At 42.6% G+C, this 57,398-nt stretch carries 62 protein-coding genes, 1 tRNA gene and 1 pseudogene (1 of these 64 running past the window's edge); 54 read left to right on the forward strand and 10 right to left on the reverse strand.

What is annotated here, in order from left to right:
• Positions 1-388, reverse strand: partial view of a helix-turn-helix domain-containing protein gene (locus KP625_RS13165; RefSeq protein WP_238298357.1) — the beginning only. The gene continues 812 nt to the left of window position 1, outside the view; the window shows 388 of its 1,200 coding nt (coding positions 1-388); it begins with the start codon at positions 386-388; the stop codon falls past the left edge of the window.
• A gap of 124 nt (positions 389-512) precedes the next feature.
• On the opposite strand from KP625_RS13165, the gene KP625_RS13170 reads away from it, so the two are divergent.
• The 16 genes and pseudogenes from KP625_RS13170 to KP625_RS13245 all read left to right on the forward strand — a co-directional run bounded on the left by KP625_RS13170 (position 513) and on the right by KP625_RS13245 (position 14,040).
• A complete protein-coding gene (locus tag KP625_RS13170) occupies positions 513-2,219 on the forward strand; it encodes a methyl-accepting chemotaxis protein (RefSeq protein ID WP_118670510.1) in 1,707 nt (568 codons plus the stop codon).
• A 172-nt stretch (positions 2,220-2,391) separates the two neighbouring features.
• Positions 2,392-2,817, forward strand: a complete 426-nt coding sequence (locus KP625_RS13175) for an FKBP-type peptidyl-prolyl cis-trans isomerase (RefSeq protein WP_238298359.1) — start codon at positions 2,392-2,394, stop codon at positions 2,815-2,817.
• 237 nt (positions 2,818-3,054) lie between these two features.
• On the forward strand, positions 3,055-4,431 hold the full coding sequence (locus tag KP625_RS13180) for a sodium-dependent transporter (RefSeq protein WP_238298361.1): 1,377 nt from the start codon (positions 3,055-3,057) through the stop codon (positions 4,429-4,431).
• A 102-nt stretch (positions 4,432-4,533) separates the two neighbouring features.
• Complete coding sequence (locus KP625_RS13185; RefSeq protein ID WP_238298363.1) at positions 4,534-5,364, forward strand: substrate-binding periplasmic protein; 831 nt, start codon at positions 4,534-4,536, stop codon at positions 5,362-5,364.
• 26 nt (positions 5,365-5,390) lie between these two features.
• On the forward strand, positions 5,391-5,747 hold the full coding sequence (locus KP625_RS13190) for a NusG domain II-containing protein (RefSeq protein WP_238298364.1): 357 nt from the start codon (positions 5,391-5,393) through the stop codon (positions 5,745-5,747).
• Between the two features lie 6 nt (positions 5,748-5,753).
• Positions 5,754-6,305: a Gx transporter family protein gene (locus KP625_RS13195; RefSeq protein ID WP_238298366.1), complete on the forward strand. Its 552-nt coding sequence runs from the start codon at positions 5,754-5,756 to the stop codon at positions 6,303-6,305.
• Positions 6,306-6,400: 95 nt separating this feature from the next.
• Positions 6,401-7,717: an electron transport complex subunit RsxC gene (gene rsxC, locus KP625_RS13200; protein ID WP_238298368.1), complete on the forward strand. Its 1,317-nt coding sequence runs from the start codon at positions 6,401-6,403 to the stop codon at positions 7,715-7,717.
• Positions 7,718-7,805: 88 nt separating this feature from the next.
• Positions 7,806-8,669 (forward strand): annotated as a pseudogene (locus tag KP625_RS13205) (RnfABCDGE type electron transport complex subunit D); the annotation flags it as partial.
• Between the two features lie 177 nt (positions 8,670-8,846).
• Complete coding sequence (locus KP625_RS13210; RefSeq protein WP_238299949.1) at positions 8,847-9,416, forward strand: FMN-binding protein; 570 nt, start codon at positions 8,847-8,849, stop codon at positions 9,414-9,416.
• A gap of 1 nt (position 9,417) precedes the next feature.
• Positions 9,418-10,167, forward strand: coding sequence for an electron transport complex subunit RsxE (gene rsxE / locus KP625_RS13215; RefSeq protein ID WP_177969573.1), 750 nt, complete (start codon positions 9,418-9,420; stop codon positions 10,165-10,167).
• Positions 10,168-10,170: 3 nt separating this feature from the next.
• On the forward strand, positions 10,171-10,743 hold the full coding sequence (locus KP625_RS13220) for an electron transport complex protein RnfA (RefSeq protein WP_177969572.1): 573 nt from the start codon (positions 10,171-10,173) through the stop codon (positions 10,741-10,743).
• 13 nt (positions 10,744-10,756) lie between these two features.
• Positions 10,757-11,542, forward strand: coding sequence for an RnfABCDGE type electron transport complex subunit B (locus KP625_RS13225; protein ID WP_238298370.1), 786 nt, complete (start codon positions 10,757-10,759; stop codon positions 11,540-11,542).
• A 221-nt stretch (positions 11,543-11,763) separates the two neighbouring features.
• A complete protein-coding gene (locus KP625_RS13230; protein WP_238298372.1) occupies positions 11,764-12,639 on the forward strand; it encodes a DegV family protein in 876 nt (291 codons plus the stop codon).
• A 39-nt stretch (positions 12,640-12,678) separates the two neighbouring features.
• Positions 12,679-12,945 (forward strand): YlmC/YmxH family sporulation protein, encoded by a 267-nt coding sequence (locus tag KP625_RS13235; protein WP_021986307.1) that lies wholly within the window; start codon positions 12,679-12,681, stop codon positions 12,943-12,945.
• Positions 12,946-12,949: 4 nt separating this feature from the next.
• Positions 12,950-13,405, forward strand: a complete 456-nt coding sequence (gene nrdR / locus KP625_RS13240; RefSeq protein WP_177969569.1) for a transcriptional regulator NrdR — start codon at positions 12,950-12,952, stop codon at positions 13,403-13,405.
• Between the two features lie 20 nt (positions 13,406-13,425).
• Positions 13,426-14,040 (forward strand): YigZ family protein, encoded by a 615-nt coding sequence (locus tag KP625_RS13245; RefSeq protein ID WP_177969568.1) that lies wholly within the window; start codon positions 13,426-13,428, stop codon positions 14,038-14,040.
• A 24-nt stretch (positions 14,041-14,064) separates the two neighbouring features.
• Here KP625_RS13245 and KP625_RS13250 read toward each other — a convergent pair whose 3' ends face one another.
• Genes KP625_RS13250 through KP625_RS13260 form a run of 3 tightly spaced genes read right to left on the reverse strand, consistent with a single transcriptional unit; the run spans position 14,065 to position 16,766 of the window.
• A complete protein-coding gene (locus tag KP625_RS13250) occupies positions 14,065-14,997 on the reverse strand; it encodes an ABC transporter permease (protein WP_238298374.1) in 933 nt (310 codons plus the stop codon).
• A gap of 14 nt (positions 14,998-15,011) precedes the next feature.
• A complete protein-coding gene (locus KP625_RS13255) occupies positions 15,012-16,127 on the reverse strand; it encodes an ABC transporter permease (RefSeq protein ID WP_238298376.1) in 1,116 nt (371 codons plus the stop codon).
• 12 nt (positions 16,128-16,139) lie between these two features.
• The gene (locus KP625_RS13260; protein WP_238298378.1) at positions 16,140-16,766 is read right to left on the reverse strand and encodes an ATP-binding cassette domain-containing protein; all 627 of its coding nucleotides are present in this window, start codon (positions 16,764-16,766) and stop codon (positions 16,140-16,142) included.
• Between the two features lie 224 nt (positions 16,767-16,990).
• On the opposite strand from KP625_RS13260, the gene KP625_RS13265 reads away from it, so the two are divergent.
• Positions 16,991-18,859, forward strand: coding sequence for a methyl-accepting chemotaxis protein (locus KP625_RS13265; protein ID WP_238298380.1), 1,869 nt, complete (start codon positions 16,991-16,993; stop codon positions 18,857-18,859).
• On the opposite strand, the gene KP625_RS13270 is transcribed toward KP625_RS13265, so the two are convergent.
• Positions 18,860-19,132: a hypothetical protein gene (locus KP625_RS13270; protein WP_238298382.1), complete on the reverse strand. Its 273-nt coding sequence runs from the start codon at positions 19,130-19,132 to the stop codon at positions 18,860-18,862. It abuts the gene before it with no gap.
• Between the two features lie 161 nt (positions 19,133-19,293).
• On the opposite strand from KP625_RS13270, the gene tgt reads away from it, so the two are divergent.
• From tgt to KP625_RS13300, 6 genes are all read left to right on the forward strand, one after another.
• Positions 19,294-20,427, forward strand: coding sequence for a tRNA guanosine(34) transglycosylase Tgt (gene tgt, locus KP625_RS13275; RefSeq protein ID WP_177969654.1), 1,134 nt, complete (start codon positions 19,294-19,296; stop codon positions 20,425-20,427).
• Positions 20,428-20,446: 19 nt separating this feature from the next.
• Positions 20,447-20,860, forward strand: a complete 414-nt coding sequence (gene yajC, locus KP625_RS13725) for a preprotein translocase subunit YajC (protein WP_441316601.1) — start codon at positions 20,447-20,449, stop codon at positions 20,858-20,860.
• Positions 20,861-21,028: 168 nt separating this feature from the next.
• Positions 21,029-21,721, forward strand: coding sequence for an iron-sulfur cluster assembly scaffold protein (locus KP625_RS13285; RefSeq protein WP_118374127.1), 693 nt, complete (start codon positions 21,029-21,031; stop codon positions 21,719-21,721).
• A gap of 19 nt (positions 21,722-21,740) precedes the next feature.
• Positions 21,741-22,751: a GGGtGRT protein gene (locus KP625_RS13290; protein WP_118374126.1), complete on the forward strand. Its 1,011-nt coding sequence runs from the start codon at positions 21,741-21,743 to the stop codon at positions 22,749-22,751.
• Positions 22,752-23,337: 586 nt separating this feature from the next.
• Positions 23,338-23,742 carry a DUF3592 domain-containing protein gene (locus KP625_RS13295; protein ID WP_238298384.1) on the forward strand — a complete coding sequence of 135 codons (405 nt, stop codon included), beginning with the start codon at positions 23,338-23,340 and terminating at the stop codon, positions 23,740-23,742.
• A gap of 348 nt (positions 23,743-24,090) precedes the next feature.
• On the forward strand, positions 24,091-24,795 hold the full coding sequence (locus tag KP625_RS13300) for a DUF3592 domain-containing protein (RefSeq protein ID WP_238298387.1): 705 nt from the start codon (positions 24,091-24,093) through the stop codon (positions 24,793-24,795).
• 94 nt (positions 24,796-24,889) lie between these two features.
• On the opposite strand, the gene KP625_RS13305 is transcribed toward KP625_RS13300, so the two are convergent.
• Positions 24,890-24,960, reverse strand: a tRNA-Gly gene (locus KP625_RS13305).
• 178 nt (positions 24,961-25,138) lie between these two features.
• On the opposite strand from KP625_RS13305, the gene KP625_RS13310 reads away from it, so the two are divergent.
• From KP625_RS13310 to atpC, 14 genes are all read left to right on the forward strand, one after another.
• Positions 25,139-26,629: a GGDEF domain-containing protein gene (locus tag KP625_RS13310; RefSeq protein ID WP_238298389.1), complete on the forward strand. Its 1,491-nt coding sequence runs from the start codon at positions 25,139-25,141 to the stop codon at positions 26,627-26,629.
• Between the two features lie 18 nt (positions 26,630-26,647).
• Positions 26,648-27,910: an ABC transporter substrate-binding protein gene (locus KP625_RS13315; RefSeq protein WP_238298391.1), complete on the forward strand. Its 1,263-nt coding sequence runs from the start codon at positions 26,648-26,650 to the stop codon at positions 27,908-27,910.
• A gap of 72 nt (positions 27,911-27,982) precedes the next feature.
• A complete protein-coding gene (locus KP625_RS13320; RefSeq protein ID WP_238298393.1) occupies positions 27,983-28,459 on the forward strand; it encodes a hypothetical protein in 477 nt (158 codons plus the stop codon).
• 212 nt (positions 28,460-28,671) lie between these two features.
• Positions 28,672-29,049 (forward strand): CidA/LrgA family protein, encoded by a 378-nt coding sequence (locus KP625_RS13325; RefSeq protein ID WP_021986289.1) that lies wholly within the window; start codon positions 28,672-28,674, stop codon positions 29,047-29,049.
• On the forward strand, positions 29,046-29,738 hold the full coding sequence (locus KP625_RS13330) for an LrgB family protein (protein WP_238298394.1): 693 nt from the start codon (positions 29,046-29,048) through the stop codon (positions 29,736-29,738). Before KP625_RS13325 ends, KP625_RS13330 begins: the two co-directional genes overlap by 4 nt.
• A 328-nt stretch (positions 29,739-30,066) precedes the next feature.
• Positions 30,067-30,639: an AAA family ATPase gene (locus KP625_RS13335; RefSeq protein WP_177969223.1), complete on the forward strand. Its 573-nt coding sequence runs from the start codon at positions 30,067-30,069 to the stop codon at positions 30,637-30,639.
• An 11-nt stretch (positions 30,640-30,650) separates the two neighbouring features.
• The gene (locus KP625_RS13340; protein ID WP_177969222.1) at positions 30,651-31,325 is read left to right on the forward strand and encodes a FadR/GntR family transcriptional regulator; all 675 of its coding nucleotides are present in this window, start codon (positions 30,651-30,653) and stop codon (positions 31,323-31,325) included.
• 158 nt (positions 31,326-31,483) lie between these two features.
• On the forward strand, positions 31,484-32,149 hold the full coding sequence (locus KP625_RS13345) for a F0F1 ATP synthase subunit A (RefSeq protein ID WP_441316605.1): 666 nt from the start codon (positions 31,484-31,486) through the stop codon (positions 32,147-32,149).
• 20 nt (positions 32,150-32,169) lie between these two features.
• Entirely contained in the window at positions 32,170-32,394 is a 225-nt protein-coding gene (atpE, locus tag KP625_RS13350; protein WP_021986284.1) for an ATP synthase F0 subunit C, read from the forward strand.
• Positions 32,395-32,418: 24 nt separating this feature from the next.
• Complete coding sequence (locus KP625_RS13355) at positions 32,419-32,904, forward strand: ATP synthase F0 subunit B (RefSeq protein WP_177969221.1); 486 nt, start codon at positions 32,419-32,421, stop codon at positions 32,902-32,904.
• On the forward strand, positions 32,901-34,949 hold the full coding sequence (gene atpA / locus KP625_RS13360; protein ID WP_238298397.1) for a F0F1 ATP synthase subunit alpha: 2,049 nt from the start codon (positions 32,901-32,903) through the stop codon (positions 34,947-34,949). Before KP625_RS13355 ends, atpA begins: the two co-directional genes overlap by 4 nt.
• Positions 34,950-35,900 carry an ATP synthase F1 subunit gamma gene (gene atpG / locus KP625_RS13365; protein WP_238298398.1) on the forward strand — a complete coding sequence of 317 codons (951 nt, stop codon included), beginning with the start codon at positions 34,950-34,952 and terminating at the stop codon, positions 35,898-35,900.
• An 8-nt stretch (positions 35,901-35,908) separates the two neighbouring features.
• Complete coding sequence (gene atpD / locus KP625_RS13370) at positions 35,909-37,300, forward strand: F0F1 ATP synthase subunit beta (protein WP_021986280.1); 1,392 nt, start codon at positions 35,909-35,911, stop codon at positions 37,298-37,300.
• A 21-nt stretch (positions 37,301-37,321) separates the two neighbouring features.
• Positions 37,322-37,735 carry an ATP synthase F1 subunit epsilon gene (gene atpC, locus KP625_RS13375; RefSeq protein ID WP_021986279.1) on the forward strand — a complete coding sequence of 138 codons (414 nt, stop codon included), beginning with the start codon at positions 37,322-37,324 and terminating at the stop codon, positions 37,733-37,735.
• Positions 37,736-38,118: 383 nt separating this feature from the next.
• Here atpC and KP625_RS13380 read toward each other — a convergent pair whose 3' ends face one another.
• Together KP625_RS13380 and KP625_RS13385 are read right to left on the reverse strand one after the other, a co-directional pair.
• Positions 38,119-40,509: an FtsX-like permease family protein gene (locus KP625_RS13380; RefSeq protein WP_238298401.1), complete on the reverse strand. Its 2,391-nt coding sequence runs from the start codon at positions 40,507-40,509 to the stop codon at positions 38,119-38,121.
• A gap of 10 nt (positions 40,510-40,519) precedes the next feature.
• The gene (locus tag KP625_RS13385; RefSeq protein ID WP_238298403.1) at positions 40,520-41,218 is read right to left on the reverse strand and encodes an ABC transporter ATP-binding protein; all 699 of its coding nucleotides are present in this window, start codon (positions 41,216-41,218) and stop codon (positions 40,520-40,522) included.
• Positions 41,219-42,064: 846 nt separating this feature from the next.
• Between KP625_RS13385 and KP625_RS13390 the strand changes: the two genes are divergently transcribed.
• From KP625_RS13390 to KP625_RS13415, 7 genes are all read left to right on the forward strand, one after another.
• Complete coding sequence (locus tag KP625_RS13390; protein ID WP_238298405.1) at positions 42,065-43,306, forward strand: class I SAM-dependent rRNA methyltransferase; 1,242 nt, start codon at positions 42,065-42,067, stop codon at positions 43,304-43,306.
• A 333-nt stretch (positions 43,307-43,639) separates the two neighbouring features.
• Positions 43,640-44,122: a hypothetical protein gene (locus KP625_RS13395; RefSeq protein ID WP_238298406.1), complete on the forward strand. Its 483-nt coding sequence runs from the start codon at positions 43,640-43,642 to the stop codon at positions 44,120-44,122.
• 3 nt (positions 44,123-44,125) lie between these two features.
• Positions 44,126-45,733 (forward strand): type IV secretory system conjugative DNA transfer family protein, encoded by a 1,608-nt coding sequence (locus KP625_RS13400; protein ID WP_238298408.1) that lies wholly within the window; start codon positions 44,126-44,128, stop codon positions 45,731-45,733.
• 3 nt (positions 45,734-45,736) lie between these two features.
• Complete coding sequence (locus tag KP625_RS13405; protein ID WP_238298410.1) at positions 45,737-46,660, forward strand: DUF5688 family protein; 924 nt, start codon at positions 45,737-45,739, stop codon at positions 46,658-46,660.
• Positions 46,661-46,672: 12 nt separating this feature from the next.
• Positions 46,673-46,801 carry a hypothetical protein gene (locus KP625_RS13600; protein ID WP_255731606.1) on the forward strand — a complete coding sequence of 43 codons (129 nt, stop codon included), beginning with the start codon at positions 46,673-46,675 and terminating at the stop codon, positions 46,799-46,801.
• Complete coding sequence (locus KP625_RS13410) at positions 46,794-47,018, forward strand: DUF3847 domain-containing protein (RefSeq protein ID WP_238298412.1); 225 nt, start codon at positions 46,794-46,796, stop codon at positions 47,016-47,018. The genes KP625_RS13600 and KP625_RS13410 overlap by 8 nt, the downstream gene beginning before the upstream one ends.
• 317 nt (positions 47,019-47,335) lie before the next feature.
• Positions 47,336-49,009, forward strand: a complete 1,674-nt coding sequence (locus KP625_RS13415) for an RNA-binding domain-containing protein (protein ID WP_238298414.1) — start codon at positions 47,336-47,338, stop codon at positions 49,007-49,009.
• A 167-nt stretch (positions 49,010-49,176) separates the two neighbouring features.
• Here the strand turns inward: KP625_RS13415 and KP625_RS13420 are convergent, their stop codons facing one another.
• On the reverse strand, positions 49,177-49,407 hold the full coding sequence (locus KP625_RS13420; protein WP_238298416.1) for a helix-turn-helix domain-containing protein: 231 nt from the start codon (positions 49,405-49,407) through the stop codon (positions 49,177-49,179).
• A 126-nt stretch (positions 49,408-49,533) separates the two neighbouring features.
• The gene (locus tag KP625_RS13425; RefSeq protein WP_238298417.1) at positions 49,534-49,746 is read right to left on the reverse strand and encodes a helix-turn-helix domain-containing protein; all 213 of its coding nucleotides are present in this window, start codon (positions 49,744-49,746) and stop codon (positions 49,534-49,536) included.
• Between the two features lie 204 nt (positions 49,747-49,950).
• On the opposite strand from KP625_RS13425, the gene KP625_RS13430 reads away from it, so the two are divergent.
• The 10 genes from KP625_RS13430 to KP625_RS13475 all read left to right on the forward strand — a co-directional run bounded on the left by KP625_RS13430 (position 49,951) and on the right by KP625_RS13475 (position 57,314).
• Positions 49,951-50,136 (forward strand): hypothetical protein, encoded by a 186-nt coding sequence (locus KP625_RS13430; protein WP_238298419.1) that lies wholly within the window; start codon positions 49,951-49,953, stop codon positions 50,134-50,136.
• A gap of 185 nt (positions 50,137-50,321) precedes the next feature.
• Positions 50,322-50,639: a helix-turn-helix domain-containing protein gene (locus KP625_RS13435; RefSeq protein WP_238298420.1), complete on the forward strand. Its 318-nt coding sequence runs from the start codon at positions 50,322-50,324 to the stop codon at positions 50,637-50,639.
• Positions 50,639-52,228, forward strand: a complete 1,590-nt coding sequence (gene mobQ / locus KP625_RS13440) for a MobQ family relaxase (RefSeq protein WP_238298423.1) — start codon at positions 50,639-50,641, stop codon at positions 52,226-52,228. Before KP625_RS13435 ends, mobQ begins: the two co-directional genes overlap by 1 nt.
• A gap of 389 nt (positions 52,229-52,617) precedes the next feature.
• A complete protein-coding gene (locus KP625_RS13445; protein ID WP_238298425.1) occupies positions 52,618-53,265 on the forward strand; it encodes an AAA family ATPase in 648 nt (215 codons plus the stop codon).
• Between the two features lie 12 nt (positions 53,266-53,277).
• Positions 53,278-53,856 carry a DUF669 domain-containing protein gene (locus tag KP625_RS13450; RefSeq protein ID WP_238298427.1) on the forward strand — a complete coding sequence of 193 codons (579 nt, stop codon included), beginning with the start codon at positions 53,278-53,280 and terminating at the stop codon, positions 53,854-53,856.
• A complete protein-coding gene (locus tag KP625_RS13455) occupies positions 53,856-54,392 on the forward strand; it encodes an ERCC4 domain-containing protein (protein WP_238298429.1) in 537 nt (178 codons plus the stop codon). The genes KP625_RS13450 and KP625_RS13455 overlap by 1 nt, the downstream gene beginning before the upstream one ends.
• 8 nt (positions 54,393-54,400) lie before the next feature.
• Positions 54,401-54,856 (forward strand): hypothetical protein, encoded by a 456-nt coding sequence (locus KP625_RS13460; protein WP_238298430.1) that lies wholly within the window; start codon positions 54,401-54,403, stop codon positions 54,854-54,856.
• 15 nt (positions 54,857-54,871) lie between these two features.
• The gene (locus KP625_RS13465) at positions 54,872-56,662 is read left to right on the forward strand and encodes an ATPase domain-containing protein (protein ID WP_238298432.1); all 1,791 of its coding nucleotides are present in this window, start codon (positions 54,872-54,874) and stop codon (positions 56,660-56,662) included.
• Positions 56,663-56,944 carry a hypothetical protein gene (locus KP625_RS13470; RefSeq protein ID WP_238298434.1) on the forward strand — a complete coding sequence of 94 codons (282 nt, stop codon included), beginning with the start codon at positions 56,663-56,665 and terminating at the stop codon, positions 56,942-56,944.
• A complete protein-coding gene (locus KP625_RS13475) occupies positions 56,895-57,314 on the forward strand; it encodes a hypothetical protein (RefSeq protein WP_238298436.1) in 420 nt (139 codons plus the stop codon). Before KP625_RS13470 ends, KP625_RS13475 begins: the two co-directional genes overlap by 50 nt.
• The last annotated feature ends 84 nt before the right edge of the window (positions 57,315-57,398 follow it).

Below are 57,398 nucleotides of genomic sequence, written 5' to 3' on the forward strand. Positions count from 1 at the left end.
ACAGAATCTGCATAACACTTTCTAATGGTATATGGGTGATATCCTGCATGGCGATTATAAAATCATCGGTATCGTCTCCCGGTATGTCTAATTGCATGGCAAGATCCCGTAGTGTTGGCGCGGAGTTGGGAACCTGGCTTGCCGGTCCGATTACAATTTTATAATCATCGGAATTAACAATGCCATAGTAACAAAAATGTGCAGTCATAAAATAACTGATCCGGTCAGTGATTTTTAAAATGTCCGCCTGGTAGATGGACACAGGATCCTTAATTAAATTGACCGTGGAGTAATAAAAAATAAGTGTATTGTTTTTATAAATACGTGTCGGAATCCCGAACACACTGCCGATTATAGTACCAATATAATTGTAATCAATGGATTGCATAGCGGGTTCCTCCTCATGAATATGACACAATTATACTATTGTGAACACATATATGCAAGAAATACGAAAAAAATAGTGCTAAAATCCCGAAGGATAAAAAATATAAGAAAGGAACCTATGAATTATGTACACAAAAAATACAAAAAAGAAAATTGAAAACATGCCATTACAGGAACGAATAGCCTATGGCTACAAAAAAGTAATTATGCTGATGCTTATTTCAGGGCTGCTTTCCATAATAGCGATAGGCGTATTGCTTGCCGGCCTTTTGAATTATGTGCAGAAAATCAATGCTTCAGACATAGCAGTGAAAATGTGCAGAGTGAATGTAAATGCTGCTGCAAGAAATATAAGGGAAATGGCATTGGATGACGATGAAGCTTCTTATGATGACTATGAAAAGACAATAACAAAGCTGCTTGCAGATGTTGATGCCCAGCTAAAAATAATAAAAGAAACCGGGGTTGTCTCAGAAGAAAATTATACAGAATATGCTACAGCATTATCGGATTGGGAAGACATAAGCACATCCATTATAGAGGAAATACGACAGGGACAAAACCAAAAAGGCGTAGAGGATATCCTTACCCAATGTACACCTGCGCTGAACAAATTAGTAGATATTGCTTTGAAATTAGATGATATTACAGACATAGCCAGTGATAAGGCAGTCAGAAATACCGTATTATGTGCTATTTTCGGTGTTGCTTTTATTATATTCTTTATAAGTCTGGCGTGGATAAATTCAAGAAAAACCAGCAAAAAAGTACTTTCGAGCATTTTGGAGCCATTGCATGCCATCGAAGATGTTGCAAAGGAGCTGACAGAAGGAAACTTACACAGCATGTTGGAGTATCGTTCGGAAGATGAAATCGGACGATTGGCACATAGCATGCGTAAATCTATCCGGATCCTGGGCTCTTATGTAGATGATATAGACCGCGCAATGAAGCTGTTTTCAGAGGGGAATTTTGATGTGCAGCCGAATGTGGAGTGGAAGGGAGATTTTGTTGGAATCCTGAATTCCTTTATGGCATTTGAAGAAAGTATGGCGGCTATGGTAAAGGGAATACAGACGGTTTCGGATCAAGTGTCCGGTGGTGCAGAACAGGTGTCATCCGGGGCAACTGAGCTGGCAGATGGAGCAACGAACCAGGCAGCAGCGGTAGAGGAACTGACGGCAACGGTAGAGAATGTTTCGGAACAGGTTCAACAAAACTCACAGGCTGCAAGTAAGATAAGTACAAAGGTAGTGGCACTTGGAGACGATATTTTGGAAAACAATGCCAAGATGCGTGAGATGGTAAAGTCTATGCTTGAAATTAAAGACGCATCCATACAGATAGAAAAAATTATTGAAACCATCAATGATATTGCATCACAGACAAATCTTCTTGCATTAAATGCGTCTATTGAGGCAGCGAGAGCCGGAGAAGCGGGGAAAGGATTTGCGGTTGTTGCCAATCAGGTAAACCAGCTTGCAGATCAGAGTGCACAGGCAGTAAAGGAATCGGCTGCTTTGATCAAAACATCCGTGAATGCGGTTGGAAAAGGGGTTTCATTTGCCGAGGAGACTGCACAGCAGTTGGAGATAATTGCACAAAACTCTAAGATTATTACCGGAGAGGTATCCGATATTGCGGATACACTTGCAAACCAGACAGTTGAAATACAGCAGATCAATGAAGGAATAGAGCAGATCAATGATGTTGTACAGAGTAATTCTGCAACGTCGGAAGAGTGCGCTGCGGCGAGCATGGAGATGAACGACGAAGCAGATCATTTACGGAATATGATACAGGAAATCAAAGTGGCTGAATTTAATAAATAGGCAGAAGCATGAGTAATATTATATTTAAAGGATAGTTATGCTATGGAAGAATATAAAGATGGAATGCTTTCAAAAGTTGATTTTAATAATATAATAGAAATAATCGAAGCATCTAGCCATTCCTTTTGTTTCGTGATAGAATAAGACATTCAATGAAATCGGAGGAATAGATATGAGTAACGAAAGCAAGCGCTGTAAGGTGCACTATACAGGAACATTCAATGATGGAACAAAGTTTGATTCATCTTATGATCGTGGTGAGCCACTCGAGTTTGTATGCGGTGCAGGCATGATGATCAAAGGATTCGATGAAGCAGTGAAGAATATGAATATCGGAGAGATTGTCGATATTCATCTGATGCCGGAAGAAGCTTACGGTATGCCGGATCCGGCAAATATCATCACGGTTGCATTTGAAGATATGCCGGGGTCTGAGAATTTGGAAATCGGGAATCAGGTTTATCTGACAACTCCATACGGACAGCAGTTCCCGGTGAAGGTTGTGGATAAAGACAAGGAGACCATCACCTTTGATGCCAACCATGAGATGGCAGGTAAGGAACTGAATTTCAAGATTGAGCTGCTTTCTGCAGAATAAAGATCATAAAAAGCGTGGACACGAAATGTATCCACGCTTTTTTAATGAAATAACGGGAAAGGTGACGCAAAACGATTGAAAAAGGACGGAAAATATGTTACTGTCATTTCGTTCGTTTTTGCGTTTACTGTGTGGCCTGTCTCTATGGCAGCGTGATATTTACGATGCCGCCATGTATATTTGCAAAAAGGAAAACGACTATCGAAACAAATATGGAAAGGATAGAGGGTAGGTTACATGAATAGAAAACATCCAGAGAAGCGGGGGGCTTTTTCCGGCAAGCTTGGCTATGTGTTATCGGCGGCGGGCGCGTCAGTCGGTCTTGGAAATATATGGAGATTTCCGTATCTGGCTGCAAAATATGGCGGAGGTATCTTCCTGCTTGTCTATATTGTGCTGGCACTGACGTTTGGATATACAATGATCGTTGCGGAGTCTGCGCTCGGACGCATGACACAGAAAAGTCCGGTTGGGGCGTTTCGGTTCTTTGGTAAGAAGAAATGGATATCTTTCGGCGGCTGGATCAATGCGATTATCCCGATTCTGATCGTGCCATATTATTCGGTCATTGGCGGCTGGGTAATCAAATACTTAGCAGAGTATATCCGTGGAAATGGGGCAAAGCTTGCGGAGGATGGTTATTTTGGATCATTTATATCAAATGGTGTTTCAACGGAGCTTTGTTTTGCCATCTTCTGCCTTGTGACACTTGCAATTATCTATGCCGGTGTACAAAACGGAATTGAACGTGTATCGAAGCTGATGATGCCGGTTCTCGTATTACTTTCCGTGGTGATTGCTATTTATTCTGTGACAAGACCGGGAGCCATTGCGGGTGTGAAATATTTCCTGGTTCCGAATGTAAAGAATTTTTCGTGGATGACAGTCGTAGCTGCAATGGGGCAGATGTTTTATTCGCTGTCGATTGCGATGGGTATTCTGATTACGTTTGGCTCTTATATGAAGAAGGATACATCCATCGAGGGTGCAACCAGAAATGTAGAAGTGTTTGATACGGCGATTGCAATCATGGCAGGACTTATGATTATTCCGGCGGTGTTTGCATTTTCCGGCGGAGATCCAGATACGCTGCAGGCAGGCCCTTCACTCATGTTTATCACGATTCCGAAGGTGTTTGCGAATATGGGACTTGGAACAGGCGTCGGGATTTTGTTTTTCCTGCTTGTGTTATTTGCCGCACTTACAAGTTCAATTGCCCTCACGGAAAGTGCTGTTGCGACATTTGAGGACGAGCTTGGCTGGGGACGGAGGAAGTCAACGGTTGTGATTGGGCTGATCATGCTTGCACTCGGAACATTATCGAGTCTTGGCTATGGACCTCTTGGGTTTGTGAAGATCATCGGAATGCAATTTTTAGATCTGTTTGATTTCCTGACGAATTCCGTGATGATGCCGATTGCAGCATTTGTGACAAGCCTGCTTGTATCGCGCGTTGTCGGAATTGATAAGATTGAAGAGGAAATCTGTCACGGAGAAAGTAAGTTCCGGAGGAAGAAGATATTTGTTGTGATGATAAAATATCTGTGCCCAATCTTCGCGCTGATTATTCTGCTTAGTTCCGTTGCGAATGCGTTTGGCTGGATATCAATGTGATAATTTCGGGATATGTGATAAGACGAAGTTACAGCAGATTTTGGTAAATATACTTATGGAGAATCAGAGGGGAGCGGTAATAAGATGATGGGGAGAAGTCTTGTGAAAAGAAAAGGTACAAAGAAAATTGCGTTGTTTGTAGGATTGGTGCTGGCATTCGTATGCTGTGGCTGCGAATCTGCCGGGAAAACAGAGGAAGCAGTTTCCGAGAATTTACCGAAGATCATAGTGGGAAGTGATAATTACCCACCGTATAATTATGAGAACTCGAACGGGGAACCGACAGGGATTGATGTTGAACTTGCGAAGGAGGCATTTCACCGTATGGGGTACGAAGCCGTGTTCGAGTATATTAACTGGGAAGAAAAAAAGGAACTTCTTGAGAATGGGGAGATTGACTGTATCTGGGGAAGCTTTTCCATTGATGGAAGAGAAGATGTGTATCGCTGGACGGATCCGTACATGACCAGTCGCCAAGTGGTTGCTGTGAAAGAGGATAGTGATATTTATACATTTGCAGATCTTGCCGGAAAGAAAATTGCGGTGCAGTCAACTACAAAGCCGGAGGAGATATTTGCAAGTCATGCGGATCCGCGGATTCCGGAGTTGGGAGCGGTGTTTGCTTTGCAGAACCGAGAACTGATATATCCATTTTTAAGCAAAGGTTATGTGGATGCGATTGCAGCACATGAAACTGCCATTTTGCAGAATATAAAGAACTATGGCATGGAATACCGTATTTTGGATGAACCCCTTCTTACGGTTGGCTTAGGTGTTGCATTTTCTTTGCAGGATGATCGTGGACTGGAGATGGAGTTATCAAAGGCATTTGCCGAGATGCGAAGGGATGGTACTATGGAGGAAATCATAGGTAGATATCTGGAACATCCGGAGTCATATTTGTGGGAGGGCACATCCGTTACACTCAAATAGGAATAATGGATAATGCGTGATTGATTATGGAATCGAAACAGGAACGGAAATTGATATCCCATGCAGATATCCTGCTGATCGTCGGAATTCTGATTCTGGCGATGGCGGGATTTTTTGCGTGGAAAAAGCTGCAGAAACCGGGTGCATATGTGGATATTATGGTTGATGGAAATTCAGTTAAAACTATGCAGCTCAATCAGGATGCATGCTATGAGGTAAAACAGAAGGCGGGAGTTAATACGGTTGTTGTGCAGGACGGCAGCGTGACTGTGCAAAATGCAGACTGCCCGGATAAGATATGTGAGAAACACCAAGCAATCAACCGGACCGGAGAGACGATTATCTGTCTGCCGCATAAGCTGGTTGTGGAAATAAAAGAGTAATGGTCGTTGAAGAATGAACGTGTCAAACAACGTGGGGAGAAACTGTATATGCAGGAAAAACAGCCACAATTAAATAATAATCACAAAATCGCACTTTGCGGTGTGCTGATTGCGCTCGCCATGATTCTATCGTATCTGGAAAGCCTTGTGCCAATCCATATGGCGGTACCCGGGGTGAAGCTTGGTCTTGCCAATCTGGTTACGATCATCGCACTGCAGAGACTGGATTTGAAGTCGACGATTGTAATCTCAGTTGGTCGTATCATCCTGTCAAACGTTTTGTTCGGAAATATGGCGGTGTTATTGTATAGTCTGGCAGGTGCGGCTTGCAGCATATTGATTATGACACTGTTTAAGAAATGCCGTGTGTTCGGACTGGTTGGAATCAGTGTTGCGGGTGCAGTATTTCATAATCTGGGACAGATTCTGGTGGCAGTCTGTGTCATGGAAAATATACGAATTTTATATTATATGTTTGTGCTTTTGGTTACAGGAACAGTTGCAGGTGTGGCAATCGGGCTGCTTGCATCATTTCTGCTCAAAAATATAAGATTTTAGACATAAAAGTTGTGAAATTAAGAACACATTTGTTGATAAAAATCCCTACTTGTATTAAAATATTTATAAATATTTTTTTGAGTGGGGTCGATACGATGAAACTAACTTTTAAAGGAGGCATCCATCCATACGAAGGGAAAGAACTTACGATGGATAAGGATGTAATTGAATATGTCCCAAAGGGAGATATGGTATATCCACTGAGTCAGCATATCGGCGCACCTGCAAAAGCGGTTGTCAAAAAAGGTGACCGTGTTTTGGTGGGGCAACTGATTGCAGAAGCCGGTGGATTTGTTTCTGCAAACATTCATTCTTCTGTATCCGGAACAGTCAAGGCTGTGGAACCAAGACTGACCGCTTCCGGTTCTAAGGTCAATTCGATTGTGATCGAAAATGACAATCAGTTTGAAGAAATTGAATATGTGAAAAATGACAAGCCGCTTGCGGAGCTTACCAAAGAAGAAATTCTCGAAGCAATTAAGAATGCAGGCGTTGTCGGCATGGGTGGCGCCGGATTTCCAACGAATGTCAAGCTCTCTCCGAAGAATGCGGATGAGATTGATTATATTATCGTGAATGCATCTGAGTGTGAGCCATACCTGACATCGGATTACCGCCGTCTGCTCGATGAGACGGATAAGGTGATTGAAGGACTTCGGATTGCCCTTGCAATCTTCCCGGGGGCAAAGGGAATCATTGCAGTGGAGGACAATAAGCCAAAGGCAATCAAGAAGTTAAAAGAAGTGCTTGGAGATGATCCGGATATCAAGGTTCATTCCATGAAGACGAAGTATCCGGAAGGTGCAGAGCGTCAGCTCATCTATGCGAATACCGGACGGTATATCAACTCGAAGATGCTTCCGGCAGATGCAGGATGTATCGTACATAATGTAGATACTGTTTACTCTATCTGTGAAGCTGTTCGACAGGGAAAACCGTTGATTCAGAGACTGGTGACTGTAACGGGTGATGCAATCACAGATCCGTGTAACTATCTTGTGCGGACAGGTACAAGCTTTGCGGAGCTGATCGAGGCTGCCGGTGGTTTCTTACAGGATCCGGAGAAAATAATTGCCGGTGGCCCGATGATGGGAAAAGCCATCTATGATCTGAATATTCCGGTTACGAAATCTTCGTCCGCGATTCTCTGCATGACAAAGGATGAGGTTTCTGAATATGAGCCAAGCAACTGTATCCGCTGTGGCAGATGTGTGGAGGTTTGTCCGGGAAGAGTGATGCCGAACAAGCTTGCGACTCTGGCAAGTCAGGGAGATCTCGAAGAGTTTCAGAAGTTAAATGGTATGGAATGTTGTGAGTGTGGCTGTTGTTCGTATGTATGCCCGGCGAAGCGGCATCTGACGCAGACAATCGCTGGTACAAGAAAAGCCATTTTGGCAAGTCGTAAGAAATAGGAGGTGCGAGAAAGTGGAACAGGAAAATTTGAAATTGAAGGTCTCTGCTTCCCCGCATGTGAGAAGCAAGGCGACAACATCGGACATTATGTTTGATGTTGTGATCGCATTAGTTCCGGCAACCGCATTTGGTCTGTACATTTTCGGCTGGTATGCAGCGTTACTGGTAGCGGTTTGTATCGGAAGCTGTGTTGGATTTGAGGCATTGTATCAGAAATGCATGGGCAAGAAGGTAACAGTTGGAGATTTCTCAGCGGTTGTAACAGGATTGTTGCTTGCATTGAATCTTCCGCCAAATCTTCCAATCTGGATGGCGATTGCCGGTTCGGCATTTGCAATCATCATTGTAAAGCAGCTTTTTGGCGGACTTGGACAGAACTTTATGAACCCGGCACTAGGAGCAAGATGCTTCCTGCTGCTGTCGTTCTCCCGTTATATGACGAACTTTATCTACGATGGTGTGGCAACGGCAACTCCGCTTGCAACTCTGAAGCTTACCGGTATGGTGAACTTAAGAAGTATGTTTTTAGGATATACAGCAGGAACAATCGGAGAGACATCTGCAGTTGCACTTTTGATCGGAGCGGTATATCTGCTTATCAAGCGTGTTATCAGTCCGAAGATTCCTCTTATCTATATAGGAACATTTGCGGCAGCAATCGCGATTTATGCTGCAGCTAAGGGATATAATGTTCCGGTGTTCACCGCGGCACATCTGTGCGGTGGTGGTCTGATGCTTGGAGCATGGTTCATGGCAACCGATTATGTGACAAGTCCGATTACATCTGTAGGCAAAGTAATATACGCAATTGGTCTCGGACTTCTGACATTTGTTCTTCGTATCTTTGGAAGCAGTGCAGAGGGTGTTTCATATTCTATTATCATTATGAACCTGTTAGTACCATTGATTGAGCGAGTAACGGTTCCGAAGGCATTTGGTGAAGGTGCGGAAGTGAAGGATAAGAAGCAGGCAAAGCTTGAAGCAAAGACGGAAAAGAAAGAAGCAAAGGCGGCCGCTAAGGCAGAGGAAACTTCTGCGGGTGATGAGAAAGAGCCAAAGAAGAAAGACAAGATGGATGTCAAGGGCATCGTGGCTGCGATTGTTGCAATCTGTGTGATTACAGTTATAATGGGTGCTGCATTAGGTGGTGTATACAGTGTGACAAAAGACCCAATCGAGAAGGCACAGGAACAGGCAAAGAACGATGCATATGCAGCGGTTCTTCCACAGGCAACCCGTGTGATGAGCGTGGAGGAAGATGGCAGTGTGATTAAGAAGATTAATCCGCTTCTTTCATCTCTTGGATTTGAGAATGTGACGATTGATGATATATGTGTTGGCGGAGATGACGCGAACAACACGCTGGTTGGATATGTTGTACTCGTAACAAGCTCAGAAGGATATGGTGGAGATATTCAGATTGCAGTAGGTATGGATACCGATTATAAGATTACCGGGCTTTCATTCCTGACATTAAATGAAACAGCAGGACTTGGTATGGAGGCCGATACCGATGCATTCAAGCAGCAGTTTATCGGTAAATCCGTTGATCAGTTTACATATACAAAGACCGGATCTACACAGGATAGTGAGATTGATGCGCTGTCAGGTGCAACAATCACAACTTCTGCAGTTACAAATGCCGTGAATGCGGCACTTCGTACAATCCAGTATTTGACGGCAGGAGGTGCACAGTAACATGGGAAAGATAACAGAGCGATTAAAAAATGGTATTATTACCGAGAATCCTACATTTGTGCAGATGCTTGGTATGTGTCCGACACTTGCGGTTACGTCATCTGCAATCAACGGACTTGGCATGGGACTTACGACCATGGTTATCCTGACAATGAGTAACTTTATGATTTCCCTGCTTCGGAAGCTGATTCCGGACAAGGTGCGTATTCCGGCATATATTGTTATTATTGCTTCGTTTGTAACGATTGTACAGTTTTTATTGCAGGCATTTATTCCAAGCCTGAACGACAGTCTGGGAATCTTCATTCCACTGATCGTTGTAAACTGTATTATTTTGGGAAGAGCAGAGAGCTATGCTTCAAAGAATCCTGTGATTCCATCAATTTTTGATGGTATCGGTATGGGACTTGGATTTACAGTCGGACTTACCACAATCGGTATCATTCGCGAGATCCTTGGCTCCGGCAGCATCTTCGGATTTAGTTTTGTAAAAGCTGTTGAGAATTTTGCTGAGAGTCATGCAAGTGAGAAGGTTTTCCAAATCTTGTCCGATCAGGGATTGTTCCAGCCGGCAAGTATTTTTGTATCGGCACCGGGCGCATTCCTTGTACTGGCATTTATCATTGCGTTTATCAACCGTCGCCATATCAAGAAGGCAAAGAAGACGGGCGAAAAGGCAGAGACATGCAGACTGGCGGATTGCGCAAGCTGTGCAAATGCCATGTGTGCAGGCAAGGGAAAGGAGGAGTAGGATATGAATATTATTTTGTTAGCGATATCCGCCGCTCTTGTGAACAATGTAATCCTGAGCCAGTTTATGGGTATCTGTCCGTTTTTGGGAGTATCAAAGAAGGTAAGTACCGCAGCCGGTATGGGCGGTGCGGTTATCTTCGTTATGACGATTGCTTCGGCGGTGACGAGCGTGATCTATCATTTTGTGCTTGTACCACTCAAGCTTTCCTATCTGAACACGATTGTATTTATCTTAGTCATTGCAGCACTGGTACAGTTTGTGGAGATGTTCTTGAAGAAGACAATTCCATCGTTGTATGAAGCATTGGGCGTGTACCTGCCATTGATTACAACGAACTGTGCGGTTCTCGGTATCGCATTAAAGAATGTACAGGATGAATTAAACATCGGAGAATCTATCATCAACGGTATGTTCTCCGCAGTCGGATTTGCGATTGCGATTATAGTAATGGCAGGTATCCGGGAGAAGATTGACAAAAACGATATACCGGAAAGCTTCAAAGGAGCGCCGATCGTGCTGATTACAGCCGGTCTTATGGCAATCGCTTTCCTTGGATTGAACGGATTGATTTAGAGGAGGCGGGAAAATGGGAGCATCGATTTTGTATGCGGCTGCAGTCATTGGAATTGTCGGAATTTTAGCCGGAATCCTCCTGGGTGTAGCGAGCGAGAAGTTCAAAGTAAAAGTAGATGAAAAAGAAATCAAAGTACGTGAGGCATTGCCGGGAAACAACTGTGGAGGTTGTGGGTATCCGGGCTGTGATGGCCTTGCGGCAGCAATCGCAAAAGGCGAAGCAAAGCCGGACGCCTGTCCGGTCGGTGGCGAAGCCGTAGCGAAGAAAATCGTGGAGATTGTCGGAGGAGAAATCGACAGTGTCAGATATGTCGCGCATGTAAAATGTGCAGGAACCTGCGAGAAGGCAAAGGATGTTTATGACTATGTTGGACCTGAGGATTGCCAGATTGCAGCCAATGCACCGGGCGGCGGACCAAAGGGCTGCAGTTTCGGATGTCTTGGTTATGGTTCTTGTAAGCGTGCCTGCCAGTTTGATGCGATTTCCATCGTAGATGGTGTGGCAGTTATTGATAAAGACAAATGTAAATCCTGCGGACAATGTGTACTTGCCTGTCCAAGACACATTATCGAGATGGTGCCGGAAGATGCCGGTGCAATTGTTGAATGTAATTCAAAAGAATTTGGTAAAGACGTAAAGGCGGTCTGCAGTGCAGGCTGTATCGGTTGTGGTCTGTGCCAGAGAAATTGTCCACAGGGTGCGATTACAGTGAAGGATCATCTGGCTGTTGTTGATTACGAGAAATGTACCGGATGTGGCACATGTAAGGAAAAGTGCCCAGTAAAGATTATACGATAGAACATATGGTATTAATATATTAAAGCGATAGAGTGTATCAAGTTGTACATAATTACAATTCTAACACAGACCGTTGAAGCACGCTGGTACTTAATGAATGGCAAACTTGTTTGCCGTGAATTTAGTACCACTGCGTGATGAACCGAGCGGGAGCGCGTCTGTGCGGAATTCGTAATTATGTACTACTTGTATACCACAGCGTGAATACAATGGGAGAGAATATGGAAAGAGATTACGTTATTATTACAGATTCATCGAATGATCTGCCTGTCGGTTATGCCGAGGAACAGGGTGTCGTGATTATTCCAATCAGTTTTGAGATTGGTGATGAAGTATTCGATGGAAGAGAGAAAACTTTGACAAAGAAAGAGTTTTATGACCGTATGCGTGCGGGACAGGGAACGAAGACAGCGGCACCGAATATCAACGATATCGAAGAGGAGTTTGAGAAGGCACTGTCCGCAGGAAAAGACGTATTATTCACCTGTCTTTCTTCAGGTATCAGCAGCACGATCAACAACGCGTTTGTATGTCGGGAAGAAATGCAGGAGAAGTATCCGGATGCGGAGATTTGTGTGTTTGATTCCATCTGTGCGAGTGGTGGACATGGGCTGTTGATTTACCATGCAATTGAGAACAAGAAAAAGGGTATGTCAGCCAAAGAGAATATGCAGGCACTCGAAGAATTAAAGCATCATATTGTACACAAATTCACGGTGGATGATCTTACATATTTGCAGAGAGGTGGACGTATCTCTAAAACAGCAGCTGTTATCGGCGGTATGATTCAGTTGAAACCGGTTCTGCATGTAGATACGGAAGGCCGGCTTGCTGCAGAGAGTAAGGTGCGCGGTCGAAAGAAAGCATTAAATCAGCTGCTTGCAGAGATGGATATCTGTACAGGAAGCTATGCGGATAAGCAGGATGTGGTACTGATTTGTCATGCGGATTGTCCGGAGGATGCAGAGTATGTCCGTGCAAAGGTGGAAGAGAAGTATCATCCGAATAAAATCATCATGAGTGAGGTCGGGCCAATCATCGGAGCGCATGTCGGGCCGGGAACGATGGTACTTATTTTTGAAGGTGACAAGCGATAAGCTTGTGCATATACTAACTATAAAAAGCGAAGGTATGAGATGCGCTTTTTAGAGTTAAAAGAAAAAGAAGTTATTAATTGCAAGGATTGCAGGCGGCTCGGCTATGTTGCCGATGTCGAATTTGACTGCGAGACAGGGAAGATTCTCGCAATCATCGTTCCGGGACCGGGCAAATTATTTTCCTGCTTTGGTTCGGGAACGGAATATTACATCCGATATTGCAATATCGTTCGCATTGGACCGGACATTGTTCTGGTCGACATCGATGCCTGCGATATACGGAAAATTCAGGGAGGAAAGGAATAAACATATGAAGTGCCCATTTTGCGGAGATGATAATACGCGTGTGATTGACTCAAGACCAGCAGATGACAACGAGGCAATCCGTAGAAGACGACAGTGTGATGAATGTGGGAAGCGTTTTACCACCTATGAGAAGGTTGAGACGATTCCTTTGATCGTAATTAAGCGTGACAAGAATCGCGAGACATATGACCGTTCCAAAATCGAGTCCGGTGTTGTACGATCCTGTCACAAACGCCCGGTATCCGTGGATCAGATTGAGGCATGCGTGGATGAAATCGAAAACAAGATTTTCAATCTTGGTGTGCGTGAGATTGAGAGTGAGAAGATTGGTGAGATCGTGATGGATCAGATTCGTGACCTGGATCAGGTCGCTTATGTACGTTTTGCCTCTGTGTATCGTCAGTTTAAAGATGCGGATACCTTTATGAGTGAGCTGAAAAAACTACTGGATACAAAGTAAGCGTAACGGAAAGGGATGCTATGAACTATATCAAATTGATCGAGGGCGCAGAAGGTGAGATCATCGAGAAAAAATCTCGTTTTATTGCGCAGATTGCCCCGGTCGAAACGGAAGAAGAAGCGTATGCATTTATTGAGAAGGTCAAGAAGAAGCATTATGATGCAAGACATAACTGCTTTGCGTTTTCTATAGGTGCGGAAATGCCGTTCCTTCGGTTTTCGGATGATGGCGAACCTCAGGGAACTGCCGGAAAACCGATGCTGGAGTTGATTCAGAATTCCGGAATCCATGACATCTGTGTGGTTGTAACACGGTATTTCGGAGGCACATTACTTGGCACGGGTGGACTTGTCCGGGCGTATACGCAGGCAACGAAGGAAGCCTTAGAAGCATGTACGACGAAACTGATGCAGCAATTACTCCCAGTTCTGATTCGGACGAATTATACGGATATGGGGAAGATACAGTATATTTTGAATACGAGACAGGTTGCAATCATCAATACGGAGTTCGCAGAGGATGTGATATTTACTGTACATATTCCGGTTGATGATGCAAAGGCGGTTTTAAAAGAAATTACAGATGCAACGAATGCGAGAGCGCAGATCGAAGAACAGGACGAGATTTTTGGATGATCTCGTCCGTTTTTGTGTTTCGTATTAAAAAATGTACAGAATGAAGAAATACAGAATTGAAAAAAGTAATAAGATCGGAAGTATCTTAGCAAGTGTCTGGCTTTTCTTTATAAACAAAGACAGAAAGATTGAAAATACAAAAGCACCGATGCTGATCAGGCTGACAAAAGGCAAGGTTGTTGTTCCATAAGCAATGAGATTACAGATGATGCCGATTATATATACCGGAAGTATAGCGGCTAAAAGAGTGGTATACTGGATGCCGCGAATCCGGTTGGCGGATAATGCAATGTAGATGCCGCGTTCTCTGTCCTGCAAGAACATCATAAGACCGAACAGACACGAAAATATTGCAAGCAGACAGGTAAATTCCTGTATTGGAAGCATCATTCGATACGTGTTTTCTTTGTAGTCATAAGCACCATTTGTGGTTGAGGACATGCGGAAAATCGTTTCACTGTTCATATATTCCTGCATCTTCTGCTGCAATTTTTCGTCAAGTGCAGAATCATTGATTGTGTCTACAAGGATTTGCGGGGATGCCGTTTTGAATATATAGTGGAAAAATGTTTCACTGATTGCCGCAGATAAAGTTCCGGCCGGTGTTTCATACAAGGCGATTTTTACAATACCGGAGCCGTTAATGTAAGCAGCAAAGAAATTGTCCGGTACAACAAAACCGCATTCTGCTTTCCCTGCCTGAACATCGTTGATCAGTTCAGATGGACTATCCGTGTAGTAAAAATGGTATAGAGAAGAGGATTGATCCAATTCATTCCGGAGAGCGGTGGTATAGGAATCCTGTTCTTCCATATATACAGCAACCAGAATCTCAGTGGACTGGCTTTTAGCAGGAAGCAGTTGATAGACAATCGTCATTATAATAAGTGCCGTCAGCATTCCGATATATAATTTTCGTTTTAGTATCCGCTTAAAAGCGACGATCATTCGATTCATAATATACTCCATAGTTAAAATAGTGCACGACCTAAAAACTGCATTGCATAATGTCCGGGAAGATATGGACTGATAGTCTGGATTACTTTTGGAAGCAGGGCATCAGGCAAAAGTCCACCACCGCAATAAGCCAGCATTAACACAATGAATAATACGCACATATTTGCTGAAAATGTACTTCTTGAAAAAGTTGCAATGCCGGAAATAAGAAAAGCAATTGCAAAAATCACAGGAAACACAAGCAATAGTCCCATCGGGTTTATTTGTTTCGACCAGATGCTGACACTGATATAACATGGCAGGAAGGCAATATACAGTGCAAGCAGTGTGCTGATAATATTCGCAATCCATATATGTGTTGTATTCATTCGGAAGAGCTGCATATATTCTTTGATTCCTCTGCCGGTACCTTGCAGATAGGGGATTAGAATAAATGCAGTGAAGCATAAACTCAGAAGAACAGCAAAAACGACATAATGCTCGGGCAGCGACAGACCACCGGCATTTTCGGCATGAATTGTTTCTATATAATTGCCTTTATTTAATACACGGTCAAGCAGAACAAGATTGACCCGGTTGTTGATCTGGCGAACCTGATCGCTGTCGTAATTGTGGGCACGCATAGTGTCAAGCCCACTGTAGATGCCTGCCTGTGCGGTTCCGAGCAGCCCTGCATAGGACATGAAAAGCTCATTTATCACATAAGAGGAAAAAGATGAGTTATCGTAGACAACAATGTCAAGCGGAAGGTTCGTGCTGTCCATGATTCCGGAGAAGAAGTTCTCGGGAACGATGATTAGGAAGAGAATTTCCCTTTGTTCCAGCAACCGGTATCCTTCATCAACACTTGTCACCTGCCGTAGTTGTACGGTTTCCTGCATACCTTCGAGATCTTCGAGCATGCCGAGACCGAGCGACGTCCAATCCGCATTGCCTTCTTCCGGCAGATAATAACCGATGGAAACGGCAGAGAACAGATTCTCTTTGTACAGATGCCCGGATATATAAAATCCGGCTGCCCCGGTTACAAGCAACAGCAATAAAACAGACACAAGCAAGTGTGGTAGATAGTGCGTCAGTCGTTTTATGTTTGCACGGATGTAATTAACAGAGATTGTAAATCGAGACATAATTTCCCTTCGTTATCTTCGTAATAAATCAATATAGCTGGTTCCCTCCGGCAGCGCAGATGCGTTTGTAAGCGTTCCGTTTTGAAGTAGATAAACATGGCTGCAAAACTGGAACACAGCTTCTTCATGTGAAGCAATCAGAATCGAATTGCCGAGGCCGAGATAGTATTGCATAAACTGCAATGCATCCTGTTTGGCAGGAAGATCAAGTGCTGCAAATGGCTCATCCATCAAAAGAATTTGTGGATGTTCCAAAAGTGCACAGGCAAGACTTAGACGCTTTTTCATGCCGCCGGACATATTTTTCACAGGGGTATCAAGAAAATTCTGAATCCCAAGCTTGCATAATGGCGGGGTGGTTAATAAACTTAAAATCTCAGGCTTCTTTTTGTTTGTCCACATGCGGAGATTGTCAATTGGCTTTAATTCGTCAAAAAGCGGATTTTCCTGCGGGACATAGCCAAAACGGACTTTGGAACCGGCAGAATATTTTTTTGCGATACAGGAAAGCAGCGTGGATTTTCCGGAACCGTTAGCACCAAGAATCCCAATAGCACTTCCGTCTGGAACAACAAAGGAAATGTCGTTTAGTACCTGCTTTTTTCCGTAAGATTTTGATATATGTTCGATTTGAAACATAAGTGCTCCTTTATATATGCGTAACTGATACTATAAAAATAAGATAGCATTTTTATAGTAGTTATACAAGTAAAAAGCAAGGATATGTAGATTTTCTCTATAGACTTTAGAATGTAAATTTGTTATAATTTCAATAAATATGAGTATATATGTCGATCCGGGATGAGAGACAGAATATAGATATGACAGTGTAGAAAATACGATTGATACGAGGTGATAGATTCATGAATGGAACCAGATTAGCAAAAAAGAACGATTTAGCGGTGAAAGTGATGGCAGCATTTGCGATTGCCAAGATTATTGTACTAATCATTAATCATAAAACACAAAAAGGGTTTGTACCACTGCTGGTATTATTTGCTTTGTTTGCAGTTGGAAATGTTGTATTCCAGATAATCAATGACCGAAGCGAATTGACGAAGTTTACATCTATTACTGTATTTGCAGTGCTGGTAATTATTTCAGCGTTTGTATCCGGTTCTGTGATGGACGCACTTCCGGTTTTTATAGCAATCGGCATGTGTATTATTTATATGGATACATTACATATCCGAATCACCTGTGGAATCTCAACACTTGGTATTTTGATTCAGACGATTATTCAAATCGCAAATCATGGATTGGCATCATCCGTGACATGGGTAGAAATCCTGCTTTTGACGATTATCTTTACGATCGGTATTTTGATGGCATGTAACATTACTTTGCGGGAGCAGGAAACGGATCGTCAGGAAATCGAATATCATGTTGCTTATCAGGAAGAAATCACAGAGAACATGGTAAAGGTTGTGGATAATGGAAATGCACATATCGAACAGCTTCAGTCAAAGCTCGATAATTTTCAGGCTGCGACAGCAGAGGTTACGAAGTCTGTAGATGCGATTTCCACAGGCGTTACAGACACGGCAGAGAATATGGAAGTGTCAACAACGATGACACAGCAGATTCAGGATATTATTGATAACCTGATTGATGTCAAGGATAACACGGTACAGTCAACACAGAGAGCAATCGAATCCGTAAAGTCCGGTTTAGATATTATTGAAAGCTTGAAAGACAAATCCGATGATATCAATGTAGCGAATGAAGATGTGACCCGCGTATCCGAAGAACTCTGTGAGAAAATTCAGTCCGCAGAGGAAATCACACAGATTATCTATCAGATTTCAAGTCAGACAAACCTGCTTGCATTGAATGCAAGTATTGAGGCCGCACGTGCAGGTGAGCAAGGCCGTGGATTTGCTGTTGTTGCAGATGAGATTCGGAAGTTAGCGGATGATACAAGAAGTTCGATTGACAGTATCACACAGCTTCTGAAGGGCGTGACAGATCTTGCTAACCATACATCCGATCTGGTACGCCGGAGCGTAGCAGCGGTATCGGAGCAGGCAAAATATATCGAAGCGGCAGATGGAAGTTTTCAGACGATTGCAGGTGTAGTAGAAGAATTGTCCGGCGATATGAAGCAGCTTGATAAGATTTCCGGCAATCTGGATGCTTCCAATAATTCGATTATTGATGGTCTTGCCAATCAGCAGGCAGCAAGTGAGGAGATTGCAGCAAATGCACAGTCTTCGGCAGATCTTTGTGAGACAAACTTAAATGAGTTAAATGGCGTTATTGCCGAATTAAACGAGATTGCCAAGATTATCGGAAGTCTGCGGGCAGCAGATCTTGATGAGATCAACAAGATCCTGGAAGAGACAACGGTTCAGACTGATGAAAGCGGAGACCGGACGGATTATTCTGATTATTTTTCAGAGAATAATGGACAGGCGGCAGAGATTCCGACAATTGTATCTGCAGAAGAGACAGAATCAGAGGAAGCAAGTCAGACAGAAGCGGAAGAGAACGAATCAGAGGAAGCGGGTCAGACAGAGGCGGATGCGGTTGAAGAAACTCACGAAGATTCTGAGCCGGAAGAAGTTGAAATGAATGAAACATTTGAATCTTTGGAAGGTGCAGAAGATATTGGAATCGAAGAACATCAGGATGAAGAATCTGAAGATGAAGAAATAAGCGAGGATTCCGAACCGGAAGATGATATGGCATATGATGCGGATACAGACGAAGAAGACCCTGATATGGAGTAATCAGTAGTCTTCTTCGATGACCTGAAAGTCAAGATAATCAAAGTCGATGGATTCGATGAAATTATCCTGTGTGAATCGGGTTCTTGCATGACGGATAAAATCCTGCTGGTTGGATTTTAACCAGATAGGCTTCGCTAGATCAAAGGTGTAGCATAGCTCGTCAAGGGCGGCGTACACCTTTTTTGTACGCGTCATGGTATAGTCTTCAATACAAACGGTATGGTCTTTGATGAGACGGTTATCTTTCATTATTTTTCCCCAGATACGAAACATAGTATCACCTGCCTTGTTAGGATATAAGATAGAAGATATCTTATTGTATGTTGTATGTCACGGAGAATGAAAAGTTCATCTGTGTGACAGAATTATTATATCGGGCATAAGACAAAAAAACAAGCTAAGATAGCAAGCAATTTAAATAAAGGAGTAGCAGTATGAGTTACAAATTGATTACAAAAGACGGAAGTGCGAAGCGCGGAGCATTTACGACTCCCCACGGTGTGATCCAGACACCTGTCTTTATGAATGTTGGTACAGCCGCTGCGATTAAGGGTGCTGTATCGACAGAAGATCTGCAGACGATCGGTACACAGGTTGAGCTATCCAATACTTATCATCTGCATGTCAGACCAGGCGATGAAGTTGTGAAGAAGCTTGGTGGTCTGCACAAGTTTATGGTGTGGGACAAGCCAATTCTGACAGATTCCGGCGGATTTCAGGTGTTTTCCCTTGCAGGACTTCGTAAGATTAAGGAAGAAGGTGTCACTTTCCATTCCCATGTTGATGGACGTCTTATATTTATGGGACCGGAGGAGAGTATGCAGATTCAATCGAATCTTGCATCTACAATTGCAATGGCATTCGATGAGTGTGCACCGGCAAAGGCAGATCGTTCCTATATTCAACCATCGGTGGATCGTACAACACGCTGGTTGGAGCGATGCAAGCGTGAGATGCAGAGGCTGAACGGTCTGGAAGACACGATCAACAAACAACAGATGTTATTTGGCATTAATCAGGGAGGTATCATTGATGATATCCGTATTGAACATGCGAAGCGGATTACAGATATGGATCTGGACGGTTATGCGATTGGCGGTCTGGCAGTCGGTGAGACACATGCAGAGATGTATCGCATTATCGAGTCAGTTATGCCATATCTGCCGGAGAATAAGCCGACTTACCTGATGGGTGTCGGTACACCTGCGAATATATTAGAGGCGGTGGACCGGGGCGTTGATTTCTTTGATTGCGTATATCCGTCCCGTAACGGCAGACACGGACATGTCTATACGAATCATGGTAAGCTGAATCTGTTCAATGCAAAATATGAGTTGGATGAACGTCCGATTGAGGAAGGCTGTGGATGCCCGGCATGTAAGAAGTATTCAAGAGCCTATATCCGGCATCTGCTCAAAGCAAAGGAAATGCTTGGAATGAGATTTTGCGTCTTGCATAATTTATATTTTTATAATAATATGATGAAGGAGATTCGGGAGGCAATCGAGGAACATCGTTATAGTGAATATAAACGACAGAAATTGGAAGGCTTTCAAAATCAAGAATAAATAAAAGGAGTTTTAAGACATGTTATTAACATTACTGGAATCAACAGCAACAACAGCAAAGCAACCGGGTGGATTGTTCTGGGTTATCTACATTGTAATCTTAGTGGGATTCATGTGGTTGCTGATTATCCGTCCGCAGAAGAAGCAGAAGAAACAGATGGAAGATCTGCACAAGGCAATGGAACCGGGTGACAACATTATGACAACTGGTGGATTCTATGGCACAATCCTTGATATCGTAGATGATACAACGGTTATCGTAGAGTTTGGTAACAACAAGAATTGCCGTATTCCAATGCATAAGAATGCAATTGCAGAGATCGAAAAAGCCGGTTCTGCAGTCGTAAAGGACGAGGAAGAGGATACACCTGTAAAGGACGAGAAAAAAGAAGACAAAAAAGCAGATAAGAAGCTTGGAAAGACAAAGGAATAATACAGGTTTGTCATGAGAAATGCAGATACCAGCCATGTTTGCATATTCTTCAAAAAATGACAAAAAGGTGTAGACGAAATTATGACTTTGTGAGAAAATGTAGTTGATGGTGTTTCGTATGAAAGAAACATCTCTCTATAAAATTTTAAAATTGAAAGGAGTTCCACAATGATTTACACGAAGGAAGTTGAAAACATGTGCCCAGTAGCCAAGGGTGCAAAGCATGAGCCAGCTCCTATTCCTGAAGAAGGAAAGTGGGTACACTCAAAGAAGATTGAAGATATCTCTGGTTTTACACACGGTGTTGGCTGGTGCGCACCACAGCAGGGTGCTTGTAAACTTTCACTGAACGTTAAAGATGGCGTAATTGAAGAGGCTTTGGTTGAGACAATCGGTTGTTCCGGTATGACACATTCTGCAGCTATGGCAGCAGAGGTTCTGCAGGGTAAGACAATCCTTGAGGCTCTGAACACAGACCTTGTTTGTGATGCTATCAATACAGCTATGAGAGAGCTGTTCCTTCAGATTGTTTATGGTCGTACACAGAGTGCTTTCTCTGATGACGGTCTTGCAGTTGGAGCAGGTCTTGAGGATCTTGGTAAGGGCCTTCGTTCTCAGGTTGGTACAATGTACGCAACGAAGGAGAAGGGTGTTCGTTACCTTGAGATGGCTGAGGGCTATGTAACAGGTATCGCACTTGATGCAGATAACGAAGTAATCGGATACCAGTTCGTTTCTCTTGGAAAGATGACAGACTTCATTAAGAAGGGTGATGATCCTAACACAGCATGGGAGAAGGCAAAGGGTCAGTATGGCCGTGTTGCTGATGCAGTGAAGATTATCGATCCTAGACAGGAATAAGAGGAAAGGAGAAACGACAATGGCTTTATTTGAATCATATGAAAGAAGAATTGACCAGATTAACGCTGTATTGAACAGCTATGGTATCAGCTCTATCGAAGAAGCTGAGAAGATTACAAAGGACGCTGGACTTGATGTTTACGATCAGGTTAAGAAGATTCAGCCAATTTGTTTTGAGAATGCTTGCTGGGCTTACACAGTTGGTGCAGCAATCGCAATTAAGAAGGGTTGCAGAAGAGCAGCAGATGCTGCAGCAGCAATCGGTGAAGGACTTCAGTCTTTCTGTATCCCAGGTTCCGTTGCTGATCACCGTAAGGTAGGTCTTGGACATGGTAACCTTGGTAAGATGCTCCTTGAGGAAGAGACAGAGTGTTTCTGTTTCCTTGCAGGACATGAGTCATTCGCAGCTGCTGAGGGTGCAATCGGTATTGCAGAGAAGGCTAACAAGGTACGTCAGAAGCCACTTCGTGTTATCTTGAATGGTCTTGGTAAGGATGCAGCTCAGATTATCTCACGTATCAACGGATTTACATTTGTTGAGACAAAGTACGATTATAAGGCAGCTAAGCTGAACGTAGTATATGAGAAGCCATACTCAACAGGTCTTCGTGCAACTGTTAAGTGTTACGGTGCTGATGATGTTCAGGAAGGTGTTGCTATCATGCATCATGAGAACGTTGGTGTATCTATCACAGGTAACTCAACAAACCCAACACGTTTCCAGCATCCGGTAGCAGGTACATACAAGAAGGAATGTATCGAGCAGGGTAAGAAGTACTTCTCCGTAGCATCCGGTGGTGGTACAGGTCGTACACTTCACCCAGATAACATGGCAGCAGGTCCTGCTTCTTATGGTATGACAGATACTATGGGACGTATGCACAGTGATGCACAGTTCGCAGGTTCTTCATCTGTACCGGCTCACGTAGAGATGATGGGTCTGATCGGTATGGGTAACAACCCTATGGTTGGTGCTACTGTTGCAGTTGCAGTTTCCGTTGAGGAAGCAGCAAAGGCTGGTAAGTTCTAAATAAAAGGCTTAAAAGCTAGACTTTTCGGGCTATTCAGACTAGGTAATTCGGTCTGGATAGCCCTATTTTTGTGTCCGTAAGACACACACAAGTCGCACATAAGACACACACAACAAGTCGTACAAGTCACAAAGCCTGTAGACGGTGTAAGTTAGGGTGGTAGATGGTGAGTAATTAGATGATTGACTGATATTTATAAAGAAGGTCGTTATAATTGCAATGGACAGTGGGACTACATTATGGGCATATTCGTATGATGAAGGTTTTTAATATCTTGCATATGAAGAATTTTTATCGTTGTAAATAATATTTCAGCTATTTTTTCAATACATATTTCTCTTTTGTGAGTTGCATAAATGCGGTATAATAATACCATTATAAAGTATGTTAATAGTATGCTACATATTATTCCAATTAAATATTGAATACATTGGAAATATCAGATATGTGTCACAAAGCAGAAGAACCTATTTATATCACAAAAGCATGGCATTTAAATTAAGAATTGCAGAACATGCCAAGGAACTGCTGGATATCTTGGTTTATTATTTAAAATTAACAATTTATTGAAAGGATAAAAGTGTTATGGATAAAACTTTAATGATAATATCAGCATTTTTAGGATTATTTTTAATTTTATTTTTTATAATAATGAGATTTTCAAAATCAAAATGCAGTAAGAAAATAGAAGCAACGTACTTGAAATATAACAGTTATACAAGTAATGGCGGACGTGGATGGGTAACCAATTATGCCCCTGTCTTTAGATATAATTATAATGGAGAAGAGTATACTAATCAATCACTCCAATTATTATCTAAAAACAAGATACAAGAATTTATATCTGGAAATAGTTATACTATAATTATAAATGAAAAAAAGCCTAGTAGGTTTATCTTATATAAGAAGATAGAATTTACTGAAATATTGATATTATTAATGGGAATATTTTTCCTTTTAGTCGTTGTATTAAGTATAATGATTAAATAAAGAAGCAGAAAATAAGCTTAGTTGATAATCTAAAAGGAGATATTAGGGGGGTAACATATGATTTGTAAATATTGTAATGCATAAATTGATAACAATGAAAGGATTTGCCCTAACTGTGGTAAATTATTGCAGAATGTAGAGATTCATACCTTGCCAAGAAAGGGTATCGAGAGGCAGTTGTGCCACAGATGAACTATATTATTATTTTTGATGTGAGAGAAGATGTTGTAAATGTAGTTGGTATTTTCCATCAGTTAGAGAATTATCAAAATAAATTGTAATATTTTAATATGAACGAAAGCATTTAATCCCAAATTTATTGTGTATTTTGAGAAGGGGGAGAAAAAGATGTCATTAAAGCTAAAAGATGCAGATCCGGTACAGCGTATGAAAGATATGCAGGAAGAATTAAAAGATCCTTCACTGGGGGAGTTCAGTGATTTGGAGCAGGATCCATATGTAATTGAAACAACAAGGATAACTCCGATTGAGAAGCTTGTATATCAACCGGATGGAAAACTTACATCTTCATCGGATGGAAATCCATATATTATGACAGAGGAACAACAAGCACAGCTTTTCGGAGAAAATGCCGGTGACAAAGAGATTAGAAAAAAATTTGTCCGTAAAGAAGTGATGAGTGTTATGATTTTCGGATTGATTTTGCTATTCTTTGGGCTTGGAATGTCTGTGCATAATAAACTTTTTCTTAGAAAAGCAGATACGGTTCAAGGGGAGATAACTCGTATTTACCACCATAGATCAACAAACAAGGTGTATGTATCTTACGAAGTGAATGGGAAGTCTTATACCGGATTGTATCATGATGATAATGTTGGTGAGATAGAGGGACAAAAAGTAACGGTATACTATGATCCGGAAAACCCGAAGAAAATCGCAGATGGAAGAATCATTTCAAAGTATTGTGTGTTTTTTGTCGGTGTAGGCGCAGCTATGTTCCTGATTGGAGGCTATCTCGTATTCTGGATGAATCAGAATCCGGATAAGGGGATGGAAAAATATGATAGGTTATTTCAGAATAGAGGAGAATAAGCAAAATTATAAGAAGAGGCACCTTAACCGGTGCCTCTTCTTATATAATACAACAAATTAATTTCAAAATGGTAGTATCTAAATAAAAACTAAAAGCAGGTAACGGGAATCGAACCCGCCTATCCAGCTTGGGAAGCTGGTGTTCTACCAATGAACTATACCTGCAATAAAGTAAATATAGTACAGACAGGCACGAAAGTCAAGCACCGGATTGCTTAGGAGAATGTCTGATTGTAGCGGATTTTCAAGGAAATGCAACAAAAAGGGTTATTGTAAATCGCGGATTCCTATATTATAATATTCCATTATGCTGAAATCAGATCTGGAAGGAGTAAGTTAGGAAATGTCTTTTAACAATAATACAAAGACAGATATTCAGATAAGAAGATTCACATTTCGGATTGTCATTGTGTTTTTGCTTGCCATAACAGCTGCAACAGGAACTATCACTTTGATCCTGACAAGAAAATCCTCCCGGGAAATGAAATCAAAGGTTGTAAAACTGATACAGGCAAACACCCAATTGCAGATATCAAATCTCAATCAGTATCTGGGAAGAATCGAAGATACCGCAGCATTGCTGTTCTCGGACGATGTCTATTGTGAGTATGATGCAACGAAAGAGGGGCAGGATGCATTCGAGAAGATACAGCAGGAAACAGCGATTGAAAAACGTTTGCAGGATATTAATATTCTTCAGAACTTCTCTGATTTTGGAATTGTTTACGCAGATGATTCATCGCTTGGTGCAATATCAAATACGACGCTTGGACTGTTCCCGGATGGTGGACTTTATGCGTATCTGGAAGGGCATATTACAGACGAGAGAAAAGAGTCCGGCTGGTTTTTCGATTATGAGCGTTGTTATGACCGGCTGTATTACGTAAAAAAGTTGAATGAGCATGCAATCATTGTGGCAGCATTTTATAGCTGGGAACTGAGCCAGTCTTTTACAGATATGGAGGATGTGCCGGGGATGCAGAGCTATCTTGTGGATTCGGCGCATTCGATCGTCTATGCTGAATCAGGAGAGATACTTGGACGGAATGCTGAAGATGTCTGGAACGATCTGCCGGATGGATATAGCAATTACTGGATTATAGACGACAAAGAAGTTGTAGTAGTTGGAACCTGCAGGAACGACTGGCAGGTAATATGTGTGGCTCCGGAGAACGTGTTATTTGCAGAACAGGTCAGAATCAACCAGTTTGCCATAATTGTATATATTATTATGCTTGTGGTTGCCGTGTCAGCGGCAGGAATCCTGTATTCACAGGTGGCAGTAAAGGATGGCGTGCTTTCGCAGATCAGGCAGAAAGCAGATTACGATCAGCTGACAAATGTGTTGAACAAGCAATCATTCCGTGATCTGATAGATACAAAGCTTGGACATGCAGGGGAAGGAACCAAGCATATCTGCATGATGCTGGATATGGATAATTTTAAGATGGTAAATGATACATATGGGCATCAGGAAGGGGATAAATTTCTTAAGAAATCCGTAGCAATCTTCCGGGAAACTCTTGGAACACAGGCAATTATCGGACGTATGGGCGGAGATGAGTTTGCGGTGTATATTCCGTATGAACATGAGGAGGAGACCGTTATACGGGAGGAGGTTGCCCGGAGGCTGGATGCACTTTTGGCTGCATTTCATAAGCAGTTTGATACACAATATGAATCGTGTAAAGTCTCACTTTCAGCAGGAATCTGTCTGATAATTGCGGGAGATGGAATGAAACCTGGATTCGAGGGAGCTTATCAGATGGCGGATCGTGCGCTATACGTATCAAAAGAAAACGGAAAACATCAGTACAATTGGTATGAGGATTAATTGGCAGACATGAGGTACATGGGAAAAATGAAAAATAAATATCGTGGGATCGGCATCTGTCTTGTTTTATGTATGATTTTCTTATCCGGTTGTTCCGGAAAAAGTAAACCGGTAGTCTACGAATCTACAACGGAGATTACCTACTCCTGGTGGGGAAATGATGACCGGCATCAGTACACACTACAGGCGTTGGATATATTTACAGAGCAAAACCAGGGACAGATAGAGGTACAGGCAAAATACGGAAGCTGGGGAGGATACGAGAACAAAATGCATATTTATATGCGCTCCCACAATGCACCGGATGTGATGCAGATTAATTATGCGTGGCTGTCGGAATATGTAGATGAAGAAAATGGCTTTTATAACTTGTATGATCTGAAAGACATCATTCACCTGGAGAATTACACTCCGGAGGAGCTTGCTTATGGGGAAGTGGACGGAAAACTGTATGCTGTTCCGATTTCATTTAACACACCAATGTTTTATTTTAATAAGACGCTTTACACATCGTATGGACTAGAAATCCCGAAGACGTGGGATGACCTTTTTGCAGCGGCTAAGGTTATGAGCCGGGATGGAATCTATCCACTGGGAACGACAAAAAAACAACTCTTTCTGATGCTGGTCGCATATCTTGAACAGATAACGGGAAGGGAGTCCGTGAAAGCAGATGGGTCATTGCAGCTGACGAAAGAGGATATTGCATTTATGCTTGATTTCTACAAGCGTCTGATTGATGAAGATGTGTTGATGCCAATTGACTCCTTTAATCGAAATGCATTTTCAACAGGAAAGGCAGCGGGAACGCTTGCGTGGATCAGTGATGCAGCAAATTATTGTACACCATTGGAAGAGAACGGTGCGGAGGTTATTGTAGGCGATTATCTGCAGGATGCGGATGCGAAGAAATTCGGATGGTGTGTAAAACCGGCTACGATGTATGCTATCAGCTCAACAACGGAGTATCCGGAGGAAGCGGCAAAGCTTCTGGAGTTTCTGCTTAATAGCAGGGATATGGCACAGTTGCAGGGAACCGAAAAAGGTATTCCAATCAGTGACGCGGCAAAGACAGCACTGCAGGAAACACAAAAGCTCAGCGGTTATGAGAAACAGGCAGATGACATGCGTGAAAATTACGCAGACCGGCTGGAGATATTGCAGCCGGTATTGGAGAATGAAAGTGTCTATGATGGATTTAAGGTCAATTCGGACTATTATATCTATGATAAGCTTTCTGAAGATGAAGTAGTAGAAAAAATATATGAGGCGGTTTACTGATATCATGGAAATCAATATAGAGTGATTTCATGGATTGTTACAGAAGAATACAGAGAAGGAAGGATGAACAAAGTGGCATATAAAAGCGTAGATGAGTTAGAACATTTCCGATTTGACGATTGTCAGATCGACACATTTACAGTGACAGAAAACGGTGTGGAGCTTATGGTGGAAGCACTGATTGTAAAGGCGGATAACAGCCAGAATACAAATTATACCGAGAGTTATGCAGGCACGACGAAGATTCGTATCTCAGATGGAAAGCTGATCCGGTGTGTGCGTGATGGCTACAAGTATTATGATGCAAATGATGTGCTGCAGTCGGAGGTTCCTGACTACGAGCTTTCCGTGGTGGAGACAGCAGAATTTCCAAAGAGTTGCGCGGGGGCATATCTCTTTGAGATGAAGCAGGATGTGGATGGATACGTGCTTGGAATCGAATTTGTGGATCCGGAAGATCAGACTGTCGGTAATTCTTATCAGGTTTATGTGACAGGCACGCAGGTTGCGGTGCTGTGGGAACAATATATGAACCGGGTGCAGTCATAATGCAGACGGAAATACCGGTGAGATGATTATTCCCAATAAAGATACTGTGCAGGTAAGTCGTTTCAAGTATTGAAAATGTAGAAAATTTTGCTTTTATTTTAGAAAAGATGTAGCAAAATTCATAATTGACAATTAAAAAAGTATAAGTATAATATTGGTAGTACCAAAGTGGTGCTACCAATTTGCTTTTTATAGGAGTTAAGAGAATCATTATGAAATACTTACGACAGTTTTTGCTAATCTTGTTTATCTCCTTTTTAGGAGAGTTGTTAAAATACTTCCTGCCATTGCCGATTCCGGCGAGCATCTACGGCATGGTGATTTTATTTATCGGATTGCTCAGTGGGATCATTAAGCTGGATGCGGTAAAGGATGTCGGGAAATTCCTGATCGAGATCATGCCGGTCATGTTTATACCGGCAGGGGTTGGTCTGATGGCATCATGGGGGACATTGAAACCGGTGTTAGTACCGGTCAGTGTGATCACGGTTGTAGCACTCGTTGCGGTTATGGGTGCAACCGGACGTGTATCCCAATGTGTGATCAAGAAATCCAAAGCAAAAGAAAAGGCAAAGGAGCAGGAGATATGAAAGAGTTATTCCAGACGTCCATGTTCGCAGGCGTGACACTCAGTCTGCTTGCATATCTGGCAGGTTTATTATTAAAGAAAAAGTTTAAGCTTGGAATCTTCAATCCATTGCTTATCTCGATAATCCTTACGATCATCGTGCTTGTATGTGCGCATATTGATTATGACACGTACAACAAGGGTGCCGTGTATTTAAGCTGGTTTCTGACACCGGCTACGGTCTGCCTGGCAATTCCGCTGTATGAGCAGTGGCAGTTACTAAAGCGGAATGTCAAAGCCGTGATGCTTGGAATCACGGCAGGCGTACTTACGAGTCTGACGACGGTATTTGTACTGTCGAAGCTCATGGGACTTACCCATCAGGAATATGTCACGATGCTTCCGAAGTCCATTACGACAGCCATCGGTATGGGAGTATCGGAAGAACTTGGCGGTTATGTGACGATTACGGTTGCGGTTATCGTTGTAACAGGTGTGATTGGCAACATCCTAGGCGAGTTCATATGTAAGCTCTTCCGTATTACGGAACCAATCTCCAAGGGACTTGCACTTGGGTCTTCATCCCATGCAATCGGTACAGCCAAGGCAATCGAGATGGGTGAAGTGGAAGGTGCGATGAGCAGTCTGGCAATCGCCGTCACCGGAATCCTGACCGTTGTACTCGCATCTGTCTACGCGAATTTCATGTAAGGAAGGCAAAAGGATATAATTGATAATTACACGTCAAGGATTATGAATGTGAAATGCATATATTTTAATATTAATTCGTGAAATATGCATATGTTTGAAACTTAGAAGTTCTTAGTGTTCTGTGAGTTATTCAGCAATGTTTGAACACGATGTTCAAACAAGCCGCCACTGAGCCATGGATGGCGAATTGGCGGTGGTTGCGTGAGAAAATGATGTGTATATCAGAACAGTTAGAACTTCTTAGTTTCAATACATCGCATATGAAATGAAATAATATTAAAATATATGTATCACAACATATGCAATTAGGAATTAGGAGGTGTTCGTTATGATTATTACGATAGGTAGAAAATGTGGCTGCTGCGGCGACGAGATCGGTCATGCGTTGGAACAGATCTATCATATTCCATTTTATGATCGGTCGGTCATCTCAGAGCTTGCAAAAGGGTATGGAATGTATGACCGGTATCCGGATTTCTATGGGGAAACCCCGATGGATACACTGATGTACACGATATCCCAGACAGAGAGCGAAAGTGTGTTTTATGAGACACCGAAGAAAGCATTGACCGGAATCCTGGAGGGAAAAAACTGTATTATTTTAGGTCGATGTGGTGATTATGTATTTAAGGACCGGAAGGATAAGCTTGCAATCTTCCTGACCGGGGATGATGCGATGCGGATCGAGTCGATCGCGAAGAAGCATGGAATCCCGGAGCGCCAGGCGAAGAAGCTTGTACAGACAACCGATGAACGCCGGGCGGCATACCACAAATATTATACCGGGGAGACATGGGGCATGGCAGAAAACTATGACCTGTGCCTGAATGTCTCGAAGCTTGGTACGGCAGGTACGATCGCAATGATTGAGCAATATATCAGACAGACTGGGTTAGAGTAGGTGATGAGAAAATGGAGAAACAGACAACACAGGAATATGAAAAAGCAATCGCCTATATCATAGACCGGATCAAGGAAGGTTCCCTGCAGCTAGGCAGCAAGCTTCCGCCGGAACGAAGGATTGCCGAGGAGCTTGGCATCGGCAGAAATTCCATCCGGGAAGCAATCAGTATCCTGCATGGCATGGGACTGATCGAACGGGTACAGGGTTCTGGCAATTATGTGTCAAAGCATGTGGGCGAGTCTATCCGCCAGTCGCTTACGGTGATGCTGGCACTCGGAACGATTACGAAAGAGGAAATATTTGAATTCCGGCGGGTGATGGAGAAGGCAGTCTGCTCGAATCTGATTGTGAAAGGACTATCCTATGAATATGCGTCAATCTTAGAGACAAAACTGGAAGAGATGAAATTGTTCGATGGCAAAGATCTGACCGATGTGGACAAGGAGTTTCATGACACCCTGATTCACGCAACAGGAAATCACCTGTGGGCAGTTTTGATGGAGGCGGTGACCGATGCATACCGGGATTGGATCAACTATGTAATCGAGCTTGCTGATGAACCGGTGCGGGCGAAACTACTGCAATGCCATGAAGACATTTACCAAAATCTCGTACAGAAAAATGAGCCTGCTATGCTTTTGGCAATTGACAGGCATTATGATTTGATAGAACAGATGGTTTAATTATGTTAAAAATGCTAAAATAACAATCTGTTTGGGTTGTTTTTTTATAGAAAAATACGTTTTACTTTCGACAAAAAAAGGTATACACTTTTCCTTGGGTAGAAAGGATAAAACGAGAAAAGGAGATGGTTTTTTTGGAAGATCTTGCAAAAGACCTGATGGAAGAACTGAACTGTGAGACCGTCTTTACGATTCCAATCTTCGGTGGTATCGACGTATCGGAATCTGTGGTCGTAACATGGATTATCATGGCAGTGCTAGTTCTTGTGGCAATCATCCTGACAAGAAACATGAAGATTGATCACATCAGCAAACGTCAGGCAATCGCAGAGACGATTGTTACAAAGCTGACCGGTATGGTGGAGGATATGATCGGACCGGAAGGAAAAGCATATGTCCCATATCTGACAACCGTATTGCTGTATATCGGTGTATCAAACATTATTGGGTTGTTTGGATTCAAGTCCCCAACGAAAGATTTAAATGTCACGATCGCACTTGCGGTTATGAGCATCGTCTTAGTTGAGGCGGCAGGTATTTACCATCTGGGTGTGAAGAAGTGGCTGCATAAGTTCGTAGAACCGATTGCAATCGTTACTCCGATCAATATTTTAGAGGTATTTACACGTCCATTGTCACTGTGCATGCGACTTTTTGGTAACGTGCTTGGTGCATTTGTAATTATGGAACTGATCAAGATGGTTGTTCCGGTTGTTCTGCCGGCAGTCTTTTCTTTGTATTTTGATCTGTTTGATGGATTGTTGCAGGCATATGTATTTGTATTTTTGACATCACTGTATATCAGTGAAGAGATTGAACAATAAACGAAAAGGAGATAATTAGTATGGGTACAATAATCGCAATTGGTGCAGGTATTGCAGTTTTAGGAGCGCTTGGCGCAGGTATTGGTATCGGTATTGCAACCGGTAAGGCAGCAGAGGCAATCGCAAGACAGCCGGAGGCAGAAGGTAAGATCAACAAGACATTGATTCTTGGTTGTGCACTTGCAGAGGCAACCGCTATTTACGGTTTCGTTATCGCACTTATGATCATAGTAATGTTGAAGTAATCACAGGAAAGGCAGGGTGGTAACATGCTCCGAGTAGATTGGAATTTATTACTTACCATAATCAATCTGCTGCTTTTGTTCGTGTTGATGCGGATTTTCCTGTTTAAGCCGGTACAGAAGATTATTGCTGCGCGTCAGGCGGAAGCGGACAGACAGTTCAAGGAAGCGGACGAGAGCAAGCAGGCGGCAGAGGAAGCAAGAAAGCAGTATGAGGCGAGTCTTGCAAATGCGGAGGAAGCCAAGAAGCAGGTGCTTCAGGAGGCAAGACAGACCGCAGATGCAGAATATAAGCGGATTGTATCAGATGCTGAAAAGACCGCAAAGCAGGTAAAGGAAGATGCAATCACAGATGCAGAGAACCAGAAGGCACAGATACTTAAAAAAGCAGAAAAAGATATTGCCGATATGGTTGTCGATGCAACGGTCAAGATTGTTGGAGAGAAAAAAGGTGCAGACGTGGATAACGCGCTGTACGACAAATTTTTAGATAAAGCAGGTGATGAAACGTGATTCGAGCAGCGAAGGACTATGCAGCGGATTTGAAGCTCGTTGAAAACGCGAAGTCAAATCTGCAGAGCGTAAAGGATATTTTAGAAGCAGTTCCACAGATCGGTGTGGAGTTTGAAGATCCAACCGTGTCGTTAGAGAAGAAGCATCTGGTGATTGACCGGGTATTCCCGAAGGAGATCCGGAACTTCTTAAAAGTGTTGTGTGACAATGGCGACTTCGGATTGTTAGATGAGATCGAGCAGGCATACATGGAGCTGACGAAGACACCGGAGAAGGTGGAAGCGCAGGCAGAGCTTACGTATGTGACACCGCCGACATCAGAGCAGATGGAACGGATTCGTTTGTTTCTTGCAAAGGAATGTAACAATCCGGACATCAAGATCGTTGGTAAGGAAGATGCATCCATCAAGAGTGGATTCATCATCCGTGTTGGAAACAAAGAGTACGACTGGAGCGAGCAGGGACGTATCGACCAGCTGCAGAAGCATATCAACCAGTCACTTTCCGGCAAGAAGCTTGCAACGGTCAGCGAGGAGAGCATCATTTCTATCCTGCGTGCCGATATCGCAGATTTCGAGCTGGCGGCAAAGGATAAGGAAATCGGTGTTGTAAACTGGGTTGGTGATGGTATCGCGAATGTCGATGGTATCGACCATGCATTTTATGGTGAGATCGTTCTCTTTGACTGTGGAGTCAAAGGCATGGTACAGGACGTAAGACGGGATGAAATCGGTGTTATCCTGTTTGGTCGTGATACGGAGATTAAGGAAGGCAGCCGTGTCGTTCGTACCGGTAAGATGGCTGGTATCCCGGTTGGAGATGCATTTCTTGGAAGAATCGTAGATGCACTTGGTGCTCCGATTGACGGACAGGGTGACATCGCACAGGATGGTTACCGCCCAATCGAGAACCCTGCACCAAGTATTGTAGACCGTAAATCCGTATCGGTTCCTATGGAGACCGGTATTCTGTCAATTGATTCGATGTTCCCGATCGGTCGTGGACAACGTGAGTTGATCATCGGTGACAGACAGACAGGTAAGACTTCAATCGCGATGGATACGATCTTAAACCAGAAGGGTAAGGATGTTGTCTGTGTCTATGTCGCAATCGGACAGAAGGCATCGACAATTGCGAAGTTAGTGAATACATTGAAGAAAAATGATGCGCTGGATTATACAATCGTTGTTGCAGCAACGGCATCCGATCCGGCACCGTTGCAGTATATCGCACCATATGCAGGTACAGCACTTGCAGAGTATTTTATGTATCAGGGCAAGGATGTTCTGATCGTCTATGATGATCTGTCCAAGCATGCGGTTGCCTACCGTGCAATCTCACTTTTGCTGGAGCGTTCACCGGGACGTGAGGCATATCCGGGTGATGTATTCTATCTGCACTCAAGATTGCTGGAGCGTTCTTCCCGTGTGACAGCCGAGGCTGGCGGCGGAAGTATTACCGCACTTCCAATCATTGAGACACAGGCAGGCGATGTGTCTGCATACATCCCGACAAATGTTATTTCTATCACAGATGGACAGATTTATCTGGAAAGCGAGTTGTTCTTTGCAGGTCAGCGCCCGGCCGTCAATGTCGGACTTTCCGTATCCCGTGTCGGTGGTGCGGCGCAGACAAAGGCGATGAAGAAAGCAGCCGGAAGTATCCGTATCGATCTGGCACAGTATCGTGAGATGGAAGTGTTCACACAGTTTTCTTCCGATCTGGACGAGAACACGAAGAAACAGCTGGCACATGGACGTGCACTGATGGAGCTTTTGAAGCAGCCACTTGGCCGTCCGTTTACGATGGCAGAGCAGGTTATCACATTGGTTGCTGCCAATGCACATGTATTCAGTGATCTTCCGGTTGAGAAGATTAAGGCATTCCGTCTTGGACTGCTGGATGATTTTGCAAAGAATCATGCAGATATTATCGGTCGTCTGGATTCTTCGAAGGATCTGGCAGACGATGTGAAGGATGCAATTATACAGGCAGCAAATGAATATAAGCAGAGGAGTCTGGAAGACGAAAACGGAGGGAATTAAATGGCGAATGCAAGAGAAATTTCCACACGTATCAAAAGTATCCAGGACACGATGAAGATCACGAAGGCAATGTATATGATGTCTTCCATGAAGCTTCGGAAAGCAAGACAGAAGCTGGAGAGTACAGAACCTTACTTCTATGGATTGCAGGAGCAGATTGCAGATATTCTGTTACATTTCCCGGACATGCAGCATCTGTTTTTTGATAACCGTGGCAAGGATCTGCAGGAGACAACCAAGCGACGGGCGTTTATCGTCATAACAGGCGACAAAGGCATGGCAGGTGCATACAACCACAATGTGTTAAAAGAGGCACAGAAGATGGTCGATGAGGCGGATTCCTACCGCTTGTTTGTAGTCGGTGAGCTGGGACGGCATTTCTTCTCTTCACAGGGATATACGCTCGAAGAGGGATTCTGCTATTCGGCGAACAACCCTTCTATCCATCGTGCACGTATGATTACAGAGCGCATCGTGGAGTTATATAAAGCGGAAGAATTTGACGAGGTATATGTTGTCTATACGAAGATGGTAAACAGCATGAAGGAAGAGGTTGAAGTGCAGGAGATCCTGCCACTCAAGACGCATGAGTTTATCAAGAAGGAATTGCTCGAAGATTCCCAGAAGGGATTAGGAAACAGTGACCGTGAGGCCGCGGAGCAATCCGATGACTGGTTTTTGATTTATCCATCTCCGAAGAAGGTTTTGGAGAAATTGGTGTATAACTATGTAACAGGTTTTATGTATGGTGTTCTTGTTGAGGGCTCGGCAAGTGAGGAAAATGCCAGAATGATGGCGATGCAGGCGGCAACGGACAATGCACAGGCAATGCTGCATGAACTTTCAATCGAGTTTAACCGTGTGCGCCAGGCAGCAATCACACAGGAAATCACCGAGGTGATCGGTGGAGCCAAGGCACTCAAGAAGAAAAAGAAGAAACAAGCGAGGTGAACGATCGCATGATGGAAAATAAAGGTAAGATCGTACAGGTATCCGGACCGGTTGTCGATGTCGAGTTTGCAGACGGTAACCTTCCACGGATTAAGGATGCCCTGTATGTGATGAACAATGGAAAGAAATGCGTCATGGAAGTATCCCAGCATATCGGTGACAATGTTGTACGCTGTATTATGCTTGCTGCGAGCGAAGGCTTGTGCAGAGATATGGAAGTGACAGCAACCGGATCCGGTATTCAGGTTCCGGTCGGAGAGCAGACATTGGGACGACTGTTCAATGTACTTGGTGAGACATTGGATGGAAAGGAAAGTCTGGAGAATGGCGAGCACTGGTGTATCCACCGTGAGCCGCCAACATTCGAAGACCAGAGCCCGGTTGTTGAGATGCTGGAAACCGGTATCAAGGTTATTGATCTGCTTGCCCCATATGCAAAAGGTGGTAAGATCGGTCTGTTCGGTGGTGCCGGTGTTGGTAAGACCGTCCTGATTCAGGAGCTGATTCACAATATCGCAACGGAGAGTGGTGGTTATTCCATCTTCACCGGAGTTGGAGAGCGTTCCCGTGAAGGTAACGACCTGTGGAATGAGATGAAGGAATCAGGTGTTCTTGATAAGACAGCGCTGGTATTTGGGCAGATGAATGAGTCACCGGGTGCCCGTATGCGTGTGGCAGAGACAGGACTTACGATGGCGGAATATTTCCGTGATGTAAAGAAGCAGGATGTGTTGTTATTTATTGATAACATCTTCCGTTTTGTACAGGCAGGTTCTGAGGTGTCCGCATTGCTTGGACGTATGCCTTCTGCCGTTGGATACCAGCCAACTCTGGCAAATGATCTGGGTGAACTGCAGGAGCGTATCGCTTCCACAAAGGATGGTTCTGTAACATCGGTACAGGCAGTATACGTACCAGCCGATGACCTGACAGACCCGGCACCTGCTACAACATTCTCTCACTTGGATGCAACGACTGTATTGTCACGTAAGATCGTGGAGCAGGGTATCTATCCGGCTGTTGATCCATTGGAATCAACCTCCCGTATTCTGGAGGCAGATGTCGTTGGAGAAGAACATTACCGTGTCGCACGTGAGGTGCAGGAGACTTTACAGAAGTATAAGGAACTGCAGGATATCATAGCAATTCTTGGTATGGAGGAGCTTTCCGATGAGGATAAGCAGACTGTCTACCGTGCAAGAAAGGTACAGCGTTTCCTGTCACAGCCATTCCATGTAGCTGAGAACTTTACGAACGTCAAAGGTGTATTTGTACCGGTCAAGGAGACAATCCGTGGCTTCAAGGCAATCTTAGATGGTGAGATGGATGCGTATCCGGAGGCAGCCTTCTTCAATGTCGGTACGATTGAGGATGTAAAGAAGAAAGCAGAAACCCTGTAAAGGATAGAAAGGGGACGGCATATGAATACATTTTCACTCAAAATCATAGCCTGTGACCGGGTGTTTTATGATGGACCATGTGAGATATTGAAATTCCCCGGCTATGATGGACAGATGGCAATTCTGGCACATCACGAGAAGATGACGACGAATATTGAAGTCGGTGAGCTGCATTTTCGAACACCGGATGGAGAAGAACATGTGGCAATCTGTTCCGACGGACTTCTGAAGGTAAAGAATAACGAGGTTGTCGTACTTGTCTATTCGGCAGAAAAACCGGAGGAAATCGACGAGTTCCGTGCACAGGCTGCGAAGGAACGTGCCATCGAGCAGATGCAGCAGAAGCAGAGCATCATGGAGTATCATGTATCCCGTGCTTCGCTTGCGAGAGCAATGGCGAGACTGCAGGGACACGACCGGTATGAAGTGAAGTAAATAAATGAATAAGCATTACGATGTTTGTGATTATATAAGTTGACGTAATGTACATGAATATATGTAGTCGATAGGCAACAAGAGAATGAAACATCCAGCTGGCAAGAACCGGTTGGATGTTTCTTTTTTATGATGATGAGAGATTAGGAGCAAAGAGGAAAGAAACAACAGGTTTACTCCAAAAAAGCAGGAGACTTGAATAGAAATGGCAAATAAAATAGGAGCAAAGCAGAACGAAATAACAGGTTTGCTCCAAAAAAGCAGGAGACTTGAATAGAAATGGCAAATAAAATAGGAGCAAACAGCCAGGATAAGTTTGTTTGCTCCAAATGGCAAGTATAGATTGTATAGTTAGACAATCTATGATGACGTAGGGTAGGTAATTACTCCCGGTTCTTCAGTGCCTCTTCCATAGGAATCTTCTGAATCTTCTTATACTGCAGGAAACTTAATAATCCGTAACATACAATATCCCAGATCACAACCTGAACATAGATAGATGCTCCGATATGAACATTTTCCAGCCAGATATCAAAAGTCCGGAAGAGATAGACAATCATTGTCTTCAAGATGATCGTAGAAAGCGGCAGACTGATTGCTACACTGACAAGGACAGCTATCGCGGTTGAAATAATGTAGATTTTCCCGATTTCTCTGTTGTTGTAACCGAGAATCTTCGTCAGGGAAATCGATTCCGCATTTTTCTCCAACACAATCTTAGAGAGCAGGTAGATAACGATGACAAAGATAATAAGGGAAAGATATTTCATCAGCGGCATCATACGTCCCATCGAATCATTCATCTGGTCGCTTAACTTTGAATAGTCCGAAGGCCCCATCGTACTGTAGATGAAATTGTCATCTAAATCATCCAGCGCTTTGTCAGAGAAATATCCTGTGAAATAATCCGCATCTTTCCCGAATGTGTCATTGTAATTATCAATGCTCATAAATACGGAGAAGGCTGCCGGGTAATTGAAGCTGCCGGCAATCCGGAAAGAATATTCTTTATCGCCGTATTTTTCCGTTATTTTAATTGTATCGCCCACTTTGTAATCGTTCAGTTTCATGAACGATTTTGAGATGATTATATCCCCTTTTTCTGCAGGCATAGAAACCTGTGTCAGGTACTTTGAATTGTCTGCGATTCCATATACAAGCACTTCCTTTCCGTCATTATCCGCAAGCGCAGTCAGACAGTATTTTTCAGCAGATGAATCGTCAAGCTCTACCGGTGCTTTGAGTGTATATTGATAGTTTGCAATCAGGTGGTCAAGCACATTGTCTGTCTGGTCATTTAAGATTGGAAGCATGCTGGCGGAGAAGATAAACAGGATATTTGCCATCAGGATACCAATCGCCATCGTGATATAGTTGGAGCGGTTCTGCAGGATTGTACGAATCCGGAATCTTGTCAAAAACTTGAAGTCCGGAAGCTTTGTCACATGTTTTTTCTTACGTTTTGATAGATCATGCCGCAGGAAGTTAAGCGGTGACAATCCAAGCATTGATCGAAGCGCAAGGTAGTTGATCACTAACAGGATTGCAATCGGAATCATAGTCGTAAGCAGAAAGGCGTTTGCATTCCATACAATCTTGAATACAGGCAGAGAGTAGGAATGGTAATACAAGTCTTCCATGAATTTACGGAAACAAGTATAGCCGCCGATATTTCCGATCACTGCGGCCGCAAGGAATACGTACGTTGGCGCAGCCATGTAATGCCGGATGATTTCGCCTTTTGTATATCCGGATGCACGCAGGGTTCCGATTGCACCGGCTTCTGATTCGATCGTGCTGAAAGTCATAAGTGCGAAGATGAATGCAAGCAGTGCTATCATGATATAGAGCATCATGACCGTGCTGTTTGTATCGCCATCCATATCTTCCCTTGTAAATGAAATCGCTTTATTGTTCTGCCGCATCAAAAAATCGGTCAGATAATTTCCCTGTGGAGCGAGCTGTTCGGACAATGTATTCATTAGGTCTGTGCTTGCGTCATAAGAAGCCCGATCATCAAGACTTCTGTCCAAAAAACGATAAGCAAAGCTGTAGGTAAGCTTGCTTTCGGAGAATTCTTTGAAATAATCTGCAGTGACAAATCCCATGGTAAATGTCGTTGCGCTGAACATCGAATCAGAGTTTTTCTCGAACAGACAGCTATAATCCGGGACAGCAACTGTTCCGCAGATTGTTAAATCCTTTCCGCCAAAGGTGAGGGTGTCACCGATTTTGAGATTGTTGTTTTCTGCAAAGAGACGATCGATGGCAAGTTCTCCGTCCTTCTCCGGGGCGTGCCCTTCAAAGACCGAATATGTATTCAACGCCTCACGGTTTTCGTAAAGACGGATGGAATAATTGCTGTTGCCTTCAAAGGTATAATCAAAATTATAGAAGTACTGTTTGTAGATGGTTGCTTTTGCTGTGCCTGAATCTGCCTGGTCAGCGATTTTCTGCAGGTCAGCGACAGAGATTTCACTGTTTGTAGAGAAATGTCCATCCTCTAATTTATATGTCTCGATACCATCGTCGTAGGTGTGCATCATGCTCAGGGAAGTAACCAGCATACCACTGACGATTGCAATCATAAATGTTAGAAACAAAAAGATGGATATGTATTTTCCTTTTTCTTTCCTGATATCCCGAAGAATACGCTTGCGCAGTGGATTTTTGATTGTATTTTTCTTTTTGGATACGTTCATTGAGGCATTGTGTTGTTTGGATGGTATAGTTTCTGCTTCTATTTTCGGATTATTTGTTGTTTTATCAGCCATATGCATTCACCTACCAATCTAATTCCATCGCCGGTGTCTTTGCTTCGTTTGTATATTCTTTCCGGATCATACCATCGCGGAGCTTGATCACACGGTCTGCCATGAGTTTGATGGCATCGTTGTGTGTAACGATGATGATGGTATTTCCGTATTTCCGGTTGACGTCTTCAATCAATTTCAGAATATCTTTAGAGGTATTGTAATCAAGGGCGCCGGTTGGCTCATCGCAGAGCAAAAGATCCGGATTCTTGACGATAGCACGACCGATGGATGTACGCTGTTGCTGACCGCCGGAAAGCTGGCTTGGAATCTTATCCTTATGCTCCCAAAGTCCAAGTGTATGAAGCAGGTCATCGACATCAAGTGGGTCGCTTCCGAGGTAAGCGCCGACCTCGATATTCTCCTTGACGGTCAGGTTTGGAATCAGGTTATAGAACTGGAAGACGTAACCTAAGTGTTCACGTCGGTAGAGAGTCATCTGTTTTTCATTCATGGCGGACATGGCAGCACCATTGATGATGATCTCTCCCTTATCATAGCTTTCAATGCCGCCGATGATGTTCAACAGGGTAGACTTACCGGAACCGGATGGGCCGAGCAGGACGCAGATCTCGCCTTTCCCGATACCGGTAGAAAGTCCTTTTAAGACTTGTACACGGTTGTCTTTTTCACCATAGAACTTTTCAAGATTGTTGATTTGTAAGAACATGATTTTCCTCCTTTTAAATCACTTACATACAAACACATGAATATATGTTCATATATAAAATAAACGTGTAATATAGGTTTGTCAAGCGTATTTTCGCTAGATTTGATAGATGTTTTATGTATTTGGTTAATTGCCGTGGTTATTATAACGCAAAAAGTTAGTTAAAACAAACTATTTATGCAAATTTTTGAGATGTTGGGAAATTTTCTCATTATTAACAGGAGAACGCAGAGGAGGAAAGATGAATGACTCCAATTAAAATGATGATTAAAATATTTTTGTAATTGGATACGCAGGTAAATAGGGGTAAAATGCTATATTAGAAAGGTTTTACTCCTAAGAGCTGTTAAGGCGGTAATTGAAGTCAAAGAAAAATAGGAGTAAGTAGGTAAAAATTGCCAAGATTGCTCCTGACAATTATTAAATTTTGAAGATGACGATGAAAAATAGAGACAAATTTAGGAGCAGATAATGGTTAAGAAAGAAGATTGCTCCTAATTTAAGAGAGGGAAGGTTAAATAAGTTTTGAAATTTAGGAGCAAACAACTTTCCAAATAAACAATTACTCCTAAAAGAATTTTTGTGTGCAATGGCATGACGTAGTCCTCAATAATTGAAAAACTATAGGAGCAATCCAATGGAAGTAATGTTTTTAATAAATCAAAAGAAAAAACAATAAACATAATTTGCCGGAAAACGAAAATCCCGGATTGAGAAGCAAATCATTCTGTGATACCATAGGAAAGAAAAAGAAACAAACAAAAAATCAAAGCATAATCAAAGTACAAATGAATATATGAAAACGATAATAGACAATTCTTGGAATAAAATCAGGAGGAAATACAAGTGGAACCAAAAGCAGTCGTGAATTTACGAAAGGGAGAAGGTCGTACCATCAAGGCAGGTGGACTCTGGATCTTCGACAATGAGATAGAGAGTGTGATGGGAAGTGTGGAAGATGGCGATATCGTGATCGTACGTGATTTTGATGGATATCCGATGGGACGAGGATTCATAAACCGGAAATCAAAAATTACCGTTCGGATGCTGACCCGAGACGCAGAGCAGGATATCAACGAAGCATTTCTCCGTATGCGGGTGAGGAATGCATGGGAATACAGAAAAGCTGTGATGCAGGGCGATGATCTTACTTGCTGTCGTGTAATTTTCGGCGAAGCGGATTTCCTGCCGGGACTCGTAATTGATCGGTTCTCGGATGTGCTTGTGGTGGAATCCCTCGCACTTGGTATTGATTTATATAAGGAACAGATTGTGGATTTGCTAAAAGAGATTATGGCGCAGGATGGTGTCAAGATCCGTGGCGTATACGAGCGCAGTGACGCGAAGGTGCGTAAGAAGGAAGGACTTGCTCCATATAAAGGATGTATTGGCGCGGAGTTTGATCCGGTTGTTGAGATTGTGGAGAATGGTGTGCATTATAAGGTCGATGTGGCAAATGGACAGAAGACAGGATTCTTCCTTGACCAGAAATACAACCGGCTTGCGATGCAGAAACTGATCAAAGGTCTGACCAGAGGAGAGCAGGAGACACCGTTGCGTGTGCTTGACTGCTTTACACATATGGGAACCTTTGCATTAAATTGCGGTTATGCCGGAGCGAGTGATGTGTTAGGACTTGATATTTCAGAGTTTGCTGTGGAGCAGGCGAGAGAAAATGCGAAGCTCAATCATTTGGAGAAGACTGTACATTTTAAAGAGGCAAATGTATTGGACGAGCTTCCAAAGCTTGCTGAAGCAGGTGAGCAGTTTGATGTCGTAATCTTAGACCCACCGGCGTTTACCAAGTCACGCGAAGCAACTAAGAATGCAATCAAAGGCTACCGTGAGATCAACCGGAAAGGCTTGCAGCTTGTGAAAAACGGCGGGTATTTTGCAACCTGCTCCTGCTCACATTTCATGACACAGGAATTGTTCACGAAGGTAATCGGTCAGGCAGCAAACAGCGTGCACAAGCGTCTTCGCCAGGTGGAATTCCGGCAGCAGGCACCGGATCATCCGATTTTGTGGGCGGCGGATGAGAGTTATTATTTAAAATTCTACATTTTTCAGATCTGTGAAGATAGGTGATAACCGAATAATGTTGAAAAACCTAGTGTTTATGCGGATTCAGGATGATTTTTTTGAAAGAAGCGAAATTATCATAAATTATCGCAAAATATCATGATTTTACACCAAAATGGTGTAAAAATGGTGTAGTAAATCGTACACCAGTAAAAATTTCAAGTAATGAATAAGGCGAATATCTTCAACAATTTTAGATGTCCCGAATTGTCCCATATTGTCCCACATTGGGTATTGCATAGGCGAAACCAATGTGGTATTATGTATGTGTAGTAATAGATCAAAAGACAGTACAGCGATGTGCTGTCTTTTTTTATGCCTGAAAGGAGGCTTTTACAGATGGAAGAATTTGTATTGAACTTGCGTGTAGTGGAACCGGGGTATGAGGAGGTGATTTTTGGCCCCAAAAGCGAAGTCGATGAATGGTGTGGAAATGTAGCAAATATCGACCATGACAATGTGCCGCCACATGTGCAAGTGCGTAGGGGGAAAATGGGTGCGTTTTTCTTTAGTTATCATATGGCATATAATGATGTCTGGTATCTGAAGCGAACCTTTTTGAAGTTTGATTATTATCTGAGGAATTACTACATTCCTCTGTCAGAGGGAAAACGTCCAATGAGGGAAAATCAAGACGATGATCCGTTTGGCTTTTTTGATTCGATGAGATTCGGTGAGAATGTCATTTATTCTTTTGTCAGTGCCAAGATTGATTATTATATCCAGTGGAAGAAGAAAATCTCGCAGGATATTCTTGTTGATTTTTTCGAAGAAGTGATGAATTGGCACGAACTTATAGAAGAACATGCGAATGAGGAGTAGAAAATGAAAATTAAAGATTGGATTCACTTTTTCAGAATTGAGCTTCTGCTTTTTGCAGAGGCTCTTTTCTTATTCTGTGGATATATTGTGTGTTATTTTTTGGAGCTTCCGCTTTCCAGACAGACGTTTTATGTAGCTACTATTTTAGCAGCGGGAGCTTGGTTGATTGTTTTTATTCCGAATCTGATTGCATTTGTTTTCGGTCATAAAAGACATTTTTGTTCTGTCTTTTCAAATATGTCTGGAACGGAGATGCAATCAAAGTATAGAACAAAAGCAATGCATCCACCTGTGGCAGAAGAGTTACTGCAGAAACAGCCGGAGGGTATTATTTTTGGACGTGTTGGAATGCAGTATGTCAGAAAACCAATAGATCAGGACGGGCATGTATTTGTAATAGGTGGTTCCGGATCAGGTAAATCTTCCTGTGTTGTGATTCCTACATTATTAGCAAATAAACATACATCTGTGTTTGCAGTAGATATCAAGGGAGAATTACATAGCAAGGCGACGAAAAGAGGGGATCGAAATATAAAAGTATTTGATCCGGCAGACAGACATTCTTTTGGATACGATCCTTTTTACCGCATTTCGAAGTCCTCAACGAATCAGGAGATCTATGAGACGATGCAGCTTGTAACCAATTCTTTGATTCCGCTTCCGGCTTCGGTGAAGGATCCGTTCTGGAAGCAGTCAGCACGGAATCTTCTGCTTGGATTGTTGATTTACTTCTATAATCTCAATTTTGATAATCTGATTGATATAGTGGATCAGATCAAGGCGCGACCGATTCAGGAAACAATGAAAGAGGTTTTGGAACACAGCCCGCATGAGAGTATGGAGTATAAAATTCTTGTTCAGTTTAACAATATGGCGGATGTCACGATTTCCGGTATATTTATGGAGATGAATCTGCATCTCAATATCTTCTGTATGGATGAAGATATTCGGTACGCCTTTCGAGACAATTATCTCCATCTCAGTCCGAAGGATCTGGAAGATGGAAAGAGTATTTATCTTGCCATCCGTGAGGATAAACTGTCGGCATACTATGATGTATTGCAGTTGATTATCAATCAGTTCCTTTCACAGCTGGAAACTCGCCCGGAGGACAGTGACCGGATCGTATTTATTATCGACGAGCTGCCGCGTATTCTCTCCACCGGAAAGCTGGATAAGCTTATGGATGCAGTTCATACATTGAGGTCAAGGAAGGTAACACTTGTTTTGATCTCCCAGTCTGTGGAGGCTCTCACCTCCGCGTATTCTGAAAATGAAGTGGTAGATATAATCAGCAATTGTTCGTATGTGGAAGTATTATCTGCTGCATCGAAAAAGACGCAGGAAATGATTGTGGCTTGGTGCGGAAAGTATAAGGAGAAGAAATCAACATGGAGTGGCGGAATTACTAAAAGAGAACATTATACGATGGAAGAAACGGACATTGTTCGGGCAGATGATCTTATGCGGCTGCAGCTGGCGGGGGATGCCATAGTAGTAACACCATATGGCTATTTCAGGGTAAAGAAAGTTCCGTATTATAAAGATGCCAAATTAAAGAAGCTTGAACAAGAGACAAAGGATTATAACGAATGTTTAGGAGGAAATTAGTATATGAATTATGAAGTTTTTGTGGATCGTTTCAAGGAAAAGGTAAAGGAATATATGTATCCTTATAAGGTGACATTGGAAGAGACGGTTCTGAATAAGGTAAATCAGCAGGTAAAGGGATTGACTGTTTCAGTAGAGGGATATCCGGTTGCACCGGTATTTCATCTGGAAGAGCTGTATAAGGAGAATCAGGACGGTCATACAGTTGCTGAGCTTGCATATAAGGCGTCGATTGATGCAAATGAGGTGATTAAGCATACACTGGAGCTTTGGGGCGAAAAGGAAGATATAACCCCAGACAATTTATATGCTGCCGTTGTGAACACAGATAAAAACCGGGAGCTGCTGAAGCGGGTACCGCATAGGGAATATAAGGAGATGTCCGTCATTCCCAGATATCGAATAACAAATAATACAAGCTTCCTTGTAAATAAGGATATCTGTAATCGGTTTTATATGACACAGGAAGAAGTGCTGGAAACGGCAATCCGTAATACACATGAGATGGGTTACACAGTGGAACGTCTGGATGATGTATTGAAGGAGTGCATCGAAGGATTGAGTATGGAAGAAAACAGCTGCGCACATGTTGTGTCGAATATTTATAGAACAAATGGAGCAGTTGCAATTCTTGACACCTCTTGGATGGAGCAGCATGCGGAAGCAATCGGTGGAAGCTTCTATATTATTCCATCAAGTATCCATGAGCTTTTGACGATTCCAGAGAATGTACCATTATCTGTGTCAGATATTCAGACGATGGTAGAGATTGTGAATAGAACCTGCGTGGATGAGCGTGATTTCCTGTCTAATAATGTATATCATTATAACGCTAAGACAAAATCTGTATCACAGCTGACAGGAAAGACGAAGGAAGCCGTTGCTTCAAAAGTAACAAAGCAGGCGGCAAATGCCCGGAACAGATAGGAGGAAATAAGTATGCAGCAGGAAATTATGAAGACACAGATGAGAAAGTTATTAACTCTGTATTATGCAGGGGTAATTCGTATCAAAGAAGTAGAGGTTGTATTTGTGCCAAAAAAGAAGGCAGGTGAAGAACATGAATGAAGCAGATGAATTAAAGAGGATGCAGAAACTGCAGGAGCAGCATCGCGAACAACTCCGCAAGAAGCGCGAACGTATTGAGGAGCGGAAGAAACGGACACGTCGGCTGATCCAAAGAGGTGCGATGGCAGAAAGCTTTATTGACGGCGCACCTGAGATGACGGATGATGAGTTTATGGATGCAATGAAACAGAGGTTGAATTGCTCTCAGCGTCCGTAGCTGCGGGAAGGGGTACAAAGCCGGCTCTAAATAGATAGAGCCGGATCTTGTATCCACCTGTGCATTCCGGCAGCCAGCCATCGGAGACGCCCTCGGCAGAGTCCTGCTGAAGGCAACCCTCGGTAGAGTCCGTCGGAAGACACCTGCGGTAGCAACCCTCGGTAGAGCGCACTGCCATATCTCTGATGTGGTGTATAAGTGCGCCATTCCTATAGTATAATAGGATGAAAATACGAGGTTGAAAGGTTGCTTTTTAATAACGGGAATAGTAATATAAAAATACTAATAGTATATTGTAATAGGAAGAAGGGGTAGGTTTGATTTATACAGATTCAGAATTAAAAAAGAAGATATATAAAATGATTGAGAATTTTGAGAGTGAAGTAGTTGAATTCAAAGAAGCTACAAGCAATTACTCTTTTAATGAGATTGGAAAATATTTTTCTGCATTAGGAAATGAGGCAAACATTAGGGGATTTAATGAAGCTTGGTTAATTTTTGGAGTTACAAATGATAAGCAGATCAAAGGAACTAATTATAGAAAAGATGGAAATCTGCAGTCATTGAAGAAGGAAATAACAAATGGAACAAACGAAAGACTTACTTTTTATGACATATATTGTATAGAAATGGAAGAACATAGAATTGTTGCCTTCCAAATACCACCAGCAATACCGGGAATTGTAACGACATGGCAGGGGGCATCTTATGCGAGGGAGAATGAATCGTTAGTACCGCTTCCTATGAATAAAATTGATCTGATACGTAGTCAGGTAGGAAGAGACTGGTCAAAGGAAATAGTTCCGGATGCAACAATGGATGATTTAGATCCAGAAGCGGTTGCATACGCAAGAAAGATGTTCGTTAGAAGAGAAGAAAATAGAGACAGTGCATCTGGTATTATTGAGAAATTGTCAGACATAGAGGTTCTAAATAAAGCGGGATTAACATTTAAGGGACAAATTACAAGGACTGCATTATTATTGTTAGGAAAGAAGGAGTCTAGTTTCTATTTTGATGGATTCATACCAAGAATTACATGGACGTTGTATAATGCAGATAAATCGGTTAAGGCATATGAACACTTTGATATGCCATTATTATTAGCTGTTGATAAAGTATATGGAAAAATTCGAAATGAAAAATATAGATATTTAGCGGGACAAACAACTTTGTTCCCAGAAGAAGTAGATCAATATAATCCTAATTTAGTCAAGGAGATTATTAATAACTGTATAGCACATTCTGATTATCGATTACGAGGAAAGATAAATGTGGAGGAATACGAGGACAGGCTGGTATTTATTAATGAAGGCGCCTTTATTCCGGAAACAGTTGAACAAGCATTGGAACCCGGGTATAAACCACCTTATTACAGGAATGCATTTTTGTGTAATGCTATGGTTAACATGTACATGATAGATACAAATTCAATGGGAATACCAATGATTTACGAGATACAGAAGGATAAATGTTTTCCGCTACCAACATTTGATTTGGATACGCCGAATAGAGTAATAGTAACGGTATATGGTAAAGTATTAGATTATAATTATACGCAGCTGCTTCATGCAAATGGAAATTTGAATCTAAAAACTGTATTTTTGCTTGATCAGGTACAAAAGAAGAAGACTATTTCGAAAAGTGATTTTAGTCAACTTAAGTCAAGAAATTTAGTTGAGGGCAGATATCCGAATATATATGTTTCATATAAAATTGCTAAAGCTGTGGGCAACAAAGCAAAATATGTGCGTCAGAAAGGTCTGGATGAAGAAGTTTGCAAGCAACTTATTATTTCAACTTTGAGATTAGGATCTGCGAAAAAGGCAGATCTCTTTGCCGTTCTTAAGGAGGCGTTACCTGATGTACTTACGGAAGAACAGAAATCAAAAAAATTATCAAATTTGCTTCAAAAGATGAAAAAGGAAGGGATAATTGATGTAAAGGGAGTTGCCATAAATTCTGAATGGTATCTCTTGACTAAGGACTAAATAGAAAAAAATTTAGTCAAGAATTAGTCAAGATTCAGTCAAGAATTAGTCAAGATTCAGTCAAGAATTAGTCAAGATTCAGTCAAGCAAAAAGGTAGAAAGAAAACTTTTCTACCTTTTTGTATGTATCCTTGATGGCATGCGATTGTAGCATTAGTGATAGCTATTTATTCATGCTTAAAAAAGATATCTTCCAACGATACATCAAGTGTCTTGGCGATGATTAGATAAGCATCGATGAACCGTGGAAGTTTGTCATCCCATTCGATTTTACTATAAAGGTTTTTGTTGATTCCTGTTGCTTTGATGAAGGCAGAGGCAGTTGCATATCCCTTTTCTTTTCTTTTTAATCGAATAAATTCAGCGATTTCGGTTGGAGCTTTCTGTTTTCTTTCCATTTTAGGATCCTCCTTAAATTTTTTTCAAATATATATGGGCAAAAATTAAGAAATAAAAAACAGAGGTGATGTATCTTACATACCTCTGTTTTTTATAAGTTGATCAAAAAATAATCAGCTAAAAACTTAAATAAGAAAAAGTTCATCGAGCGGAATATCCAAAGCTAAAGAAAGCTTGATATACATCTCTGTTGAGGGTGTTTTGTTCCCAGATTCAATAAAGTAGATATATTCCGTAGTAGTATCACATTTCTCTGCAAGCGTCTTTTGCGTTAGATCTTTTGATTTTCGCACCTCTTTAATACGCTTTCCTAATTTTTCACGTAAGTCACCATTCATAAATAATATCCTCCTTTATCTTTGTATGTGTGCAGAATTTAAGAAATAAAAAAACAGACAATTTAATACCTGATATGGGAAAAAACAATTGGAAGAATCCCGGTTCAGTAGGATTGAATCTTAGAGCAGATGTAGTAAAGTAAGATTAGCAGTTGCAAAGGGTTTCAAAGAAGATTAGATAGAGAAAGATAGGAGGAACAGGCTATGAAAGAAGACCACGGAATCATCACCTATATGAAGGGTGAGCATGTACGTTGCCCGAAGGGTGGACGTGTCATGGATGTTGCATCGAACAACCTGCGGATCAGCTTTGACATCCCGAGCAGTCGGGCAGAGAGCTTGAAGTGTCCGAAGTGTCGCGTTGGTTTCCACACAGTATACATCCATTAGAGATGTACACTACAGAAGGAATGTTGCGGGTATTCGCGCCGGATAACTGTGAAATAATACAAAGTAAATAGAGTTACTACCGCGTGGATACACGATGTCATACCGCCGGAGTTTAGTCAGTACGAATAAAGCTCGTACCGATTAAGCTCCGGTTTTTTTGTTGAGAAGAATGGAGGATGAATAAAATGGCAAACAATAGAAACCTCGAAGAGGAGCTTAGAAGCAGCAGGATTGCAGATGAAGAGCTGAGAGAAACAGAACAGTATTCCAGCTATCTCAATTTGCTTGATACTTTCACGCACAACGTGAAAGCGCAAATGGAGAAAAAGGGAATCTCATATAAGGAACTTGCCCGGAAGTCAGGGGTTTGTATAAGAAGCATCTTAAGGCTGATGAATGAATCGCCGATGGATATTGGATTGCAGATGATTCAGAAAATCTGTGATGCACTGGATAGTGATGTTGGAGCCATGTGTGATATGAGAAAGAAGGATGATCGGTAATGGCGATATATCATTGCAGCGTACAGGTTATATCAAGAAATCAAGGAAGGTCAGTGGTAGCTGCATCTGCGTACCGGTCCGGATCGAAGATGTACAACGAATATGATGGTACAACCTGTGATTACACGAAGAAAAGGTGGATTGAGTTCACAGATATAATGCTCCCGCCGAATGCTCCGGCTGAATATCAGGATAGAGAGAAATTATGGAATGCCGTAGAGAAGGCAGAAAAATCTTCCGACGCCCAGCTTGCCCGCGAGGTCGAGCTGGCACTGCCGGCAGAACTTGATATTCAACAGAATAAGAAGCTGGTGAAAGAATATGTACAACATGCATTCGTTGATGTAGGGATGTGCGCTGATATCGCAATTCACAACCCGCCCAAGATGAATGATTTGAAGCAGCCGATAGATGCAGATGGATATCCAGTGAAAAAAGCTTCAGATATGCTGTTTTACAATCCACATGCTCACATATTGTTGACTATGCGTCCGATCGACGAAAAGGGAAGATGGCAGGCAAAAAGTGAGAAGGAGTATCTCTGCATGAGAGATGGAGAAGAAAAAGGATTCACAGCCGCAGAATTCAAGTGTGCGCAGACACAAGGCTGGGAGAAGCAGTATAAATACTGTGTGTCGGATAATCCGAAGAATAAGATGTGGCTCACACCATCAGAGGCAGAGAAATGTAATATGGAACGTGTCAATCGCAATCCCAAAGCAACAAGGTATGGTCGTAAGAATCCTGTTACAGAATATTGGAACCAGAAGGAACGCGTAGAAGAATGGCGCAAACAATGGGAGCAGACAGTCAATCGGACATTCGAGGTTTTGAAACAGGATATCAGGATTGATTCGAGATCGTTTGCAGAGCGGAACATAGAGCAGCTTCCAAGTATCCATATGGGGGTACATGTTACGAATATGGAACGAAGAGCGGATCGACTTTCCTTGGAAGGAAAAACTGACGAAGATAGAGAAATCACACACTCAGATATTGCAGAGCTTAACAACGAGATAAAAGAATACAATGGAATGTGGGTCAGGATGAAGGAACTGCAAGCGCGGATCGAGAATAAGATTCAGAGTATTTGCGAGCGCATAAGAGCGATCACGTACAAGATCGCGGATAATGTCCGAAGAATGGCTTCGCAACGGGCAACCGAGAAAAATGATAAGAGTCAGTTGGCAAACCGGATTGAACGCGTGCAAAGTGCAAAATTGCAAATCGCGGTGGAAAATGAACGATCGCGGAAGATTATATCAAGACTGCAGGATCAAAAGCGCGGTGCGAGGGTCCGGGGTGGGAAGATTGAAAGGCAGATCCGGCAGGAGCAGGAAAAGATCTCCAAGAGACAGGAATATTATGAAAATATACTTTCTCAATGCGGTTTTAAGTCAGAAGGCGAAATCGCCACCCTCTGTAAAAAAACTGTGGCACCTGTAGAAGATGTTTCGTTAACAAAGGAAACAGAAGTATTAAAGCGGGAGGCAGAAGAACTGATGCATGTATTGCCGGTAGAGACACAACAGACTTTGAAACAGGACAACAATAAAGCTAAGGCAAAGCTGCAAGAGAAAAGTCGTTAAGTATAGCGTGGTGTATAATGGTTATCTTATCATATTAGATATATGTATATATAACAGTAATATATCTTTATATTAGTAATATTTCTTTAAATTTTTTATATACAGTTTATATACTCTCGAACCAGTTAAAAATTTTGAAAAAATTTGAAAAAAATTCAAAAAAGTGCAATGTATTGCATAGGGGGTATGTTATAATACATACATAAGATGAAAAACAAATAAAGTTGCTACCGAGTGGATGAGGTCATACCGCCGGAGTTTAGCTCATGAGAGATCATGAACTAAGCTCCGGCTTTTTGTTTATCAGCGTGCATCTGTCTATGAATGCAGTTCCATGTATTTGTAGACAGGCGCATGCGCCTAGATATAAGGAAAGGAGAGACACAATCATGGCAAATATGATTGGCATTTATGGCGATCCGGGAATGGGGAAGAGTACGTCACTTCGATTTCTTCCGGCAGATCAGACCTTCTACGTGGATTGCGATGGAAAAGGGCTTAACTACCGCGGTTGGCGGGATAAGTACAACAGAGAAAAGGGCAACTACATCGTTACATCCGAACCAGATAAGGTTATTCAATGCTTGGAAGCAGTTGGCAGGAACCCGAAGTATGGGCATATAAAATACTTTGTGGTAGACACGATGAACAATCTATGGACGTCTGAGGAGATGCGTAGATGCAAAGAAAGAGGTTATGACAAATGGACCGACCTTGCCTCGACCTCTTGGATTTTGGTCGAGCTGCCATCAAAGTTAAGGGAAGATCTTACGGTGATTCTGCTGTTCCATTCTCAGACTGAGCGCACAGATGATGGATATGAATTTATCCGCATCAAGACAAATGGTCGGCGGACAGAGAAGAACGCAATCGATTCAAAGTTTCTGTGGCTGCTTCGATCTGTAAAGGTCGATGGCGAGTATCGATTCGAAACGACAAGCCATAATAGCACAAGCCGGACACCTCTGGATGCCTTCAAGGATGAATACATCCCGAACGATATCTTGCAGGTGTTGGAAGTAATGAAGGATTATTAGGAGGAAAAGAACATGTTAAAGAAATTTACAGACTATGATCAGGTGGATGTGAATGCATTGAATAATGCAACACTTCCAAAGGGTGCATACAACATGCAGATTAAGGGTGTACAGCTTATGTCAGGTGACAAAGGACAGTATCTGCGTGTAGACATGGATATCTGTGATGGCGAATATAAGAACTTCTTCGCAAAAAAGTTCGAGAACCAGAGCGGTGAGAGGAAAAATTGGGGATGCAGCTTCTTCGTATCTATCCCAGCGGAAGATGGTTCAAAGGGTGATAACTTCAAGAAGCTGCTCTTTAAGACTTTTATACTGAACGTCGAAGATTCAAACCAAGGATTCCACTGGAACTGGAACGAGAGTGAGCTGGAGGGAAAATACGTCGGAGGGCTTTTTGTACTCAAAGAGTTTCGGGGAAGTGATGGAGAAATTCATACGATCGTGAATATCGCGGGTACATGTACGCTGAAGCGGGTAGCGGATGGAACATATAAGCTGCCGAAGGATAAGTTGCTTCCAAAGGAGCGGGATAATGGCTTTAAGGATGTAGATCTGATGCAGGAAGATATTGTGCTTCCATTTGACTAATGGAGGCGTACGAGAAGAAACGGTTGCTGGATTCATTCGAGATCTTGGTTGACACGCGGGAGCAGCAGACACAGAAGCTGGAAAACCGGTGTGGAGATTTCGGTTGCGGATATCAAAGGGCAACATTGGATTATGGCGATTATGCCTATAATATTAAGTTGCCCGGCGGTATGCCGCTTCATGATACTGCTGATCGTGTAAGAGCTTTGGCGGTTGTGGAACGAAAGATGAATCTGGATGAGCTGGCAATCTGTTTGACAAGTCAGCGGGAGCGGTTTGTGCGGGAATTGGAACGTGCAAGAGAGAATCAGGCACGTGTGTATCTGTTGGTTGAGAACGGTGACTGGGACATGATTATTGCTGGAAAATATAAATCATGGATGCGTCCAAAGGCATATGCTGCGTCGCTATCAACGTTTATGACACGATACAATCTGCAGATTGTATTTGTATCGGATTACAACTCGGGAATTTTGATTAAAGATATTCTGTTTCATGACTGCCGGGAACGGCTGGAAAGAGGTGACTTTGGGTGAAACGATGCATGGGAATAACCGTAGATCTTATAGAAAGCAGCTATTGGCTAGGTGAGAGATTCTCAAAGGCGCAGGCATGGATTGATCTTGTTATGGCAGCAAATTACAAGGATAGTGAAGGCATGTTTGCCGGTAAAGTTAAACATTATCGTCGCGGATGTGTTTACTGGTCAGATTTCCATTTGCGAAAACGCTTCAAATGGAGTGAACAGAAGCTTCGCAGCTTCCTCTCGGAACTGGAGGCGGATGGAAAGATTCTGGCGAAGGGATCAGGTTCATACCGGGAGATCGAGATCGTAAATTACGATTCGATGATGGGATTCATGGAAGGATACACCACGCATACGAACATAGCACCAAAGGAACCGGATCCGGAGATAGCTGGTGAGAGTCCATCAGAAGGACAGAGCATGTCCGATAGTGAGCAGGAATCCGAAGATTATTCGTGGTTCGATCGACTGTGATAAGGAGTGTTGAATATGTATGATTTTTCTCCATATGATGCGCGAAGATTCGCGGACTTCATGGGAATCGAGACGAAAGAAAGAGGCGAGGAACTTGTATTTCGGTTCTGCCCATACTGTAGAAATTCTACGTCTGACAAGTATCGATTCAGTATAAATCTTACCAATGGCAAGTATCATTGCTTTCGGAGAAGCTGCGGTGCAAAAGGAAATATGCTTACGCTTGCACGAGATTTTAACTTTGATCTGGGCGATGGCACAGCTGGAAGACGAGGTTCCTTCAAAAAGTTTCGTGAGATTGACACAGGGACAAAACCGGAATCGAAGCCGGAAGCAATCGAGTATATGAAGAAACGTGGAATCTCAGAAGCGATAACAAGAAAATATAATATCACTGTGCAAAATAGCGATGCAAATGTGATGGTGTTTCCTTTCTACGATGACAAGGATTGTCTCAGATTTGTGAAGTATAGGGTAATGAACTACGATAAGAAGATTCATAGCTGCAAGGAATGGGCTGAACGTGGATGTATGCCGATCCTGTTCGGGATGAACCACTGCAACCTCGAGAATCAGGTTCTGATTCTGACCGAGGGACAGATTGATGCACTATCCGTAGCGGAAGCTGGAATTGAAAATGCACTGTCGGTTGGAACAGGAGCAAAGGGCTTTTCATGGATCCAGCATTGCTGGGAATTCTTAGAAAAATTCAAAACGATTATCGTATTCGGAGATTATGAAAATGGAGAAGTGACGCTGGTAGAAACGGTTGCAAAACGCTTCAACGGGCAGGTAAAGCAGGTGCGGGTGGAAGATTACCTCGACTGCAAGGATGCAAATGAGATACTTATGAAACATGGTGTAGATGCAGTCAGGTATGCAGTTGAACATGCACAGCTGGTCAGGTATCCGAACATTATTCCGTTGGCAGACGTGGAGCGTATAAACCTGAATGCAATGGAGCATGTGACAACCGGAATCAAACAGCTGGATGGCGTATTAGGTGGATTTTATTTCGGTGAACTGGTCGTTCTAACAGGAGAACGCGGCGATGGGAAATCAACACTTGCTTCTCAGTTTGCAACGATTGCCGTCAGCAAAGGGTATAACGTATTTGCATACTCAGGAGAGTTGATGAACTGGTTCTTCAAAGGATGGATGGAATATCAATTCAGCGGACCAGATCATATTAACCGGATTCAGAATGAAAACGGAAATGACAACTATTCTGTTGACGCCAGCTATCTGGAACAGATTGAAAACTGGTATCGGGAGCGGGTATATATTTTCGACAATAACGCCATCGGTACGAAGGATGAGCAGATTGCGTTGATCGATACGATAGAAACAGCAATTCGACAGTACGATTGCAGGTATCTTGTTATTGATAATCTTATGACAGCCTTGGTAGATGATCTTTCATCGGATCAGTATCGTCAACAAACGATATTTGTCAATGGTTTGGTAAGTCTGGCGAAAAAATACAATGTGTTGATAATACTGATTGCACACCCAAGAAAACAGCAGGGAGTGGCTTTCGAGAATGACGATGTGGCAGGCAGCTCCAACATAACCAATCTGGCAGATATAGTTCTTCGGTATAGCAGACCAAGATTGTCGGATAATCAGGATAGTGATGAGAGAATCCTGACTGTACACAAAAATCGGCTGACAGGAAAACTGAACCGCAAAGGAATTAAGATGTATTTTGACCCTGCATCCAAACGAATCTCAGATACAAAAGGTGAATTCACATGGAAGCTTGGATGGGAGGATTACAGCTCGGATGACATGGAGGGTGAGTAGATGAAGAGTGATGATGAAATCAGAAACCGTGATGGACCTTATGAGAGATTAGTTGCAGCAATCGTATATCAGGCATATCGAGATCTCAAGAAGGCAGCAGATCGATATATAAAATACGGAGATAACGAGAAAAATGATAAGGAGATAAGACAGTCACTAGATTTCTTTGATTCAGAATTCTATGATTTACTGACCGATATCTCACCAGAAGCGATCATAAGGAGGACAATTTATGAATCCACAGGAAGAAAAAGAAAAAATGAAGTATGTAAAAAGATATAGCGACTGTGAAAGAATGATTTGGGAATCAATTCATTCCTTGGAATTTAGAGATTCATATTATGCAGGAAAGACGTATGATGAAGCGGGGAAGGTACGCACATCGAGAGACGAACATCCACTTGAAAGTTATCTCATCCAGAAAAAAAAGCTTGACGCGATTGATGAAGAACTGATTGAGAAATACAAAAGGGAGCAGATAGCGATTCGCGAGGCAATAATGGAGATTCCAACTGATAATTGGAAGGACTGTATCTGGGAAATCTATATTGAGAATAGTGATATCGAAACCTTCTCACGAAAAAAGGGAGTTTCGAGGAAGACAGCGAATCGCTGGATGAAGCAAGGATTGCAGGCGCTTGTAATCAAATAAAATAGATGGAAGCGCACAACCGGCGCTCGAAATCACCACGCGTAAGCGTGGTGATTTGTCAATATATCAAAACCAGTGTATGAA

The sequence above is a fragment of the Eubacterium sp. MSJ-33 genome, assembly GCF_022174665.1.
In the GTDB taxonomy this organism is placed as follows: domain Bacteria; phylum Bacillota; class Clostridia; order Lachnospirales; family Lachnospiraceae; genus Coprococcus_C.

Bases quoted from the DNA above. Each gene is read 5' to 3' on its own strand.
- KP625_RS13325 (WP_021986289.1), top strand. From the start codon at position 28,672: ATGAAATACTTACGACAGTTTTTGCTAATCTTGTTTATCTCCTTTTTA.
- KP625_RS13405 (WP_238298410.1), top strand. From the start codon at position 45,737: ATGAATTATGAAGTTTTTGTGGATCGTTTCAAGGAAAAGGTAAAGGAA.
- KP625_RS13335 (WP_177969223.1), top strand. From the start codon at position 30,067: ATGATTATTACGATAGGTAGAAAATGTGGCTGCTGCGGCGACGAGATC.
- rsxE (WP_177969573.1), top strand. From the start codon at position 9,418: ATGGGAAAGATAACAGAGCGATTAAAAAATGGTATTATTACCGAGAAT.
- tgt (WP_177969654.1), top strand. From the start codon at position 19,294: ATGAGTTACAAATTGATTACAAAAGACGGAAGTGCGAAGCGCGGAGCA.
- rsxC (WP_238298368.1), top strand. From the start codon at position 6,401: ATGAAACTAACTTTTAAAGGAGGCATCCATCCATACGAAGGGAAAGAA.
- KP625_RS13600 (WP_255731606.1), top strand. From the start codon at position 46,673: ATGCAGCAGGAAATTATGAAGACACAGATGAGAAAGTTATTAACTCTG.
- KP625_RS13260 (WP_238298378.1), bottom strand. From the start codon at position 16,766: ATGTTTCAAATCGAACATATATCAAAATCTTACGGAAAAAAGCAGGTA.
- KP625_RS13430 (WP_238298419.1), top strand. From the start codon at position 49,951: ATGAAAGAAGACCACGGAATCATCACCTATATGAAGGGTGAGCATGTA.
- KP625_RS13410 (WP_238298412.1), top strand. From the start codon at position 46,794: ATGAATGAAGCAGATGAATTAAAGAGGATGCAGAAACTGCAGGAGCAG.
- KP625_RS13385 (WP_238298403.1), bottom strand. From the start codon at position 41,218: ATGTTCTTACAAATCAACAATCTTGAAAAGTTCTATGGTGAAAAAGAC.
- KP625_RS13355 (WP_177969221.1), top strand. From the start codon at position 32,419: ATGCTCCGAGTAGATTGGAATTTATTACTTACCATAATCAATCTGCTG.
- KP625_RS13295 (WP_238298384.1), top strand. From the start codon at position 23,338: ATGGATAAAACTTTAATGATAATATCAGCATTTTTAGGATTATTTTTA.
- KP625_RS13460 (WP_238298430.1), top strand. From the start codon at position 54,401: ATGGGAATAACCGTAGATCTTATAGAAAGCAGCTATTGGCTAGGTGAG.
- KP625_RS13455 (WP_238298429.1), top strand. From the start codon at position 53,856: ATGGAGGCGTACGAGAAGAAACGGTTGCTGGATTCATTCGAGATCTTG.
- KP625_RS13210 (WP_238299949.1), top strand. From the start codon at position 8,847: ATGGGTGCTGCATTAGGTGGTGTATACAGTGTGACAAAAGACCCAATC.
- atpC (WP_021986279.1), top strand. From the start codon at position 37,322: ATGAATACATTTTCACTCAAAATCATAGCCTGTGACCGGGTGTTTTAT.
- KP625_RS13330 (WP_238298394.1), top strand. From the start codon at position 29,046: ATGAAAGAGTTATTCCAGACGTCCATGTTCGCAGGCGTGACACTCAGT.
- KP625_RS13345 (WP_441316605.1), top strand. From the start codon at position 31,484: ATGGAAGAACTGAACTGTGAGACCGTCTTTACGATTCCAATCTTCGGT.
- KP625_RS13475 (WP_238298436.1), top strand. From the start codon at position 56,895: ATGAATCCACAGGAAGAAAAAGAAAAAATGAAGTATGTAAAAAGATAT.
- KP625_RS13265 (WP_238298380.1), top strand. From the start codon at position 16,991: ATGAATGGAACCAGATTAGCAAAAAAGAACGATTTAGCGGTGAAAGTG.
- nrdR (WP_177969569.1), top strand. From the start codon at position 12,950: ATGAAGTGCCCATTTTGCGGAGATGATAATACGCGTGTGATTGACTCA.
- KP625_RS13285 (WP_118374127.1), top strand. From the start codon at position 21,029: ATGATTTACACGAAGGAAGTTGAAAACATGTGCCCAGTAGCCAAGGGT.
- KP625_RS13245 (WP_177969568.1), top strand. From the start codon at position 13,426: ATGAACTATATCAAATTGATCGAGGGCGCAGAAGGTGAGATCATCGAG.
- KP625_RS13465 (WP_238298432.1), top strand. From the start codon at position 54,872: ATGTATGATTTTTCTCCATATGATGCGCGAAGATTCGCGGACTTCATG.
- KP625_RS13255 (WP_238298376.1), bottom strand. From the start codon at position 16,127: ATGTCTCGATTTACAATCTCTGTTAATTACATCCGTGCAAACATAAAA.
- KP625_RS13225 (WP_238298370.1), top strand. From the start codon at position 10,757: ATGGGAGCATCGATTTTGTATGCGGCTGCAGTCATTGGAATTGTCGGA.
- KP625_RS13250 (WP_238298374.1), bottom strand. From the start codon at position 14,997: ATGAATCGAATGATCGTCGCTTTTAAGCGGATACTAAAACGAAAATTA.
- KP625_RS13235 (WP_021986307.1), top strand. From the start codon at position 12,679: ATGCGCTTTTTAGAGTTAAAAGAAAAAGAAGTTATTAATTGCAAGGAT.
- KP625_RS13450 (WP_238298427.1), top strand. From the start codon at position 53,278: ATGTTAAAGAAATTTACAGACTATGATCAGGTGGATGTGAATGCATTG.
- KP625_RS13395 (WP_238298406.1), top strand. From the start codon at position 43,640: ATGGAAGAATTTGTATTGAACTTGCGTGTAGTGGAACCGGGGTATGAG.
- KP625_RS13315 (WP_238298391.1), top strand. From the start codon at position 26,648: ATGGGAAAAATGAAAAATAAATATCGTGGGATCGGCATCTGTCTTGTT.
- KP625_RS13300 (WP_238298387.1), top strand. From the start codon at position 24,091: ATGTCATTAAAGCTAAAAGATGCAGATCCGGTACAGCGTATGAAAGAT.
- KP625_RS13445 (WP_238298425.1), top strand. From the start codon at position 52,618: ATGGCAAATATGATTGGCATTTATGGCGATCCGGGAATGGGGAAGAGT.
- KP625_RS13470 (WP_238298434.1), top strand. From the start codon at position 56,663: ATGAAGAGTGATGATGAAATCAGAAACCGTGATGGACCTTATGAGAGA.
- KP625_RS13400 (WP_238298408.1), top strand. From the start codon at position 44,126: ATGAAAATTAAAGATTGGATTCACTTTTTCAGAATTGAGCTTCTGCTT.
- KP625_RS13170 (WP_118670510.1), top strand. From the start codon at position 513: ATGTACACAAAAAATACAAAAAAGAAAATTGAAAACATGCCATTACAG.
- KP625_RS13380 (WP_238298401.1), bottom strand. From the start codon at position 40,509: ATGGCTGATAAAACAACAAATAATCCGAAAATAGAAGCAGAAACTATA.
- KP625_RS13190 (WP_238298364.1), top strand. From the start codon at position 5,391: ATGGAATCGAAACAGGAACGGAAATTGATATCCCATGCAGATATCCTG.
- yajC (WP_441316601.1), top strand. From the start codon at position 20,447: ATGTTATTAACATTACTGGAATCAACAGCAACAACAGCAAAGCAACCG.
- KP625_RS13310 (WP_238298389.1), top strand. From the start codon at position 25,139: ATGTCTTTTAACAATAATACAAAGACAGATATTCAGATAAGAAGATTC.
- KP625_RS13270 (WP_238298382.1), bottom strand. From the start codon at position 19,132: ATGTTTCGTATCTGGGGAAAAATAATGAAAGATAACCGTCTCATCAAA.
- KP625_RS13425 (WP_238298417.1), bottom strand. From the start codon at position 49,746: ATGAATGGTGACTTACGTGAAAAATTAGGAAAGCGTATTAAAGAGGTG.
- KP625_RS13175 (WP_238298359.1), top strand. From the start codon at position 2,392: ATGAGTAACGAAAGCAAGCGCTGTAAGGTGCACTATACAGGAACATTC.
- atpG (WP_238298398.1), top strand. From the start codon at position 34,950: ATGGCGAATGCAAGAGAAATTTCCACACGTATCAAAAGTATCCAGGAC.
- KP625_RS13180 (WP_238298361.1), top strand. From the start codon at position 3,055: ATGAATAGAAAACATCCAGAGAAGCGGGGGGCTTTTTCCGGCAAGCTT.
- atpD (WP_021986280.1), top strand. From the start codon at position 35,909: ATGATGGAAAATAAAGGTAAGATCGTACAGGTATCCGGACCGGTTGTC.
- KP625_RS13230 (WP_238298372.1), top strand. From the start codon at position 11,764: ATGGAAAGAGATTACGTTATTATTACAGATTCATCGAATGATCTGCCT.
- mobQ (WP_238298423.1), top strand. From the start codon at position 50,639: ATGGCGATATATCATTGCAGCGTACAGGTTATATCAAGAAATCAAGGA.
- atpE (WP_021986284.1), top strand. From the start codon at position 32,170: ATGGGTACAATAATCGCAATTGGTGCAGGTATTGCAGTTTTAGGAGCG.
- KP625_RS13435 (WP_238298420.1), top strand. From the start codon at position 50,322: ATGGCAAACAATAGAAACCTCGAAGAGGAGCTTAGAAGCAGCAGGATT.
- KP625_RS13290 (WP_118374126.1), top strand. From the start codon at position 21,741: ATGGCTTTATTTGAATCATATGAAAGAAGAATTGACCAGATTAACGCT.
- KP625_RS13220 (WP_177969572.1), top strand. From the start codon at position 10,171: ATGAATATTATTTTGTTAGCGATATCCGCCGCTCTTGTGAACAATGTA.
- KP625_RS13340 (WP_177969222.1), top strand. From the start codon at position 30,651: ATGGAGAAACAGACAACACAGGAATATGAAAAAGCAATCGCCTATATC.
- KP625_RS13420 (WP_238298416.1), bottom strand. From the start codon at position 49,407: ATGGAAAGAAAACAGAAAGCTCCAACCGAAATCGCTGAATTTATTCGA.